Source organism: Clostridium sp., from assembly GCF_050717515.1.
Classification (GTDB): domain Bacteria; phylum Bacillota; class Clostridia; order Clostridiales; family Clostridiaceae; genus Clostridium_AD.
In genome coordinates this window covers 1-57671 of the sequence record NZ_JBOITL010000032.1, presented here as the reverse complement: position 1 = coordinate 57671, position 57671 = coordinate 1, and the positions used below count along the sequence as shown (strand labels likewise).

General features: G+C 30.6%; 56 protein-coding genes and 3 pseudogenes (1 of these 59 running past the window's edge). 11 read left to right on the top strand and 48 right to left on the bottom strand.

The genetic code is table 11. The features are described 5' to 3' along the window. Positions 1-360: the 5' portion of a metal-dependent transcriptional regulator gene (locus ACREV6_RS16330; protein WP_431579103.1), read on the bottom strand. 123 nt of this gene lie to the left of the window's left edge; 360 of the gene's 483 nt are visible here — the first part of the coding sequence; the start codon lies at positions 358-360; its stop codon lies off the left edge, out of view. A gap of 143 nt (positions 361-503) precedes the next feature. Between ACREV6_RS16330 and ACREV6_RS16325 the strand changes: the two genes are divergently transcribed. Beyond that, a complete protein-coding gene (locus tag ACREV6_RS16325; RefSeq protein WP_431579102.1) occupies positions 504-743 on the top strand; it encodes a FeoA family protein in 240 nt (79 codons plus the stop codon). Positions 744-808: 65 nt separating this feature from the next. Next, positions 809-2959 (top strand): ferrous iron transport protein B, encoded by a 2151-nt coding sequence (gene feoB, locus ACREV6_RS16320; RefSeq protein ID WP_431579101.1) that lies wholly within the window; start codon positions 809-811, stop codon positions 2957-2959. 94 nt (positions 2960-3053) lie between these two features. Here feoB and hydF read toward each other — a convergent pair whose 3' ends face one another. From hydF to ACREV6_RS16300, 4 genes are all read right to left on the bottom strand, one after another. Beyond that, positions 3054-4259 (bottom strand): [FeFe] hydrogenase H-cluster maturation GTPase HydF, encoded by a 1206-nt coding sequence (gene hydF, locus ACREV6_RS16315; protein WP_431579100.1) that lies wholly within the window; start codon positions 4257-4259, stop codon positions 3054-3056. Between the two features lie 43 nt (positions 4260-4302). Continuing rightward, a complete protein-coding gene (locus ACREV6_RS16310; protein WP_431579099.1) occupies positions 4303-4440 on the bottom strand; it encodes a hypothetical protein in 138 nt (45 codons plus the stop codon). A gap of 541 nt (positions 4441-4981) precedes the next feature. Next, the gene (gene hydG, locus ACREV6_RS16305; RefSeq protein WP_431579098.1) at positions 4982-6397 is read right to left on the bottom strand and encodes a [FeFe] hydrogenase H-cluster radical SAM maturase HydG; all 1416 of its coding nucleotides are present in this window, start codon (positions 6395-6397) and stop codon (positions 4982-4984) included. Between the two features lie 57 nt (positions 6398-6454). Further along, a complete protein-coding gene (locus tag ACREV6_RS16300; protein ID WP_125000247.1) occupies positions 6455-6700 on the bottom strand; it encodes a TM1266 family iron-only hydrogenase system putative regulator in 246 nt (81 codons plus the stop codon). A gap of 374 nt (positions 6701-7074) precedes the next feature. Here ACREV6_RS16300 and ACREV6_RS16295 point away from each other — a divergent pair, with 374 nt between their 5' ends. After that, positions 7075-7833 carry a polysaccharide deacetylase family protein gene (locus ACREV6_RS16295; protein ID WP_431579097.1) on the top strand — a complete coding sequence of 253 codons (759 nt, stop codon included), beginning with the start codon at positions 7075-7077 and terminating at the stop codon, positions 7831-7833. A 122-nt stretch (positions 7834-7955) separates the two neighbouring features. On the opposite strand, the gene pssA is transcribed toward ACREV6_RS16295, so the two are convergent. From pssA to ACREV6_RS16215, 16 genes are all read right to left on the bottom strand, one after another. Beyond that, positions 7956-8474 (bottom strand): CDP-diacylglycerol--serine O-phosphatidyltransferase, encoded by a 519-nt coding sequence (gene pssA / locus ACREV6_RS16290; protein ID WP_431579096.1) that lies wholly within the window; start codon positions 8472-8474, stop codon positions 7956-7958. Between the two features lie 249 nt (positions 8475-8723). After that, entirely contained in the window at positions 8724-9902 is a 1179-nt protein-coding gene (locus ACREV6_RS16285; RefSeq protein WP_431579095.1) for an acetyl-CoA C-acetyltransferase, read from the bottom strand. Positions 9903-10288: 386 nt separating this feature from the next. After that, positions 10289-11968 carry a sigma-54 interaction domain-containing protein gene (locus ACREV6_RS16280; protein WP_431579424.1) on the bottom strand — a complete coding sequence of 560 codons (1680 nt, stop codon included), beginning with the start codon at positions 11966-11968 and terminating at the stop codon, positions 10289-10291. A gap of 209 nt (positions 11969-12177) precedes the next feature. Next, on the bottom strand, positions 12178-13386 hold the full coding sequence (gltS, locus tag ACREV6_RS16275) for a sodium/glutamate symporter (protein ID WP_431579094.1): 1209 nt from the start codon (positions 13384-13386) through the stop codon (positions 12178-12180). A 154-nt stretch (positions 13387-13540) separates the two neighbouring features. After that, positions 13541-14416, bottom strand: coding sequence for a DNA-binding domain-containing protein (locus ACREV6_RS16270; protein ID WP_431579093.1), 876 nt, complete (start codon positions 14414-14416; stop codon positions 13541-13543). Positions 14417-14418: 2 nt separating this feature from the next. Next, positions 14419-15657, bottom strand: coding sequence for a sensor histidine kinase (locus ACREV6_RS16265; RefSeq protein WP_431579092.1), 1239 nt, complete (start codon positions 15655-15657; stop codon positions 14419-14421). Between the two features lie 158 nt (positions 15658-15815). Continuing rightward, positions 15816-16223 carry a hydrogenase maturation protease gene (locus ACREV6_RS16260; RefSeq protein ID WP_431579091.1) on the bottom strand — a complete coding sequence of 136 codons (408 nt, stop codon included), beginning with the start codon at positions 16221-16223 and terminating at the stop codon, positions 15816-15818. A gap of 56 nt (positions 16224-16279) precedes the next feature. Next, positions 16280-16948 (bottom strand): hydrogenase nickel incorporation protein HypB, encoded by a 669-nt coding sequence (gene hypB, locus ACREV6_RS16255; RefSeq protein WP_431579090.1) that lies wholly within the window; start codon positions 16946-16948, stop codon positions 16280-16282. Between the two features lie 15 nt (positions 16949-16963). Beyond that, positions 16964-18364, bottom strand: coding sequence for a nickel-dependent hydrogenase large subunit (locus tag ACREV6_RS16250; RefSeq protein ID WP_431579089.1), 1401 nt, complete (start codon positions 18362-18364; stop codon positions 16964-16966). A 34-nt stretch (positions 18365-18398) separates the two neighbouring features. Further along, on the bottom strand, positions 18399-19268 hold the full coding sequence (locus tag ACREV6_RS16245) for a hydrogenase small subunit (protein WP_431579088.1): 870 nt from the start codon (positions 19266-19268) through the stop codon (positions 18399-18401). A gap of 198 nt (positions 19269-19466) precedes the next feature. Beyond that, the gene (locus ACREV6_RS16240) at positions 19467-20690 is read right to left on the bottom strand and encodes a Zn-dependent hydrolase (RefSeq protein WP_431579087.1); all 1224 of its coding nucleotides are present in this window, start codon (positions 20688-20690) and stop codon (positions 19467-19469) included. Positions 20691-20794: 104 nt separating this feature from the next. Next, entirely contained in the window at positions 20795-21184 is a 390-nt protein-coding gene (gene dhaM, locus ACREV6_RS16235) for a dihydroxyacetone kinase phosphoryl donor subunit DhaM (protein ID WP_431579086.1), read from the bottom strand. A 3-nt stretch (positions 21185-21187) separates the two neighbouring features. After that, positions 21188-21838 (bottom strand): dihydroxyacetone kinase subunit DhaL, encoded by a 651-nt coding sequence (gene dhaL, locus ACREV6_RS16230; protein WP_431579085.1) that lies wholly within the window; start codon positions 21836-21838, stop codon positions 21188-21190. Positions 21839-21900: 62 nt separating this feature from the next. Further along, entirely contained in the window at positions 21901-22899 is a 999-nt protein-coding gene (dhaK, locus tag ACREV6_RS16225; RefSeq protein WP_431579084.1) for a dihydroxyacetone kinase subunit DhaK, read from the bottom strand. 91 nt (positions 22900-22990) lie between these two features. Then, positions 22991-23962, bottom strand: coding sequence for an aromatic acid exporter family protein (locus ACREV6_RS16220; protein WP_431579083.1), 972 nt, complete (start codon positions 23960-23962; stop codon positions 22991-22993). A 212-nt stretch (positions 23963-24174) separates the two neighbouring features. Then, a complete protein-coding gene (locus tag ACREV6_RS16215) occupies positions 24175-25002 on the bottom strand; it encodes a metallophosphoesterase (RefSeq protein ID WP_431579082.1) in 828 nt (275 codons plus the stop codon). Positions 25003-25607: 605 nt separating this feature from the next. On the opposite strand from ACREV6_RS16215, the gene ACREV6_RS16210 reads away from it, so the two are divergent. From ACREV6_RS16210 to ACREV6_RS16200, 3 genes are read left to right on the top strand one after another with little or no spacing between them, the layout of a single operon-like run. Beyond that, complete coding sequence (locus ACREV6_RS16210; protein ID WP_431579081.1) at positions 25608-26747, top strand: ABC transporter permease; 1140 nt, start codon at positions 25608-25610, stop codon at positions 26745-26747. A 1-nt stretch (position 26748) separates the two neighbouring features. Continuing rightward, a complete protein-coding gene (locus ACREV6_RS16205) occupies positions 26749-27939 on the top strand; it encodes an ABC transporter permease (protein WP_431579080.1) in 1191 nt (396 codons plus the stop codon). Positions 27940-27941: 2 nt separating this feature from the next. Next, complete coding sequence (locus ACREV6_RS16200) at positions 27942-28640, top strand: ABC transporter ATP-binding protein (protein ID WP_431579079.1); 699 nt, start codon at positions 27942-27944, stop codon at positions 28638-28640. Positions 28641-28725: 85 nt separating this feature from the next. Here ACREV6_RS16200 and ACREV6_RS16195 read toward each other — a convergent pair. From ACREV6_RS16195 to ACREV6_RS16175, 5 genes and pseudogenes are all read right to left on the bottom strand, one after another. After that, positions 28726-29259, bottom strand: a pseudogene (locus ACREV6_RS16195) (aromatic acid exporter family protein); the annotation flags it as partial. A gap of 34 nt (positions 29260-29293) precedes the next feature. Beyond that, positions 29294-30121, bottom strand: coding sequence for a metallophosphoesterase (locus ACREV6_RS16190; RefSeq protein ID WP_431579078.1), 828 nt, complete (start codon positions 30119-30121; stop codon positions 29294-29296). 132 nt (positions 30122-30253) lie between these two features. Next, the gene (locus ACREV6_RS16185; protein ID WP_431579077.1) at positions 30254-32575 is read right to left on the bottom strand and encodes a glycoside hydrolase; all 2322 of its coding nucleotides are present in this window, start codon (positions 32573-32575) and stop codon (positions 30254-30256) included. 191 nt (positions 32576-32766) lie between these two features. Next, complete coding sequence (locus ACREV6_RS16180) at positions 32767-34137, bottom strand: ATP-binding protein (RefSeq protein ID WP_431579076.1); 1371 nt, start codon at positions 34135-34137, stop codon at positions 32767-32769. Further along, a complete protein-coding gene (locus ACREV6_RS16175; RefSeq protein WP_431579075.1) occupies positions 34127-34774 on the bottom strand; it encodes a response regulator transcription factor in 648 nt (215 codons plus the stop codon). The genes ACREV6_RS16180 and ACREV6_RS16175 overlap by 11 nt, the downstream gene beginning before the upstream one ends. Positions 34775-35148: 374 nt before the next feature. On the opposite strand from ACREV6_RS16175, the gene ACREV6_RS16170 reads away from it, so the two are divergent. Further along, positions 35149-35775, top strand: a complete 627-nt coding sequence (locus ACREV6_RS16170) for an HD domain-containing protein (protein WP_431579074.1) — start codon at positions 35149-35151, stop codon at positions 35773-35775. A gap of 150 nt (positions 35776-35925) precedes the next feature. Here the strand turns inward: ACREV6_RS16170 and ACREV6_RS16165 are convergent, their stop codons facing one another. The 9 genes from ACREV6_RS16165 to ACREV6_RS16125 form a co-directional block, all read right to left on the bottom strand. Then, on the bottom strand, positions 35926-36288 hold the full coding sequence (locus ACREV6_RS16165; protein WP_431579073.1) for a YccF domain-containing protein: 363 nt from the start codon (positions 36286-36288) through the stop codon (positions 35926-35928). Positions 36289-36340: 52 nt separating this feature from the next. Further along, positions 36341-37756, bottom strand: a complete 1416-nt coding sequence (locus ACREV6_RS16160) for a HAMP domain-containing sensor histidine kinase (RefSeq protein WP_431579072.1) — start codon at positions 37754-37756, stop codon at positions 36341-36343. Positions 37757-37758: 2 nt separating this feature from the next. Further along, positions 37759-38478 carry a response regulator transcription factor gene (locus ACREV6_RS16155; protein WP_431579071.1) on the bottom strand — a complete coding sequence of 240 codons (720 nt, stop codon included), beginning with the start codon at positions 38476-38478 and terminating at the stop codon, positions 37759-37761. A gap of 138 nt (positions 38479-38616) precedes the next feature. After that, complete coding sequence (locus ACREV6_RS16150; protein ID WP_431579070.1) at positions 38617-39381, bottom strand: hypothetical protein; 765 nt, start codon at positions 39379-39381, stop codon at positions 38617-38619. A gap of 3 nt (positions 39382-39384) precedes the next feature. Next, positions 39385-40272 (bottom strand): ABC transporter ATP-binding protein, encoded by an 888-nt coding sequence (locus ACREV6_RS16145; RefSeq protein ID WP_431579069.1) that lies wholly within the window; start codon positions 40270-40272, stop codon positions 39385-39387. A 35-nt stretch (positions 40273-40307) separates the two neighbouring features. Then, a complete protein-coding gene (locus ACREV6_RS16140; protein WP_431579068.1) occupies positions 40308-41327 on the bottom strand; it encodes a hypothetical protein in 1020 nt (339 codons plus the stop codon). 145 nt (positions 41328-41472) lie between these two features. Beyond that, a complete protein-coding gene (locus tag ACREV6_RS16135) occupies positions 41473-42303 on the bottom strand; it encodes a 4Fe-4S binding protein (RefSeq protein WP_431579067.1) in 831 nt (276 codons plus the stop codon). After that, entirely contained in the window at positions 42296-42454 is a 159-nt protein-coding gene (locus tag ACREV6_RS16130) for a CD1871A family CXXC motif-containing protein (protein WP_431579066.1), read from the bottom strand. Before ACREV6_RS16130 ends, ACREV6_RS16135 begins: the two co-directional genes overlap by 8 nt. A gap of 148 nt (positions 42455-42602) precedes the next feature. Beyond that, on the bottom strand, positions 42603-43697 hold the full coding sequence (locus ACREV6_RS16125; protein ID WP_431579065.1) for a TlpA family protein disulfide reductase: 1095 nt from the start codon (positions 43695-43697) through the stop codon (positions 42603-42605). A gap of 230 nt (positions 43698-43927) precedes the next feature. Between ACREV6_RS16125 and ACREV6_RS16120 the strand changes: the two genes are divergently transcribed. Beyond that, positions 43928-44425 (top strand): cupin domain-containing protein, encoded by a 498-nt coding sequence (locus tag ACREV6_RS16120; protein WP_431579064.1) that lies wholly within the window; start codon positions 43928-43930, stop codon positions 44423-44425. A 144-nt stretch (positions 44426-44569) separates the two neighbouring features. Here the strand turns inward: ACREV6_RS16120 and ACREV6_RS16115 are convergent, their stop codons facing one another. The 8 genes from ACREV6_RS16115 to vanH all read right to left on the bottom strand — a co-directional run bounded on the left by ACREV6_RS16115 (position 44570) and on the right by vanH (position 52221). Then, positions 44570-45142, bottom strand: coding sequence for a phosphatase PAP2 family protein (locus tag ACREV6_RS16115; RefSeq protein ID WP_431579063.1), 573 nt, complete (start codon positions 45140-45142; stop codon positions 44570-44572). 44 nt (positions 45143-45186) lie between these two features. Further along, positions 45187-46035 carry an undecaprenyl-diphosphate phosphatase gene (locus ACREV6_RS16110; protein ID WP_431579423.1) on the bottom strand — a complete coding sequence of 283 codons (849 nt, stop codon included), beginning with the start codon at positions 46033-46035 and terminating at the stop codon, positions 45187-45189. 204 nt (positions 46036-46239) lie between these two features. Further along, on the bottom strand, positions 46240-47343 hold the full coding sequence (locus ACREV6_RS16105; protein WP_431579062.1) for a sensor histidine kinase: 1104 nt from the start codon (positions 47341-47343) through the stop codon (positions 46240-46242). Then, on the bottom strand, positions 47321-48031 hold the full coding sequence (locus ACREV6_RS16100) for a response regulator transcription factor (RefSeq protein ID WP_431579061.1): 711 nt from the start codon (positions 48029-48031) through the stop codon (positions 47321-47323). The genes ACREV6_RS16105 and ACREV6_RS16100 overlap by 23 nt, the downstream gene beginning before the upstream one ends. 216 nt (positions 48032-48247) lie before the next feature. Further along, on the bottom strand, positions 48248-48976 hold the full coding sequence (locus ACREV6_RS16095) for a M15 family metallopeptidase (protein ID WP_431579060.1): 729 nt from the start codon (positions 48974-48976) through the stop codon (positions 48248-48250). Between the two features lie 638 nt (positions 48977-49614). Then, on the bottom strand, positions 49615-50223 hold the full coding sequence (vanX, locus tag ACREV6_RS16090) for a D-Ala-D-Ala dipeptidase VanX (protein WP_431579059.1): 609 nt from the start codon (positions 50221-50223) through the stop codon (positions 49615-49617). Continuing rightward, positions 50220-51260 carry a D-alanine--(R)-lactate ligase VanI gene (gene vanI / locus ACREV6_RS16085; protein ID WP_431579058.1) on the bottom strand — a complete coding sequence of 347 codons (1041 nt, stop codon included), beginning with the start codon at positions 51258-51260 and terminating at the stop codon, positions 50220-50222. Before vanI ends, vanX begins: the two co-directional genes overlap by 4 nt. Before the next feature lies 1 nt (position 51261). Then, positions 51262-52221 carry a D-lactate dehydrogenase VanH gene (gene vanH / locus ACREV6_RS16080; RefSeq protein WP_431579057.1) on the bottom strand — a complete coding sequence of 320 codons (960 nt, stop codon included), beginning with the start codon at positions 52219-52221 and terminating at the stop codon, positions 51262-51264. A gap of 355 nt (positions 52222-52576) precedes the next feature. On the opposite strand from vanH, the gene ACREV6_RS16075 reads away from it, so the two are divergent. Together ACREV6_RS16075 and ACREV6_RS16070 are read left to right on the top strand one after the other, a co-directional pair. Beyond that, the gene (locus ACREV6_RS16075; RefSeq protein WP_431579056.1) at positions 52577-53017 is read left to right on the top strand and encodes a hypothetical protein; all 441 of its coding nucleotides are present in this window, start codon (positions 52577-52579) and stop codon (positions 53015-53017) included. A gap of 34 nt (positions 53018-53051) precedes the next feature. Then, positions 53052-53195 carry a hypothetical protein gene (locus ACREV6_RS16070; protein ID WP_431579055.1) on the top strand — a complete coding sequence of 48 codons (144 nt, stop codon included), beginning with the start codon at positions 53052-53054 and terminating at the stop codon, positions 53193-53195. Positions 53196-53403: 208 nt separating this feature from the next. Here ACREV6_RS16070 and ACREV6_RS16065 read toward each other — a convergent pair. The 5 genes and pseudogenes from ACREV6_RS16065 to ACREV6_RS16045 form a co-directional block, all read right to left on the bottom strand. Then, a pseudogene (locus ACREV6_RS16065) lies at positions 53404-53550 on the bottom strand (MBL fold metallo-hydrolase); the annotation flags it as partial. Between the two features lie 20 nt (positions 53551-53570). Further along, the gene (locus tag ACREV6_RS16060) at positions 53571-54620 is read right to left on the bottom strand and encodes a YdcF family protein (RefSeq protein WP_431579054.1); all 1050 of its coding nucleotides are present in this window, start codon (positions 54618-54620) and stop codon (positions 53571-53573) included. 323 nt (positions 54621-54943) lie between these two features. Next, a complete protein-coding gene (locus ACREV6_RS16055; RefSeq protein WP_431579053.1) occupies positions 54944-56047 on the bottom strand; it encodes a sensor histidine kinase in 1104 nt (367 codons plus the stop codon). Continuing rightward, positions 56025-56270, bottom strand: a pseudogene (locus ACREV6_RS16050) (winged helix-turn-helix domain-containing protein); the annotation flags it as partial. The pseudogene ACREV6_RS16050 and the gene ACREV6_RS16055, both read right to left, overlap by 23 nt. Positions 56271-56364: 94 nt before the next feature. After that, on the bottom strand, positions 56365-57069 hold the full coding sequence (locus ACREV6_RS16045) for a M15 family metallopeptidase (RefSeq protein WP_431579052.1): 705 nt from the start codon (positions 57067-57069) through the stop codon (positions 56365-56367). 285 nt (positions 57070-57354) lie between these two features. Between ACREV6_RS16045 and ACREV6_RS16040 the strand changes: the two genes are divergently transcribed. Further along, a complete protein-coding gene (locus ACREV6_RS16040; protein WP_431579422.1) occupies positions 57355-57504 on the top strand; it encodes a GyrI-like domain-containing protein in 150 nt (49 codons plus the stop codon). Positions 57505-57671 lie beyond the last annotated feature (167 nt).

Below are 57671 nucleotides of genomic sequence, written 5' to 3'. Positions count from 1 at the left end.
CTCTATCAATTCTACTTGAATTAATGTCTCCTCCGTACATCCTATAAAAGATAAAAAATTTTCTATTGTATTATGCCTGTTCAATAGGAATTCTCCTAATTTCTTACCTTCATCTGTTAAAGTTACAATTCCATATTTTATATAATTTACGAGTCCCAATTCTCCAAGCTTCTTTATCATTTTTGAAGCTGAAGAATCCTTAACATTTAGAAGCTGTGCAAGCACATTTGTTCGAATATAGGGTTGTTTTAGACTATTCCTATATATCATTTCAAGATAATCCTCTAATGCAGGAGTAATCATATTTTTATTATATCCTTGTAATTCATATCCACGGACAGTATGAAATTTATTATCCATTTAATCACCACCATTATTTTTTTTAAAATAATTCTTCATAATTTATATATATTAGTAGCACTTAAAAAGTATTTATCATATTTTAGTGTAGAGAAAGTTTTTTTCTCTACAGCAAATCGTTTTGTTAGGGGGTTCATTTGTATATGAATAGTTATGACATTCCACTTAGTACATTACCACTAGGTAAAAAATGTAAAGTTAAAAAATTAATTTCCGAAGGTTTAATAAGAAGAAGGATGCTAGACCTAGGGTTAATTGATGGTACTGCGGTAGAATCTTTGCAAAAAAGTCCATCTGGTGACTCTGTTGCTTATCTTATTCGCGGTGCTGTAATTGCTCTTCGAAGTGAATTAGCCTCTATGATTTTAGTAGAAACACTTTAAGTTTCTGTTTATAAATCTACTTATAAAATATATCAATAATCAGCATTTTTAAGGAGGAAAAATTTTTGGGGCTGACTAATAAATCAACTGGAACAGGAGTTTTAGAAAAAGACCTTAGAATTGATAAAACTACGCCAAATGATAAAATAATAGCCTTAGGTGGCAATCCTAATGTTGGGAAAAGCACGGTTTTTAATAATTTAACTGGTTTAAAGCAGCACACAGGTAACTGGCCTGGTAAAACTGTAGCAAATGCCCAGGGGAAATATTCTTATAAAAATAATAACTTTATTCTTGTAGATATTCCGGGCACCTATTCGCTTATGGTAAATTCCGTTGAAGAAGAGATTGCTAGAGATTTTATATGCTTTGGAAATCCAGATGCAACAGTAATTGTAGTAGATGCTACCTGCCTTGAGAGAAATCTAAACCTTGTTATACAAACACTTGAGATTACTTCAAAGGTTGTTGTATGCGTTAATCTGATAGATGAAGCAAAAAGAAAAGGAATAACTATAAATTTAGAGGATCTATCAAGACAGCTTGGGGTTCCTGCAGTAGGAACAAGTGCAATTAAGGCAAAGAGTTTAACTGAATTAATGGACGTAGTCTTTGAGGTTGCGTTTAATAAAATTACTCCAAACACCATAAATATAGCATATGAGGAATTGATAGAAAAAGCCATATCTAAGGTTGAAAATGCCCTTAAATCAAAACTTCAGAATAAACTTAATCCTAGGTGGGTAGCATTAAAGCTTATAGATGGAGATGAAACCCTCTTAGCGTCTATTAACAAGTATCTTGATTTTACCCTAAATGAACAGGCTGAGATTATGAATTGTGTTTATGAAACAAGAGCTTCTTTAAATACACAAGGAATTAATTCTGATACATTTCGTGATAAAATTGTTTCTCAAATAGTAAAGACTGCAGAAAAAATCAGTAGTACTGTAGTTTCTGTTAAGGATAAAAACTATAATGATACTGATAGAAAAATAGATAAATATCTTACATCTAAGAAATTTGGAATTCCCATTATGATTCTTCTTTTGGCTGTAGTTTTCTGGCTTACAATTACTGGAGCTAACATTCCTTCTAAATTAATTGCTGATGGTCTGTTTTGGGTAGAAGCTAGACTTACAATTTTTTTTACTTGGTTAGGTACCCCAGAATGGGTACATGGATTATTGGTTTTGGGTATGTACCGAACTCTTGCATGGGTAGTATCAGTTATGCTTCCTCCAATGGCTATATTTTTCCCTCTCTTCACCTTGCTTGAGGATTTAGGATATCTGCCTAGAGTAGCTTTTAATCTTGATAATTATTTCAAGAAAGCCTGTGCTTGTGGAAAACAGGCATTAACAATGTGCATGGGCTTTGGTTGCAATGCTGCTGGTATAATTGGCTGTAGAATAATTGATTCACCAAGAGAGCGACTAATTGCAATTATTACTAATAACTTTGTGCCTTGCAACGGAAGATTCCCCACTCTTATAGCAATTATCACAATGTTCTTTGGTGGAATTATAGTAGGACCAGTCCAATCTATAATATCTACACTAATTCTCACCTGCGTTATTATACTAGGCGTTGTAATGACATTAATAATATCTAAAATTTTATCAAAGACAATGTTAAAAGGTATTCCCTCCAATTTTACTTTGGAGTTGCCACCCTATAGAAAACCACAGGTAGGTAAAGTTATTGTAAGATCTATATTTGATAGAACTTTATTTGTACTTGGTCGTGCAGTGATAGTAGCAGCACCGGCAGGATTAGTTATATGGACAATGGCTAATATCCATATTGGTGATTTAAGTATTTTAACTCATTGTGCTAATTTTTTTGATCCCTTTGCAAGACTTATTGGGTTAGATGGTTATATTTTAATGGCCTTTATTTTAGGATTTCCTGCAAATGAAATAGTTGTTCCTATAATAATTATGAGCTATATGTCTACAGGAAGTATGATTGAACTTGATAGCCTAGTGCAATTAAAGACTCTTCTTGTATCTAATGGATGGACACCTTTGACTGCGGTATGTGTTATGCTATTTTCCTTAATGCATTGGCCTTGCGCTACCACCTGCTTAACTATAAAAAAAGAAACTCAAAGCATTAAATGGACACTTGTTTCTTTTCTTGTGCCTACTATTACTGGGATAATTATTTGCTTTATAGTTGCAAGTACTGCAGGATTAGTAGGTTTAATATAGTGACTTTATGCAGCTGTAGATGGATTTTACCGCTTATAAATTGAAAAATATCCACATCTAAAACCTTTAATCCGTCTTAGTTGTGGATATTAATTTATTTTATAGAATATTCTTCAAAAGCACTAAGCACTCTATCTAAAATACCATTTATATGAGCTATAGCTATACCAAAATTGGTAATAGGTAATCCCTCTAAATTAGCCTTTTTAATCCTGGACATTAACTGTTGTCTATTAAACATACAAGCTCCACAATGAAGTATTAGCTTATATGCGCTTAAATCTTCTGGGAAAGAACTTCCCGCGCAGACTGTAATATCTAACTTTCCACCTACTTTTTCCGCAAGCCATATAGGAAGTTTTTCTCGTCCTATATCTCCTTCTAGGGGATGGTGAGTGCAGGCTTCCGCTATAAGAACCTTATCTCCTGGTTTTAAAGTATCTATAGCCCTTGCACCTTTAACTAAACTGTTTAAATCTCCTTTATACCTAGCCATAAGTATAGAGAAGGAAGTAAGTGGAACATCCTTTGATATTATAGAATTAACTTTCTTAAATACCTGGGAGTCGGTAATTACTAAATCTGGCTTATCCTTTAGTGAGGCCAAAACATCCTCAAGTTCACTATCCTTTACCACTAATGCCATTGCATCATTATCAAGGAGATCTCTTATTATTTGAACCTGTGGAAGTATTAATCTCCCTTTTGGTGCTTGAATATCTTGTGGAGCTACAACTATTACTCTTGCCTTTGGTTTTACTATGTCACCAACAATTGTGCTTTTCTCAAATTCCTCTGGAGCCATCTTCATAATAGCCTTTTTTAACTCATCAATATTCACTTTATCCTTAGCGCTAACCTTAACAAAATTTATATTTATAACCTTTTGAATCCTATCCAATTCCACATCGCCCTTATCAACCTTATTGATAACTCCAACTACAGGAATTTTTCTTTCCTTTAAATCTTCATACCATTTACTCTCAAAAGTTAAATCTCCCACATTTCCATCTATAACCAAAAGAGCCAAATCCGTTTTATCCATAACTTCTTTAGTCTTCTTTATCCGAAGCTCCCCAATCGCTCCTTTGTCATCAAGTCCTGCAGTATCTATAATCACAACGGGCCCTATTGGAAGTAACTCCATAGCCTTATATACAGGATCCGTAGTAGTCCCTGCCACCTCAGATACTAAAGCAATATCTTGCTCAGTAAGTGCATTGATTAAACTTGACTTACCCACATTTCTTTTTCCAAATATAGCTATATGAAGCCTATTAGCATTCGGTGTTTGTTGCATCCTCTATACCTCCCTTGTTCTATACATATTTTCTAAAAAATAGTCATAAAAGTGAAATTTCAGACCCTTTACTACCCCACGCTTTTAGCCGGCAGGCTTTTATATTCTCCTCAACTGCAAGAAAACAACTGTAATCACATAAAATATTATCCACAGATGATGAAATCATTTTTTTGTACATTTTAAATTCAACCTAAAAAATTATCCACAGACTTTATTTTCAAACTCTATAAGTAACTATAAGACTATATGTTTATATATTTATATGTTTTATGTTTATATCCTTTTTACTTACCTACCATAATTAAATTGTAATAGCTATTATATTGTATGAGGTATGAAGTTTATCCGTAGTGATTTGCAATAAGTAACGCATAGACATTGAAATTTGATTTAAAAATTCGATTAGAATTTCTTAATCAAATTTCACGTTTACAGTTCTTATTGCAAATCAGATTGGATAATTCTGAACTATAATCATGAAGGTGAAAGCATGTAGGAATGTGGCAGATAGTATATAATGAGTTTTACAGACTCTTAGTTTACTACATTACAAAGTTACGTAAGCAGCCCAGGACGGGCTGCTAGCACTTCTGAGACAGGACGTCGAATAAGTGCGTTAGGAACTTTTTCATGGATTAAACTTAGAGTCTGTTGACGAATTCTCTACTATCAGAGCATCCTACATGCCGAACCTTCATGTTTTGATACTTGAATCTTTGCTAGAATCTCAAATCTCTCTCACCTTTTTCTATTCTGTCTAATTTCTCCCTCGTTGCCTCTCTTGATTTTTCATTTGGTATCTCTTCAAGTCCTTTTCTTATAGTTTCTTCTACTATTTTATTAATATTTTCATCACCATAATCCAACATAAATTCCTTTAAGGTTAGAAGAGCATTGGGCTGACATACATTATGTATCTGCCCACTCTTTGCCAGTCTCATAAATCTATCACCAGTTCTTCCTTCTCTATAGCAAGCAGTACAATAACTTGGAATATATCCACTTTCACATAAGCTTTTTATGATTTCTTTAGGTGATCTATGATCTCCTATCTCAAATTGTGGTTTTTCTTCACTTTTATGGCCACTATATTCATCAGCATATCCACCAACTCCAGTACAAGATCCTGCACTAACTTGAGATACGCCTAGGGCTAACACCTCTTCTCTAAATTTTATATCCTCTCTTGTAGATAAAAGCATTCCTGCATAAGGAACGGCAAGTCTTAACACTGCAACTAACTTTTTAAATTGTTCATCTGTTACTAAATATGGATAATCTTTAAGACTTACATTTTCTGCGGGTCTTAATCTTGGTACTGATACAGTGTGAGGTCCAACACCTGTGGACTCTTCTAAGTGTTCTGCATGCATTAGCATTGCTATTGTATCGTATTTATATTCATATAAACCATATAACACTCCAATACCTACGTCGTCTATTCCTGCCTGCTTTGCTCTGTCCATTGCGGTTGTATGATAATTATAATTATGCTTTGGTCCCTTTGGATGAATCCTTTCATAGGTTTCTTTATGATAGGTTTCTTGGAATAATATATAAGTTCCTATCTCTGCATCTTTAAGCATTTTATATTCTTCAACAGTTGTAGCAGCAATATTTACATTTATTCTTCTTATACTTCCATTTTCAAATTTTATTGAGTATATGTTTTTTATGCATTCGAGTACGTATTCAATTGGTGTATTTACTTGATCTTCTCCCACTTCAAGAGCTAATCTTTTATGACCTAAACTTTCTAAAATTTTTACTTCTTCTTTTAACTCCTCCATATTAAGTTTTTTTCTTGAAATACTATCATTTGAATGCTTATACCCACAATACTGACAGTTATTTACGCAGTAGTTGCTTACATATAATGGTGCAAAAATTACTATTCTCTTGCCGTATATTTTTTCTTTGATTTCTTTAGCACTTTTGAACATTTCTTGCAGTAATTCAGGTTCTTCTATATTTAAAAGTACAGAAGCTTCTCTATGAGTAAGTCCAACACAGGTTTTAGCTTTATTTAAAATATCCACTACAAAAGCTTTATCCTCAGCCATTTTCTTTCCGTATTCTACGGATTCCACTATTTCAGAATCGATGATAAAATCCTCAGCTTTATATTCTTTCATTTTAAAATCCCTCCAATATTTTTTTTATTTTTCTTGCTATATTTTTCGTTCTTTTCTCTATTGTTTAGTTATTGCAGCTTTAACATTTACCCCTGGAATCTTTCCAATCTTACCTGTCATTGCACTTATTTCATCCATTGTTCCATCTACAATTATAGAAATCACAAATATTCCTCTATCTTTATAAGGTACTCCAATTCTTCCTACAATTAAATCCCCAAAATCGTGAAGTATGTCGTTAACGAAAGTAGCATTGGTAAATTCTTCTATTATAATTCCTACAACGCCAATTCTTTTTTCCATATTATCCCTCTATTCTTTATACCACATTTTTCTCCAAGTTGTCCGAAATTTTTGCCAAATAATAAAACCCTCTACAAAATGTAAAAGGTCAAAGTACACATATTAGTGTTTAATACTTTTTCCCTCTTTTTGCTTAGAAAAATCTTAACAATTAGGTTCGAATTTATAATAATTAACCATCACTTAGGGTGCTGATTAATTAGTTTTTTTCCATACAGTCAGAAAATTCTAGCTATACCGAACAAGGTAATTATACAAAATTTCAGTATTGATTGTCAATGATTTATCAATGAATTATAAACTAAAATATACGGTTTTAATATAACTTTCTTTGGGTAAACTAATTATGAAAAAAATTAAAGGTAGGTGATAATATGACTCTTAGAAAAAGATATATTCTTATTTTTTTTATTACTCCTATTATTCTAATATTAACTAGAAGTGCTCCTATAAATAAAAATAGCCAAGCAGTTATGTCTTTAAATTTTTGTTTAAAAGACTCTGGTGATATAAAGCCTTCAAAATTCGCTTATTTAACGTTTGATGATGGCCCTACTTATATTATTACAGCTGCACTATTAGATGTTTTAAAAAAACAAAATGTAAAAGCTACTTTTTTTGTGGTAGGTAAAGAGATTGAAGGGAAGGAGTCCATCCTTAAGAGAATATATAATGAAGGTCATGGTATAGGCCTTCACACCTACAGTCATAATTTCAAAAAAATATATAGAAGCACAGAGGATTTTATTGATGAAATGACAAAAACCTCTCATAAAATACAAGAGGTTACAGGTTTATCTCCTAAGATTATTAGGTTTCCTGGTGGTAGTTCTAAACGTTTAACTGCTCTTTCCTTAGATTCTCTTCATAAAAACAATTTTAAAGTGTACGATTGGACTGTTAATATATATGATGGTATAAACCCTAATTTAAGTGCAGACCAGCTTACTCGCAACTCAAAAATTATTAAAGGCAATAAAAATGCAGCCATAATTCTAATGCATTGCAATTTTAATAATAAAAATACTGTAGCCGCTCTACCTGAAATCATAAGATATTATGAAGATTTAGGCTATGAATTTAAAACTATTACTGAAGATACACCTGAATATTACTACAAATTTAAAAATTAAAAAAAGCCTCACCGTGAGGTGAGGTAACTACAATAATTGCGTTTTAAAATATATTTTATTAAAATTTCATTACAATCTTATTTAAATTTAAATTACATTTATATCTTACTATAATTATACTATTACATTTTTTTAAATTTAAATTTACTTACCATCAAATAAGATAATACAATCATTAAAAAAATAGTAGGTCCTAAATTTAAAGGTCGATTAAACGCAAATAGTGCATACAACGCCAAAAATGTGCCTGTAATGGTGATAGGAATCCCTGAAAAAACCCCATCAAAATCTGTAATATTATATTTTGCTAACCTATATGCCCCTGCTACAGGAAAAATTAAAACCATTAAATATCCAATGGAACCTAGCTTAACAAAATTGTAAATATTAAATATCAATATGGAAGGTGCTACACCAAAAGATATTAAATCACATAATGAATCTAGCTCTTTGCCTAAGTCGTTCTCTACTTTTAAAAACCTAGCTATTCTTCCATCATATCTATCAAATATGCCTGCTAAAAGAATAAATAGTGCTGCTAATTTATAATTGCTCTCAAAGCTCATAAGTATAGACATAATTCCACAAGACATATTGCTTAAGGTGAAAATGTTTGGTACAGCATTTTTTATTTTAACCATCTATATCACTCCTATGATTATAATTATACCATAATAGTCCCAGTTATTCTTTATTATTATGCTACATTATTATTAAATTCATCTTAATTTTTTTTTATTCTTAATTTACAATAAAAATTAAATTAATTTTTATTGTAACATGTTAAGATTTAATCTCTTTTTTTATTAATTTTAGGAACATTAACAAATAATTGCATGTTTTTCTTGCAAATAAAAAAGACCAGCATTTTTACTGGTCTTTCATTTAATTTATCTTTGAACAATAATGGCTGTTCCTTGACCTCCACCTATACATAAGGTAGCGAGTCCAGTTTTAGAATCTCTTTTTATCATTTCATGTATTAATGTAACAAGTATTCTTGCTCCTGAACCACCTACTGGGTGACCTAATGCTATTGCTCCACCATTAACATTTACTATATCTGTATTAAAGCCTAAATCTTTAGCTACAGCTAAGGATTGAGCAGCAAATGCTTCATTAGCTTCTATTAAATCTAAATCAGCTACAGTCATTCCTGCTTTTTCTAATGCTTTTCTAGATGCAGGAACTGGTCCATATCCCATTATTTTTGGATCTACTCCGCTTGATGCATAAGCTTTTATTGTAACTAGAGGTTTAACGCCTAGTTCCTCAGCTTTTGCCTTTGACATTACTATAAACATAGCTGCACCATCATTTATTCCTGATGCATTACCAGCTGTTACAGTACCATCTTTTTTAAAGGCAGGTTTTAATTTTCTTAGTTTTTCTATAGTTGAACCAGCTTTTGGGAATTCATCTGTATCAAATATTATTGGGTCACCTTTTCTTTGAGGAATTGAAACTGGAACAATCTCATCTTTAAATTTGCCTGCTTTTATAGCTTTTTCAGCTTTTAATTGACTTTTTAAAGAAAATTGATCTTGATCTTCTCTTGTTATATTCCATTTCTCTGCAATATTTTCTGCAGTAACACCCATATGATAGTTATTAAATGCATCCCAAAGAGAATCTTTAATCATAGTATCAACTATTTTTCCATCTCCCATTTTTGCACCCCACCTATTGTTTGGAAGTGCATATGGAGCATTACTCATGCTTTCAGTTCCACCAGCTAGTACTATATCTGCATCTCCACACATAATAAATTGTGCTGCCATGCTTACAGCTCTTAGTCCTGAACCACATACTTTATTTATTGTAAGTGCTGAAGATTCTTCAGACATACCTGCATATATAGATATTTGTCTTGCGACATTTTGTCCAAGTCCTGCTTGTATTACGTTTCCGATAATAGCTTCTTGTATTAGTTCTGGTTTAACACCTGATCTTTTTATTGCTTCTTTAGCTGCAATTGTTCCTATTTGTACAGCTGACAATTTTGATAATGCTCCACCAAAACTTCCTATTGCTGTTCTTGCTGCTGCTACAATTACTACGTCTCTCATATTCTAACCTCCATATATTTATTCCTTTAATAGATTATTACAATATAATAGGAATTTATCATTCGCTTTATTTTTTTCCTATGCATATATTACTAGCATTTTTCATGCCAAGTTAATAAAATCTTATAAATCACACTATATCAACGTCTTTTCTTATTATAACATAACTTATAAGTTTAAGTGTAAACTTAGTTTACATTAATATTGCCTTAAATTTTCAGGTTTGAAGTTTGTTAATATTATAACTTTATTGTTAAAAAAATCACCAAAAGTGTTTTCAATGCCTTGATATATGTACGCATTTAGTTTTTCAGATAAATCTTGCCTAATATACTATAACTATTATTCATATAAAACAGCACATGTAAATAAAGTTTACATGTGTACTATTGTAGATTAGCTATTTGCATTAAATTGTATCGGTTTAATTTTTTATATAATCCAGCTCTGCTAAGCCCTAATATTTTCGCTGTTTCTCTTTTATTTCCACCTGTTTTTCTTATGCACTCCATAATAAGATCCTTTTCAATAGTTTCAACAACATCTTTCAAATAATTATTTTCTAATGAATATTTTTTTATTTTAGTTTTGATTATCTTTTCCGGTAAATGCTTTGGCATTATATAAAGCTCCGCATCAAGTAAATTTATAGCTCTTTCTATTACATTTTCAAGTTGCCTTATATTTCCCGGCCAACTATAGGATTTTAAATAATCAATGGCTTCGCTAGAAATCCCTTCAGAGTAAACCTGATATTTTTTACTTATTTTTTTTCGAAGTTCATTTGACAATTCTTCGATATCTTCCGTTCTTTCTCTTAAGGATGGTAATTTCAAATGCATAACATCCAATCTATAATACAAATCTTCTCTAAACTTTCCAGCTTTTATTAATCCTTCTAGTGACTTATTAGTAGAGGCAATAACCCGTACATCAATTTTTATAACATCATTTCCGCCAACCCTAACTAACTCTTTTTCTTGAATAACCCTTAGAAGTTTAACTTGCATATTCATAGGCATATCACCGATTTCATCTAATAAAATGGTGCCTCCATCTGCGTGTTCAAACTTACCTTTCTTACCTGATCTTTTAGCACCAGTAAAAGCTCCTTCTTCATACCCAAACATTTCTGACTCAAAAAGTTCTGCTGGGATAGCTCCACAGTTGATTTTAACAAAAGGTTTTAAACACCTTCTGCTAGCATTATGAATAGAATGAGCGAAAAGTTCTTTACCAGTTCCACTTTCACCAGTAATTAAAACGTTTGAATCTATTTTAGCCACTCTTTTAGCCATTTTCATTACCTCGCGGCTCTTGGCACTATGTCCTATAATATTATTAAAAGTATATATTGCTTTTCCATCACCACATAACTCATTTTTATAGTATTCAACTTCTTTTTCCAAATTCCACAGTTTATTACTCAATATTTTGAAATTGCTCAAATCCTTAAACATTACTTTTCCAATAGCCCCTACAACTTTCCCTTGTTCTTTTATAGGAACCCTCATAGAAATCATTTTATGCCCATTAGCCTCTTGAAGTTCCCCAAATTGTTTTTCTCCTGTTTTTGCTACTATATGTAGTTTTGTATTTTCAATAACCTCTGTCACATGCTTTCCCTCTGGATTTTCACAATTAACAAGCTCTTTATATGCATTACTCATCATAGTTATTATTCCATTTTTATCTACTACAACCACACACTCATTTACAGTATTAATAATTGTATTTAGAATGCTTTCGGAATTATAGCCATCATCTTGCAGGTTTACAACTAGACTTTCTTCTTTTTCTTCACTGAATAATTGGAGTGCACCTATGACTTCGCCCTTAACAGTTATTACTTTGCGAGTTACAATAAATTTCCCCTCTTTTATATTTTCTTGCGTTTCTCCATTTCCAATTACTTTTAATAATTTACTATGTGGAAATATATCTAATATATATTTTCCTATGCTATTTTCTGCATTAACCCTTAACATTTTTTCAGCAGCCTTATTAATGATTTTTATCATGCCTTTATTGTCTATAACAATAACCCCTTCATTAATACTGCACATAACTTCATTATAGTAATCATTAATTATATCCATTTGTCACCTTCCTTAAATCTTATGACTTAATTATAAAGTTCATAGTTTTTTTAATCAAGCCATAAGTTCAAACCCTATGCACAGAATTTATTTATGCCTTAAGCAAATAAAAATAGCGAGATATCTTCTCGCTATTTTTGACTTTAGTATTTCATTTACGAATTTCCTAGTGCCTATTATTTCCCCAAAAGCTCAATAAACATTGTAATAACTCCAGTATTACAGAAATCTATAAATAAACTTCCCACCAGTGGTACAATAAAAAACGCCCTTGGAGCATGACCATATTTTGCTGTCATAGCTTCCATGTTGGCCATTGCATTTGGTGTAGCACCCATACCAAATCCACAATTACCAGAAGCCATTACCGCTGCATCATAATCTCTCCCCATAACATTGAAGGTTATGAAATATGCAAAGCATCCCATTAAAATTGTTTGGGCTAATAACATTACTATTAGAGGTAAAGCTAAATCTGCTAATTGCCATAGTTTTAGTCCCATGAGTGCCATAGATAAAAATAAAGATAATGAAACCCCTCCTATGATATCGATTTCATCCTCATAAACCTTATATGAATTTGTGGAATCAGATATATTTCGAAGTATTGCAGCTGCAAACATAGCACCTATGTATGGTGGAAAAGTCCTGTCTGTTTTTTCTAATAAAAAGGATATAATTGTACCTATTCCCATAGCTAAAAAAATCTGAGATGCAGCTCCCATAAAATTTTCAGGAATTAACTGTTTTTTATTGTCTTCTTTTATTAGTGCTGCCTTTTTATAATCATCTGAATTAATCATTTTCATAGGGTATGAAAGATTATTTTTTTCAATTAATCTTTTTCCTAAAGGTCCTCCAATTATACCGCCCATAATTAAACCAAAAGTTGCTGATGCCATTGCTACTGTAGCTGCCCCTACTGCCCCTGCTTTTTCGAATCCTGGACCAAAGGCTCCTGATGTTCCATGTCCACCAACCATAGGAACAGAAGCTGTAGAAAGGCCTATAAGTGGATTTAACCCGAACATCTTAGCAAGTGCGACTCCTGTAAAGTCTTGAAGAACACAAAGTAATATGGATATCCCTAAAAAAATAAAAACTCCTTTTCCACCTTTTTTAAGTAATTTAAGACTTGCAGTATACCCAATAGTTGTAAAGAAGGCGGTCATAAATACCTTTTGAAGAGTTATGTCCATATCAAAAATTAATATGTTACTTAATTTTAGTATTAAAGTAATTATTGCAAAAATCAATCCTCCAATTACAGGTGCTGGTATACAGTATTTATCTAAAACTTCAAATTTATTTTTGATTTTTTGTCCTATAAATAGAACAACAACTGCCACTGCTACCGCTTGAATCATATCTAATTTAAAAGCCATTTGTTATGCCTCCTTATAATTTTCCTACATTATAATATATTGTAAGGGGCTTATACAAATAACAACAAAATACTACAAGATACTACAGGTTAAAATTAAATTTTCAAACCATTCATACCATTTATTGTGAATTTAAGCTATGCTGTTAAAATCATTAAGAGCCTAATTTAGTGATAATACTTTCAATGAATTTTTTTGTGTTTATTTTTCCAGGTTCCTCTAAAACATTGTTTATATGTCTCATTTCCTGCCTTACTTGTTTAAAGTCAAATAATAAAGTGCTATATTCCATAAAAACACTACTACTATAATCATCACAACCTAGCTCAGATATAGTCTCTAAAGCCTTTTGAATAGTTCTTCTAACCCTTTGTTCTAAAGCTTTTTTGTTTGCATTTAGATTTTCCTCTCCCTGTTCTTCATGTATGATTTCATAGTATATTTTTTGTAACTTATAGGTGGAATTTGGATTCCTTTTTTTAAAGTCTATTATTTTATGTATGATTTTTATTAACTCATTACTTCCTACAGCGCCAGCGATACCTATATCAGCGAAAATATTAGTTATTCCATCATCTATAAATAATTCTCTTGTTACATTTTTATCACTATTTAAGTTTAATACTGCACTCTTTATAAGCGCTAGTGAATGTTCTAACTCAATATTATGACATATGCCTTTTATAACATTAATAACCTCTATACTGTTTATAGGTTTGCTTATAAAGAAAATTATTCCATTTTCATATGCTTTTGATACCAGAGATTCATCTTCAACCTGGGATATCATAATAAACTTACCCTTATATCCTTGTTTTTTGCTAGCTTTCATTATTTCAATTCCATCCACTATAGGTAATAAAAGATCAATAAGTACTATATCCGGATTATAGAACATAATCTCTTGCACAGCATCCCTTCCACTATCTATTTCACATATAACTTTTCCAAGATTGTTTTTCTTTATAAGAAGCCCTAGCATTTTTCTAATATTAATATCATCATCAACAATCAAAAAAGTTCCTTCCATAGCTATCCTCCATTCAGTGAGTTTTTAGGTAACTTTAATATAAATGTAGTTCCTACATTTATATCTGATTTTACCTCTATATTACCGCCTAAATTATCAACAATATTCTTTACATGTGAAAGCCCTATGCCCGTAGAGGCTTCTCCTGTTATAGCATCATACTTAGTAGTAAAACCTGGATTGAAAATATAAGGAAGAATATCTTCATCAATCCCTTTTCCTGTATCAGTTACCTCAAAATATATATTATCTTCGTCCTCTTTTTCGGATATTTTAATGGAATCACTATTTTCACAGTCATCTATACTATTTATAATTAAATTATTAAGTATAACAAATAAATTATAATGAACCACAACATTAAAGTCCGTTTGAAAATGAAATGATATTCCTATTTCTTTATTACTTTCTTTTATATATCTACTAGTGTTATCTTTAATAATAGTAAAAATATTTGAAAGAATCATAGCATCTTCATTTTCAAAATTATTTATAAGTGCTTCAAATCCCTTTAAAACTCTATAATAATCTTTTTTTATCTCATGTACCTCTCTAGCAATGTCCAAAGTCTTTTCTCTCAAATATTCATCATTTTTATAGGTCTCATATAAACTATAACTTTTTGACATCACCTTTTCGATATCCTTCATAGATTTCTTTAAATAAAACATTTCTGCCTGTATATTTGAATTTAATAAATTTAAATCAGTGTATCTCTTCTGATGTTCACTATTCAAAATAAATAATTTTTGCTTATTATAAGTGAGATAAGCTAGATAAGTTATAGATCCTCTTATAAATCCCACAAAAAATATCATTCTTACAATATAAATATTAATGCCATTTCTTATAACAGCTTCACCTATATTACACAGCGAATCGGTTAATGCCAATATAAAAATTGCTTTAACTATACTGTTTTTATATTTCCTAACTTTAGTGATTTTAAGAAGAACTCCATAGATTAAATAATATAAAAGTGAGGGGAAATTAAAAATTACTGTATCTATAATATCATGGTGTAAAAGTAATACGCCAAAAATATTTCTTGTCATAAATACCCCAAGGCCACATAAAATCCCCATTGTTACTTCTGACATATCCTCCATCATAAGTACACATAAATTAAAAATAATTACCCCCGCAGAAAATTTCAGTCCGCTTTCAAAGGGATAAAAATATATCTCCCCAAATAGTGATACAATTAATGATATTATAATATATTTGTTTGTTTTTGACATTTAGCCCTCCAAAAAAATAAATATTATTTATTTTTCCTATATCTTTTGTAAAAATCCTCATTTTAATCATAATGCACATTCAAATAAATAACAAGTCGTAAACTAATCTGTTTAGGTAGCATAAAAAAATCCCTCATATTATAAAATTCAATATGTTTCTAGATATATAATCTTTCTCCTTGCAGTATATGACTTAACCCAATATTTATATCTATATTAGCAATTTCTATTCCTATAAAATACCCCTTAATATCCATCTTATACATATTTACCAGTTCTATTAACCCTAAAGAATGAATAGACCTACAGTAACCGCTGGTGTTTTTAATGTCTTTTAATTTTTTAAAAGTTACCGTGCCTGGAACATTGCCATAATATGTTGAATCTATAATATAAAATATGTCTTGCTTATTTAATTTTGAAAAACAAAAGTCCACATCTGTTTCTCCTATAATAGTTTCTATATTTTTATCCTCTAATTCGGTTTTAATTTTTTCTAAAATCATTACTGCTACTGCATCATCCATCATTAATCTATTACCTATAGCAATGACTTTTTTGCCCATATTAACTCAACCCCTTCATATAAAAGAGTCCTGCTATAAACAGGACCTTAAACTTTTTATTGTTGACTAATTATTTTCTTGTTTACTTCTTTCAAAATCCATTCACTTAATTCATCTATTCCATAGTTTTCAGTACAGGAAGTTTGAAATATCTTTGCCTTATTATTTATTAGTTTAATATCACTATAAAACTCACCTTCCATAAAATCCGTGAATTCAATTAAATCAATTTTATTTAAAATTATGGCTACACTTTTTTCAAACATCATTGGATATTTTAAAGGCTTGTCATTGCCCTCTGTGACACTAAGCACGCAAATCTTTATATCCTCACCAAGGTCAAATTCTGCTGGGGACACTAAGCACCCCACATTTTCTATAATTATAAGATCTATCTCCCGTAAATCAAAATTTAGTGCTGCTTCCCTTACCATTGCTCCATCTAAATAGCAAGGCCCCTCAGTATTAATTTGTACCACGGGGACACCCTTAGCTTCAATACGCTGTGCATCTTTAGTGGTGTATAAGTCCCCTTCAATAACCGCCATATTTAAGTTTTGTATTAGCTTAGGGATTAATTTTTCAAGTATAGATGTTTTACCAGACCCTGGAGAACTCATTAAATTTATAACAAATATGCTCTCTCCATCAAAGAGCTTTTTATTTTCCATATGAATCTCTTCATTAGTATTTAACATATTAACATTAATTTTAATTTCGCTCATCTTCCTTGTCTCCTTTTATTGTATACAAATATAATAAGGCTCAGCACATTCTGTAATAACATGGGTAGCACAAGATATACAAGGATCAAAGGAGCGCACTATGCGACCTATCTCTAAAGGATTTTTAAGATTTTCAATTTCAGTACCAATAAGCGCACTCTCAAGAGCTCCATGTTGTCCCAGGTCATCTAAGGGTGATAGATTCCAGGCAGTAGGAGTAACTATATCGCAATTTTTTATGACACCTTTTTCTATAGTAGTCCAATGTCCGAGAGCTCCGCGAACCGCATCACAAAGTCCTATTCCCTGTGCGCTATCTGGGATAATATATTTTTCCTGTACTGCAGGTATTGGTTCTATTGCCTGGAGTAATATAAGCATTTTTTCGCAAAGCTTCTTACCTTCTAATACCCGAGCCATAAGCCTATCCATGGTAGATATACTGTTTTTATAGGAGCCTGATAAAATCATACGCGCAAGCGGTCCAACCTGTACTACCTTACCACTATACCTAGGTGCTTTGATAAAGGTATAAGCCCCAGGCTTTTTAATATCCATTTCAGAGGGGGCATTTGATGGAACTTCACTAGCTTTCGAATCACTGTACCAAGAAAATGCCGAACTCTCTGTTATTGCTTTTGCATCCAAACTAGCTACCTCACCATCAATATAAGTTGAAGGCTGTACATATTGCATCTCTTTTTCAGGCAAATCATGAAATAATCCATAGGTTAATAGATTTTTTGTTCCACTACCAATTTTAAAATACTCCGGATAATAATGGGCTATAATATCTATATCGTAAACCATGTTTTCACCCATAAATGCACTAATAGATTGTAGAATAGATTTCATTCTTATAATTTTAGAAGCATCCATATTCACAGTAGTTCCCCCCACAAATACACCATGACTATGCGGTGCCTTCCCCCCTATAAGCGCTACTATTTCATGGGCAAGGCGACTATATTCCATAGCCTTTATATAGTCACTATTTATTTTCTCTGTGTTTTTGGTGGGTATTCTAAAATCATAGTCTAAATTTCCTGGAACCACTGATATATTTACATAATCCGGGAATGCAAAGATACAAATTTGCCTTATAATATTTTGAAGATACTCCGCCCCATGTGCAAAATTTCTTATTTTTACTCCATTCTCATTAGGCTTTATCTTTAGTGCATTTTCTAGTGCCAAACTTGCTACTAGACCATGGGAAACAGAACATATACCGCATATTCTTTCTGTAAAATAGACTGCATCTAATGGAAACCGTCCTATTAACATCTTTTCAAAGCCTCTAAACTGGATTCCACTGCTTTTAGCATTAACTATTTTATTTTTTTTAATTTCTACTTCTATACTTAAAGGTCCCATAATTCTAGTTATAGGATCTATTGTTATTTTGGTAGTCACCACAATCACCTCTTCCCAGAATAAATATTAATTATCAATTGTTATCTGCCTCTGGTTTCAAATCTCCCTCTAAGTACTTAACAAAAGGTTCCGTGCCATCTGGAAAATACTCACTAGCACAACCTATACAAGGTGTATTCGCATCAACTGGCCAATTAATTCTAGAATTCCACCTTCCAAGTGGGCAGTATGCTTTTGTAATAGGCCCCCTGCATCCAATCTTTAACATGCACTGTTTTTCTCCTAGTTTATCTGCATAGACTTTATTATCGAAATATGAGCGCCTTCCGCAATTAGTGTGGTTAGTTTCTTTAAAAAACATTATCGGGCGCCCTTTCTCATCTATTTCCACTTTTTTATACAAAATAATACTAGCTATAGTTCCCATAACCCAAAGAGGATTAGCTGGGCAGCCTGGAATATTTATTACCTCTCGAGAAAGGAACTCTCCTAAACTTACGCATCCTGTTGGATTGGGTCTAGCCGCTGATATCCCTCCAAATGAAGCACAAGTTCCAATAGCTATTATTGCTTTTGCCTTTTGAGCTGCTAAATTAATAGCTTCTGCTGTAGGTATTCGTCGCCCTTTATATGTTGCAAATATGTTATAGAATCCCTCATCCATATTAGTTAGGGCCCCTTCTACTCCTAATATAAAATCTGTATCTAAAACTTCTAAGAATTTTTCATAAGCAACTTCACCTTGTGCTTGCATAAGACTAGGGCTAAATTTTAAGTTAACCATTTGTTCTAGGAAATAAGGAACATCTGGCTGGTCTGAATTAAGAAATGAAATTATATTTCCTGTGCAGCCGTTAGCCTCCATCCATATGAAATTTATTTTTTTTGCATAACCCCTATGAATATCATCTATAGCCTTGTTTATAACTGCTCTTTCATGCAAAACTTTCCCTCCTATTTATCCCTCATATATATATATACTTAAAAAATCTTTCCATTATGCAGTATTTAGCACTAAATACTGCTTATTAACTAAAATAGGGTCAGAGATATATAATCTCTGACCCTTTTATTATTTCAATCTTAAATTTAAGACTTCTGTCCATATTCACTTAAATTTTTATCTAACTCTTTAAATCCCCTATTTCTTATCAATCTCCAAAACTGTCTGAAGAACTACGTTTATACCTCTAAAACATTCTTCAACAGATGTGAACTCAGGTTCACAATGGCTGTGTCCATCCTTACTTGGAACAAAGATCATAGTAGTAGGAATTATCTCAGCTACAAACTGTGCATCATGTCCTGCTCCACTGTACATTCTTTTACTTGTATATCCATATGCATCCGCACTCTTCTCAGTGAAACCTACTAACTCTTCATTGAATTCAATTGTGCTTCGCGCCCATGCCTTTTGATACTTCACTTCGCATTTATCAAACTCCTTAGGCATGTTCTTGATTATTTCAACAACTTGTTTAATGACTTTTGGGTTCTGATGTCTTGCATCCAATGAGAAATCAACAAGGTCTGGAATAACAGTATGCACACATGGATGACAAAGGATTTCACCTGTTGTGTAAACAAGACTACTATCAAGCTTATCAAGTTCTACATGTAAGTACTTAAGAGCAGAGGCTGCAGCCAAAAGGGCATCTCTTCTATATGGCATTGGCGTAGTTCCTGCGTGATCGGACTGTCCATAAGTCCTTATTCTGTAGTTAACCATCCCCACAACACCCTCTACAACACCAATTTGCTTGTTTTCAGCTTCAAGTACAGGCCCCTGTTCGATATGTAGCTCCAGCATTGCCATGTAATCTTTAGGACTTAGTCTGTTCCCAGCGTCACCTACATATCCACTCTGTTTCAAAGCTTCGCCGAAGGTCTTTCCTTTTGAACTCTTTGAATCCAACATCTCAGCTTTGTCAAACTTACCGCAAACAACACCCGATGACATCATTGCAGGTGGGTAAAGTGACCCTTCTTCATTGGTCCAAATCATAGCTGTAATTGGATGCCTATGAGAAATCTTTTCTGTAGCAATTGTTTCAACTACTTCCATTGCTGTAATAACTCCCAGAATACCATCGTAGTTACCACCATTTCTAACAGAATCACAATGGGATGCCATCACTATTCTAGGAAGATCAGTTTCTGTTCCAGGAAGAGTTGCATACATATTCGCCATATCATCGGTTACAGTTTCAATACCAAGTACCCTCATTCGTTTTACAAATTCTGCTCTTGCCCCAAGTGCTTCTTCCGACAGTGAAAATCTTGTGATACCTCCATGTCCAGCATCACCAAATGTGGCAAATGTTTCAATTTTATTTTGCACTCTATCTTTGTTACAAGTTAACATATTACTCACCTTCATTTTAAGTTTTATAATCCATTATATCTATTTTTAGAAATAATGATTATAGCAGCAAATGCAATTAAATTAATCTATTAATAATATGATTTTTACGGCATTTTATGAAGACATAACCCCTTAACCGCTCCTTGAATCTCTACTAAATTTTTACCAATGCTACTTTCCACTGCCACTACAATTGCTCCTTCAACTAAAGCCGCATCAATAATAACAACATTTTTCTGCATTTCTTCTGAAAGAGTTTCAATAGCCATCTGTGCATTCATATATGCACTACCAAGATCAAATAATATTGCTACACCGTCTTCTGAATATACTTTGTTTATGGCCAAAATAATTTTTTCTATATCCGTTCCTAGCCCATTATCTTTACTCCCGCCAGCTGCTACAATAGGGGCATTATCAGCCATTTGAAGTGCTAACTCTTTTACGCCTTCTGCAACTTTACTACTATGAGAAATTATTACAATTCCTACCATATATTACACCATTCCTTCCTTTATGTCCTTTACTTCTTCATAAATAGTATTTAATATTAAATAGCTTGAAGTTGCTCCTGCATCTTGATGACCAATACTTCTTTCTCCAAGATAACTAGCTCTTCCCTTAGTAGCAATTATAGTTTTTGTATATTCCACTCCCTTTATTGCTGCATCTTTTGAAGCTTTTAAAATATCTATTGGCATTAATCCAGCTTTTAAAGCTTCTTTCATAGCATCAATAGCTGGTGCTATAGCATCTATCATTGTTTTTTCTCCTCTAACCGCTTTTCCTCGCATCAAAACTCCGCCTAAGGCTGCCTCTAATATTTTAATAAAATCTTCAATATCTATATTTTCTTTTCCCTTAACTTCTAAAGCCGCTTTCATAAAGGCTGTTCCATATAGTGGTCCTGATGCACCTCCTACGTTTGAAACTAATGCCATTCCGGTGTTCTTAAGAATTTCTCCAATGTCGGATCCATTATCGTCTCTTAATTTTTCTTTAACAGCATTAAACCCCTTATTCATGTTAATTCCATGATCTCCATCACCTATAGCTGCATCTAGCTCACATAAATAACTCTTATTTTCTTCAATTACATTTGCGATTTTATTTAATATTGAAATTACTTGTAATCCTGAAATGCTCATTTTTATTACCTCCCTTATATACTAAAATGTTTTGATTTTAAATTATCAGAGGCATTATTATGCTATAACACTTTTAACGCTGGTGTATCTGCTGGTGCATCTAATAGAACCTTTAATTCATCATCAAGTTTTAATAATGTAACAGAAAATCCTGCCATTTCAAGAGAGGTCATAAATTCTCCAACAAATGTTTTATAAATCTTTACTCCCTTTTCTTCTAACATCTTATGAACTTTTCTATTAACAATATAAAGCTCCATTAATGGTGTAGATGCAAGTCCATTAATCATAACTGCAACTTGCGCCCCTGGCTCCATTGGCATATCATTTAATATTTTCAAAACCATGTGCTCTACTATTTCATCAACGGGTTTAAGAGTTTCTTTATGCGTACCTGGTTCCCCATGTATACCTATGCCAATTTCAACTTCATCTTGGGCTAAACTAAAATTAGGTTTACCTGCTGCAGGAACTATGCAAGGTGTTATTGCCATTCCCATACTTCCTACATTTGCTATTACCTTTTCAGCTACTGCCTTAACTTCCTCAAGGCTTGCTCCCGTTTCTGCTTTTGCCCCAGCTATTTTATGAACAAATACAGTTCCTGCTATGCCGCGTCTTCCAGCTGTAAAAAGACTATTTTCAACTGCTACATCATCATTAACAACAACGCTTGCAATTTTTATTCCATCCATCTCAGCCATTTCACTGGCCATTTCAAAATTCATTATATCTCCTGTATAATTTTTAACTACTAGAAGAACTCCAAGTCCACCATGGACTGCTTTTACAGCTTCATATATTTGATCTGGAGTTGGAGATGTAAATACTGCACCACACACTGCTGCATCTAACATTCCCATTCCTACATATCCGCCATGTGCTGGTTCATGTCCACTTCCGCCCCCACTAACTAATGCAACTTTTCCTGATATAGGAGAATTTTTTCTAACAAGTACATCTGCATTTTCAAGTTTCCTAACATAATCTGGATGTGCCATTACTATACCTTCCAGCATCTCCTCAACAACAAATTCTGGGTTATTAATTAGTTTTTTCATTTATAATCGCCTCCATTTAATAAATAAAACTTAGTATACCTTCTATGTTCTACATAATAATGATCATTCCTCCAAATGCATTCAATATTTTTTATGTGGATAACCCACCAATAGATTCTTTGAATTCTTTCTTAATAATTAAAAAATCCTCTAAATCATTTAAAAATTGAAATAACAGTGCCCTATTTTCAAATTCGTTCCTATTCTTTGGTAGTTCCATCATTTTATAATCACTCCTAAGTAGCGCTAGTTTACTTATAAGTTCAATACAATCATTATCTTCATGAATATTAATTGCAACATTATCAGTAAACTCTGATAATATTCTAGTTTGTTCATAGGTCATATAGAACCTTGAAAAATGTCTTTTCATTCTTTTTATTGCATCTAATTGTGTCATTCTCATATCTATATAGCTTACATAATAATTATTGCTCTTAAATAAATTATTATTATTTATTATTTGTGTCATAAGTTTAGTATTCATAATTAGTTCTTCTATACTCAAAATCACTTCTTGTTCATAAATTGGTACAGCTTGAGTAACTAAACTCCTTGCCATATCTGATAATATTAATCTATATTGATCTTCTATCTCCTCTTTGTTCTTTTCAAAATTCTCCTCCAGTGGCGCTGTAAATAGATTAAATATCATGGCAACTCCAATACCTATTATAGTTAAGCCTACTTCATTTATAATCCAAGAAATATTAATATTTATACTTATTAAAAGATGCGTTGATAATACTGCTCCAATAACCATGCCCTCATTTATTTTTAAAATATTTGTTATCGGTATAAATATAAACAAAAATAACCCAAACACTATAGGATTATTCCCAAGTAATATATATAGCATAAAAGATAAAGCAATAGCCACCGCAGATGAGATTATTCTCCTACCCCCAACTAATAGTGCTTCTTTCTTTGTATCTTGAATACTTAATATTGCAATTATACCGGAAGTTACACCAAATTCTAATCCCAAATAATTTGATATTATAATTGCTATTGTGGCAGACAAAGTTATTTTAACTGTTTTTGATTGTATATATTTTATCATTTCTCAATTTTTCTCCTACTACCATTAATATGGTATATTTTTTTTGCACTTCAATTATTCATTGGTGCATAACGTCTCTAATCCTACTTTAAGAAAATTATTTATAGATTTTTCATTACTTTGCAACATAGTAATACATACTTAAATTACTGTCAACCTACATGTCTAACTTTCACCGTTTATTGTAAAAATAGTTATGCATATATAAAATATTATATTTTTAAATTAAAAAGCGAAATTTGTGGAATATTAAACAATCTAAATGGTACTTTTGTATTTCCTAGTCCACTATTAACATATATTTTTGTGCCTCTAATGTTATCTAGTTTATAGAAGCCCTTTGTATATTTTTCTGATAGTACATTTTTCTTTAATGGACCGTAAAGTGGAATATATATTTGTCCACCATGGCTATGTCCACTAAGCACTAAATCAACTGGATAATTACTATATCTATCTACTAAATCTGGCTCATGCAACAATAATAAATTTATAGACTTATTGCTAATTCTATTCATTGTCTTATCTACATTCTTCCTTCCCATTAACCCATCATCTGCTCCAAAAATTTTTATGTTTTTATCCTTAAACAAAATGCTTGTCCCCTCATTTTTCAAAACCTTAAATCCACTTTTATTCATTATACCCTCATAGTATCTAACAGCCCCTCCACCATAATCGTGATTGCCGTATATAGCATATTTGCCCACTTTACATTTTATTCCTTTAAGTGTATCTGCTATATTGTAAAGCTCATCATAGGTTGAAGCATTATCAATTAAATCACCTGTAAATACAACTATATCAGCATTTAAGCCATTAATTTTTTGAACCACCTTCTCTAGCTGGTCTAAGTTATAAAATTCTCCAAGATGTATATCTGTAATTTGTACTACCTTTAGCTTTTCCTTTCCCTTTTTATTGATTGTAACATTATGCCTTTTTACAATTAATAGATTTCTTTCTATAAAGGTTGTATATATTCCTAGCAAACTTATAAATAATATTGTCCAAATAATAATTTTTTTTCTCATTCTCATTTTTCATCATATCCTTTAGCTTTAGTTTTAATCTATTCTACCATTACTTTTTAAAAGAAAAAGCTTTAGCTTATATATAATTTATAAACTAAAGCTTATTATTCATCAGCTCCACAACATAAGGCTTTAATTACATCCTAATTTTGTAAGACTCGATACCAAGCGATTTGCTAAATATTACCTTGGTAGGATTACCACCTGCTAGAATATACGCCCTGTCTGGCTAGAACCCATGAACGCAACAAAATCATATAATAAGGTGCCACTTGCCACGTGGGTGGCACTAAGAGGATATATTTTTATAGACAATTTATAGAAAATATTAAAAATTTATTACAAATTGTAAGATTACTTGATATTTAGAAAATTATGTTATAACATTAGCATGCTTATGATTTAATAACAAGTAATTGAACTTGTAAATTTAAAGGGTAGAATTTGCGGCGGCCTTGATTTCAAAACCTAAATTATTTATTTTATATGAACCTACAAATGTTTTTGATCCAACAGGTTATTTTTTGATTGGTGGTGGTTTAGATAATAATGAGACTTATGAGGCCAATACTACATTTCTAATACTATAAATTTAATATTGGAGTGAATAAATGTTTAAATTAATTTCAAGTAGAATAAAATCAAATTTTTTACATTATTTTTTAGTATTTATAGCATATGTTACTGTTTTGCTAGTCATCTCATTTGGAGTTTATTTTGTTAATCTTAGCAAAAATATGACTTTGGATTGGACAAATGGTGAAATCGATCACCAAAAGTTAATTTCTGTAAATATTAACAATTCAAATAGTATAGATTATGATAAATTAGTAAATGTACTAAAAAAGTATTCAAAAACAATTGCTATAAGAATAAATGGATTAACAGAAACAATACCAAGTAATGGTGCTGAATGGCAAGTTCAACTTCAACCGGTATTATTCACACAGAATCCAGAATGGATTCCAAAGATTAATAAAGGAAGATATCTAAAACCAGATGAAAGTTGCTCAAAATCTAAAATTGCGGTTATTGGTGCAGGAGTAGTCGCTAATAAACTAACTAATAAACTAGATAATACTATAGTAATAGGCGGAGAAAAATTTAACGTTATAGGTGTTGTAGGTAAACTAACAGAGAATTATACTAATTATTTAGGAAGTGTATTTATTCCATTAGAATCACTGCCTGACAAAAACAAAAAAGAGATAAAAACAATTGAAATATATTTATTAAAAAATAATGGAAATCCTAAAAATGAAATGAAAGCATTATTAGTTGATTTAAACAAACTATCAAATGTAAGTGTAAGAGAAGTTGATATGAATGGTCAATTATCCGATTTTTATAACAAACTATCTATAACTATATTTGCAGGATGTTTAATTATACTAATATCAGTAGGTAATATAAGTATTCTAATATTTTATTTAATGTTAAAAACTAAAAAATGCATTTTAATAAGTATTGCACTTGGTGCAACAAAAAAAATAATTTGGAAACAGATTTTTATCGAACTTATTTTAATATCAGTATGTTCTATAATTTCCGCATCAATATTGACTAATTTGTTAACTCCATTTATTAAGCAGAACTTTACAATGATCCTGAATATAAAAGAGTTACAGTTTAGTAGTTTTAATATTATAATACCCTCTTTGGCAACTATAGTGATGAGTTTTTTAATATCAATAATGAGTGTAAGAAAATTCTTCAGGTTAAATCTTATAACAGAATTAAAAGGAGAGTAGTATGTGGAGATTACGAATAATACTTAAATCTATATCAAAACAAGGTGTAAAATTTAAATTAGTTTTTTTTCAACTTATCATAATTTTTATATCTTTAAATTTTGCGTTTACCTTAATAAATAAAAATTTAGACTTAAAATACAGTATTGATAAATTAGTTGATAAAAATAAGTCAGTAATGATTGGACTTTCAGTACCTTCAATTGATAAGGATCCTATAAATTCAATTGACCGAATTTATGAAAAAATATCTCAAAATAAAGTGGTTAATAAAATAGGTAGCTTTCATATGAATAAAATTAAAATTAAAAAAGAAGAATTTAATGCGATTTATTTAAATAGAGGTGCCTTTGATCTCTATAATATTAATGTTTGTAAAGGCACTATTGATCTTTTTAATTATAAAAAATCTAAAGATGAAATCCCAATTGTTATTAGCAATGATTTATCAAAAAAATGGAGTTTAGGTAGTATACTTACTATGGAAATGCTTCAAAATAGTAAACTAATAAATTTAAAATTTAAAGTTGTAGGAATAACAAATAGTAGTGCTGTTTTTTGGAATTCTAGAAATGGTGGTCAACCATCCATTAATACTTTAAAAAATTCTCTTATTATACCATTTGATAAGCAGTACTTTTATGATAATGGAATTAATTTTACAATGAAAACTGGGCATACAATTGTATCAGTAAAGAAGAGTCAAGACTTAAAACAATTTACTACTGATTTTTCTAAATTAAATAATAATTCAAACTTTAAATATATTGAAGTTAATGATTTGATAACTCAGATATATGAAGATAGTAAGCCTTGGATTATATTATCGCTAACATTTGCGGTTTTATTATCCGTTTTATCATTGGTAGGATTTGTGGGTATAATGACTAATTATATTACTTTTAGAAAGAGAGAATATGGAATCAGATTTGCTTTAGGATCAACAAGTAAGGAATTATCCAGGTTGGTATGTGGAGAATTTCTAATTGCATTGATTATAACTAATCTAATCTCAATTTTTCCCATAATTATTACAAGCTATATTTTTGGTATGGATTTAACGATATCTTTAATTATTAAATCTATTTTCCCTTCTTTTAGTATTTCGCTTGCTATATTAGCTATGACATTTTTTATATACAAATCTTATATATTGAAGAAAAATATCGTTGATTTGATTAGGGGGAATTAATTTTGAGTTATATAAAATTAACAGAAGTCGTAAAAAAATATGGAAATGGAGTGGAAACTCTTTATGCGTTAAATAAGGTTAATTTAAGTATAGAAAAAGGGGACATGCTAGCCATTTTAGGAACATCAGGCTCTGGAAAATCTACATTATTAAATTTGATTGGATGTCTAGACAACAGTACTAGTGGAAAATTTGAATTTGATGGTAAAGATATTACAAATTATAATGATAAAGAATTAGCTATAATAAGAAACACTAAAATGGGATTTATATTTCAAAATTTTTCTTTGATTACAGAATATAATGTTATTGAAAATGTTGAAGTACTCCTTATATATAGAAATCTACTTTTAGGTAAAAGTAAACAATTAAGCAAAACTGAGATAAAAAAATTGGCAATAGAGTCTTTAAAAAAAGTTGGTATGGATGAGTCTATAAACAAAAAAATTACTCAATTGTCCGGTGGACAACAGCAAAGAGTGGCAATAGCAAGAGCTTTGGTTAATAAACCAGATATAATTTTAGCAGATGAACCAACCGGTGCATTAGATAAAACTAATAGTTTAAACATTATCAACATATTAAAAAGTATTAATGATACAAGTAATACCACAGTAATATTGGTTACTCATAACGAACAACTTGCAAGCTTTTGCAAAAAAACTATTATAATAGAAGATGGTATTATTGTAAAACAGTAATTGTTACTATAAATATAGCCGCAGTAACTTATAAAGTTATTGTGCTATATTTATACGACAATTTCTGGGTTATTAATTAGTTTTTTTATCTGTATAAATTATCAATAGATTCTTTGAATTCTTTTTTAATAATTAAAAAATCCTCTAAATCATTTAAAAATTGAAATAGCAACGCCCTATTTTCAAATTCATTCCTATTTTTCGGTAGTTCCATCATTTTATAATTACTCCTAAGTAAGTCGAGTTTACTCATAAGTTCGATACAATCATTATCTTCATGAATATTAATTGCAACATTTTCAGTAAACTCTGATAATATTCTAGTTTGTTCATAGGTCATATAGAACCTTGAAAAATGTCTTTTCATTCTTTTTTTATTGCATCTAATTGTGTCATTCTCATATCTATATAGCTCTTCTTTCTTCTCTTTATTTTTTTTAAAACTATCCTCCAGTGGTGCTGTAAATAAATTAAATACCATTGCAACTCCAATGCCTATTATAGTTAACCCTACTTCATTTATAATCCAAGAAACATTAATATTTGTACTTATTAAAAGATGTGTTGATAATACTGCTCCAATAACCATTCCCTCATTTATTTTTAAGATATTTGTTACTAGAAATAGTTATGCATTTACACACAATTAAATATTATATTTTTAAATTAAAAAGCGAAATTTGTGGAATATTAAACAATCTAAATGGTACTTTTGTATTTCCGAGTCCACTATTAACATATATTTTTGTACCTCTAGGGTTATCTAGTTTATAAAATCCCTTTGTATATTTTTCTGATAGTACATTTTTCTTTAATGGACCGTAAAGTGGAATGTATATTTGTCCACCATGACTATGTCCACTAAGCACTAAATCAACTGGATAATTACTATATCCCTCTATTAAATCTGGCTCATGTAGCAATAATAAATTTATAGACTTATTGTTAATTCCATTCATTGTTTTATCTACATTATGATTTCCCATTAACCCATCATCTGCTCCAAAAATTCTTACATGCTTATCCTTAAACAAAATGCTTGTCCCCTCATTTTTCAAAACCTTAAATCCACCTTTATTCATTATATCATCATAGTATCTAACAGCACCTCCACCATAGTCATGATTGCCGTATATAGCATATTTACCTATCCTACATTTTATTTTTTTAAGTGTGCCTGCTACATTGTAAATTTCGTCATAGGTTGAAGCATTATCAATTAAATCACCTGTAAATACCACTATATCAGCATTTAAACCATTAATTTTTTGGACCACCTTCTCTAGCTGATCTAAATTGTAAAATTGTCCAAGATGTATATCTGTAATTTGCACTACCTTTAATTCTTCCTTTCCATTTTTATTGATTGTCACATTATGCCTTTTTACGATTAATAAATTTCTTTCTATAAATGTTGTATATATCCCTAGTAAACTTATACATAATATTGTCCAAATAATAATTTTTTTTCTCATTCTCATTTTTTATCATATCCTTTAACTTTAGTTTTAAATTATTCTAATATCCAAATAAATGTCCCATGTTACATGCCTTTACCTTTTAAATGAAAAAGCTCTAGCTTATATATAATTTATAAGCTAGACCTTAGTCCTTTATGGGGTATATTTAATTTTACTTTTTCCATCAATTATAATAAGAGATTTTGCAGCAATTTTTTCTCCATAAGCATTAACTTCTTTATTAGAAAAATTAGCTATTACCTTTAAATCTTTTCCGTATTTAGTCATTTGAACGGATCTATCCTTTGATAGAATTTCAAAATCTGTCATTTCCATAGTAATTGCCTTTTTACTAAAATCAGACCAAGTCTTCGTATGTTTTACAATAACCTCTTTATTCTTATTCCACTCATTTTTATCAATATGATAAAGTGGTGGCACATTATATAAAATCTCATATAACATTCTATTTTTCACTTCATCTTTTATTTTTAATGTACCAAAACCCCACCAATGAGAAGTTATGACTGAATCATTATAAACTAATTTGTATAATGGAATTGTATAAGCAGTATCTATAAATAGCTTCTTATATTTATCCTTTATGGGTACCTGCTTTGAAAATAACTCTGCTACTCCTCCATTACTTGAATAATATCTTCCTACATAATATTCACTATCCTTATTTTTACTCATATCCTTATCCATCCAAGAAAAGGCTGGAGTTTCTATGCCATGAGCAAAGGCTATGGATTTACTTGCAAAATCATTTCCGCCTTCACTTCCAACCACCATATTAAACTGTTTTTGAAGGTATTCCATTCTTTCTATTCTTGCCTTTATATCTTCTACCTCTGTTGTAGGATGCGCTTTAGAATAATCATCCACCACTTCTCCTGTTGCATCTGTATCTAAAAACCATGAATTATACTTTAAACCAGTCTTTAAAATAGATGACACCCTATCTTTTACACTTTGCATAGCAAGAGTTGGGTTTAATTTCCTTCCCGTTCCATTAAATCCTTCTATCTTCTTACCCTCTTTATTGGTTACAGTAGCATTTTCATAAAGAGATGTATCAGAAAATTTTGCTGTGGACCACTTTTCTTCTCCTGGCTTATGAATTGAATGATAAGAATCATAAGTACCTATTAAATATCCCAGTTTATTTGCCTCACTAACTAATTTTGGATTTAAAAAGCCTTCCTGCCAGTCATCTAATCCTAGCCACATTTTATCAATACCTGACTTTTTCATATCGTAAAGTACATTAACAGAATTAGCCTCTGCCCATTTTTCAATAGGATCTGCTACATCCCCTAAAGATAATTTTAATAAACTTTTATTTAAATCTATTAATTCTAATGGATTTAACTTATTTATGTCCTTTCCTATCAATGCTTTACTCTTTTTATCTAAATTCACAAATAGCTTAGGATTGTAAAACTCCTTTAATTGTACTAGTGAATTAAAACTTTTTATAATTCTATCTTTTGTATATTTATCAATATACTCTAAAGAATCTATATCATTAAAAGCAGTAGCTAGCTCTCCACCATCTTCAACCTTTGTTTTTAGTAACTTCTGCATCCAAAGTTTTAAATCTTGTGGGATTTTTCCTTTTAGCTTATTCCATTTAATATTTTCCTGGGATATTGCTGACCTATCCCAAAAATAAACATGTGGTGCTCCATAAAGCTTTTCAATATTTTTATTATCCTTAGCCTTATCCTCTAAAGACTTAAAGTTCCCCTGTGGAGCAATAACGTTTTTATAAGTTTTAGCTATATCTACCGGATTATTCTTAGTTAGATAAATTCTAAACCCGTAATCCCTATTTTTATTTATTAAAGGATATTCATGATTAAAAGTAAATTTAATATTTTCTTTAGTATCAAATTTAACTTCATTATTATAAGGATTGTTAATTATATATAATAGCGAATAATTCTTTTTGCTTGCTGCAAAAAACTGCATAGAAAAAGACTCAAAAGTTTTCATTTCATTATCATTTAAATATTCTTTCCAAACTTTATCATCCTTTGGAATATACTTGCCCTCATTTAATGGAAGCATATATGCTTCTCCCGTTACTTTGGGCCATAAAAATTTATTTTCCACATCTTTAATACTGGATTTTATGGATACGTCTAAATACTTATCTTTCTTTTGAATTTGCACATCAATATTTTTCTTTTTATAACTCCAAGATATTTGATCTCCATTGTTCTTTAAATTTGATACTTCCATTTTTTCTAAGGGTTCTGATACTGTTTCTGTGGTTCCATTAGATTCTACTGTTACCTTAAATGTTTCAGGTTGGACTTTAAATTTAAAATCTAAATTTTCAACCATAGTATTACTTTTACTACTACTTAAAACTACTTTGTTATTACTTAAAACAGCTTTATTACAACCTGAAAATAATGTTGTTACTGTTATCGCTACTAAAAATAATGATATTCTTTTTTTCAACTAAATCACCTCATAAAGAAAATACTATAGAAATGTTACACCAATGTTACAAAACCTATATTTAAATCACCATCTGCGATGCTGCAATATTAACGACTTCAGAAGGAGATTTAGACTCACACTGAAATTTCATTTTGCTATGGTAGATATTCTCTACTTGTAGATGTGGGGTCTTCCCTTCTGAAATGTCGTTAAAATATTATATAAAATTCAATCTTATCTTCTTTTACATTAAACCCAAAGTTGATATTATTCTTTTCTAATATTTTCTTTACTATAGATAGACCTAGTCCTGTACCAGAAAGTTCCTTGCTCCTTGATTTTTCAAGCACATAAAAAGGATCCCATATATTTTCTAAATTTTCTCCACTACTTTCCTCTAATCCATTCACTATAGAAAATATTATATTATTGTTTTCTTTAAATATTTCTATTTCTACCTCGTTATTATTAGTATACTTTATTGCATTTGTAATTAAATTATTTAATACAGTATCAAGCCCTTCCTCATCTCCATAAACAATACATTCATCATCTTTATCTATATTTAATATGAATTCTATGTTAGCTTCATCTATAAGTAGTTTGTATTTTTTTAAAACATCTTTAACCTTCTGTTTTAAACTAAAACTAGATTTTTTTAATTCTTTTTTTTCAATTTTCGATAAAAATAAAATATTTTCTACTAAACTATCCATATTGCCTATTTGCTCTTGAATTATCTCCATATATGTTCCGTCATCTAACCCATCCTCAATACCATGTCCATATACTTTTATTAAAGCTAAGGGGGTTTTAATTTCATGAGCCATATCTGAAATCAAAGTCTTTAGCCTTTCATTTTGAAGATTAATTTCCTTATGTGCCTGCTCTAAGCTTTCACTCATACTATTTATACTTATAGCAAGTTCTTCTATTTCATCATTTGTTTTAATTTCTTCTTTTCTAAAATTTAAACTAGCGATATCCTTTGATAAATTTTTTATAAGTTCTAATGGTTTTATTATTTTACTCGAAAAAATATTAACTAAAATTAATATTAAAATTATAGAAAATATATTTAAATATATATTAAACTTATTTACAATATCTATAGTTTCCCCCATATAAGGTAGTGGCATTGCTATAGCAACTATATACTTATCAACCTTTATAAACTTTGTTAATACCTTATATTTTGTTACTCCTTGATCATATATCTTATTTACACTTGTACTAGATATCTTGCTCAAGGTATCTTCTGTAACCCAAAATTTATTTAATTTAATTTTTTTTAAATCAAATTTAGTTATTAACTCCTTATTAATATTATCAATGTCACTACTTAGCTCTGAATAAACTATAGTGACACTATTTTTCTTTTCTATTTGTCCTATATTTTTTAAAGTATAATCTATTTTTTCTCTGCTTATCCCCTCAGAAATCTTATTTAATGCCTTTGTTTTTTTAAATATATAATATCTATCAATAAAGAATATATTTATTACCATAGAAATTATAGTTACAAAAATTATAACTGAGGCTATAGACAATCTCAATTTTTTACTTATTTTAATTTTCATCAGCCTCCATACTGTAACCAAGTCTTCTATAAGTTTTTATACTATCCTCACCTATTTTTGATCGGAGCCTTCTTATATGGGTATCTACCGTTCTATAATCTCCCTCATAATCCATCCCCCAAACTAAATCTATTAGCTTATCTCTGGATAAAATAATTCCCTTGTTTCTAACAAAGGAAATCAAAAGATCATATTCTATTTTTGTTAATTTTAAGACTTCTCCATTTTTATATACCCTTTGCTCATCTGTATTTATTTTTATATTATTAATATTTATCACATCATTAATATTTATAAGTTTTTTTGCCCTTATTAAAAGTATTCTAGGATCAAAAGGCTTTTTTATGTATTCATCAGCTCCACAATTTAATGCTTCAATCTCATCTTCATTTTGCGTTTTCGCCGTTAAAATTAGTACCTTTGCATTACTATTTTCTTTAATATACTTGCAAACCTCAACACCACTAACTTTAGGCATCATCCAATCTAAAATTGCTAAATCAATTTTATGCAAATGAAATAAATCTAATGCTTGCTCGCCATCCACTGCTGTAATTGTATTAAACCCTTCCTTTTGAAAATAAGTTGAAAGAATTTTCACCATTTGTTTCTCATCATCAGCAATTAGTATATTCAATTAAATCGCTCCTTTTAACAAAAAAATATTATAGCTTTATTTAGATTATACCCAAATATAAGTATTTTTTCTATAACATTTATGCCTTTAACCTTATTACACATATAATTTAGCGTTAATAATACTCTCATATTGCTCTATAGAGTAGTTATCTTATGAATTTATCGCTTGCGCGTTTTTACATTAATGGTATAATCAAGTAAATTAAATAAGATGTTTTGACGTGTTATCTATAGTGGTAATACACGAGACCACCGTCGGTAATCCGTCTATATTTCATATATAGCCAGACATTGGTGTTGGGAATGACTATAGTTAGATACCATTCCTAAGCCAGTTACTTAGAATACGTTAATAAAAGGGGATGCACAAGTATGAAAAATTATTTGGAACAAGGTGTGCCAACTATAGAGGAGGCAAAATTGTTATTACTAGAAGGACAAAAATTAAATCCTGGTCCTTGGATTGAACATTCAATTAATGCAGGAAGAGCAGCAGAATTGATAGCAAAGAATTGTAAAGGGTTAAATCCAGATGTTGCATTAGTATTAGGAATGCTACATGATATCGGTGTAAGATTTGGGGTTTCCTATATGAAGCATATTTTACATGGTTATAATTTCGCTATGGAAAAGGGGTATTATAAGCTAGCAAAGGTTTGCTTAACTCATTCATTTGAGTGCCAAGATATAAGAACTTGTTTTGGAAAATGGGATTATTGTAGTAATGAAGAATATAACTTTATTAAAAATTACATTGAGTCAGCAGAATATGATGATTATGATAGGTTAATACAATTATGTGATGCACTAGCATTACCAAATGGATTTTGCTTAATAGAAAAGAGAATGGTTGATGTAGCACTAAGGCATGGGATACATGAGCATATTATTAATAAATGGAAAATAACTTTTGAAAATAAACAATATTTTGAAGAGAAGTTGGGAAGGTCAATATATAGTGTATTACCAGGTGTTATAGAGAATACTTTTGAACTATAAAGGTACTGAGTGGCTTATTAAGAAATTCTCAATCTAACATATCTTACAAATACTGAGGGCTTTCAGGCTAGATATCAACTTTTATATAGAAAGCCCCCACTAATTAATAAGTCTTAAATTTTCTATTAATAATAGAGCGTTGATTTATATCTATTGTATTTTTGCTCCAAATGGTATGATCCCAAGTTTAGCAAATTTAAAATGCTGAAGTCCAAATGGTATGCCTATAATTGTTATGCAAAAAATTGCACCTGTAATAAGGTGCCCTATGGCAAGCTCCCAGCCTAAAAAAATTATCCAAATGACATTGAAAACCAATCCTCCAACCCCAAAATTACCAAGCTCTATTTCTTTTCCAAAAGGCCATAATACAAATGCTGAAATCTTAAAACATTGAATACCAAAGGGTATTCCAATAATTGTGACACACAAAATTAACCCTGCTAAAGACCATGCAATAGCTGAAAAAATCCCGCCAAATAATAACCAAATAATATTACCTATAAAATTCATCGTAAACCCCCATTTTTATTATGCTTTAAAAAACTTTAAATAAAATACTTGTTTATAAATAGATTTCTATTTCAGTACCGCGTCCAAGCTCACTTAGTATCTTAATTTCGCCATCATGTGCTTTTACTATATCATTTGCAATAGCCATTCCAAGCCCTGAACCTTCATGTCCCTTCCCGGTATTTGTACCCCTATAATATCTTTCGAATATATGGTTTAGCTCTTCCGGTCTTATTCCTTTTCCGTTATCACTTATAACAATTTTCAAGTTATCCTTCTTTTCAACGGATACTTTTATATTTACCCCCTCTTCATTATGAACTATTGCATTATATATTAAATTTTTCATAGTCCTCATTATAAGACTAGCATCCACAAAAGCTTCTATATCTTCACTTTCACAAATGAAATCAATATCTACCTCAGCGTTACTCGGGTCGTTTAGTATGTCAATTACAGCATTTCGTACCAAGCTAACCATATTTACTTTTTTCTTGTTTAACTTCAATACTTTATTTTTTAATCTTGTTGTTAAATTCAAATCATCTACAAGCTCTTTTATATAGTTGGCCTTACTGTCTATTATTTTTGAATACTGTTTTACCTCTTCTTTTGATAAATCATAGTCATCGCTGCTTAAGAGTTCCGCATATCCTTTTATAGATACCAGAGGTGTCTTAATATCATGTGACATATTTGAAATCCATTCTTCCCTCATCTTATCAAGTTTTTTTCTTTCTATTTCATTGCTCTTAAGAGTTGATGAAAGGTTGTTTAGGTTTCGATAGACCACAGTGTATATACCCTTTTCGGATAATTCTAAATTATAATTTCCATCAGATAATACTAGAACCCCATTTATTATATTACTTAAAGGTCTAGTAAGCCTTCTTGAGAAAAAGTATGCAAAAAACAATGCAATAAGCGCATCTAATATTAAGATGCTATAAATAAATTTACCAATAATCCCTATAAAATTATCGTAGTTAATAGTAATTACTTCCCTCTGCACCTTGGCAAGTGGTAGTCCTATTATATAGCTGTATTTGCGTCCTTTTATCTGTTTTTCACCTATAAAAGTAGTAGCTCCTGTTTTTACATCCACATATTTATATTGATTAATCAATTCAAAAGGAGTATAGCTCTCTTTTGCGCCCTTTGGTTTTCTATAACTATATACTTCTTTACTTTGCTCATCTAATATTTGTATCCAAATATTGTTATTGTCCAAACTTGATTTACCATCCTTGTCTATATCCACAGCTTCTTTACTAATCATAATATATTTACTAAAATCTCTAGTATAATTTTCTATCCCTACATCTTCTAATTTTTTCTCTATTAAGGCGCTTTTTGTCGTATTATTATAAATAATAAAAGAAAACACTGCAATAATATTTATAATCATTACAATTATAACTACAGAAACCACAGTCCACATGAATCTAGCTATTAATTTCCATTTCATCTCTATTCATCCTTTACAACAAATTTGTATCCTAGACCTTTAATATTAACTATATATTTGGGCAATGAAGGATTATCCTCTATTTTCTCTCGGAGTCTTCTTATGTGAACCATAATTGTATTGTCAAAGCCTATATAATCTTCTCCCCAAACTCCACTGCAGATTTTTTCCTTGCTGAGGATTTGGTTTGGGTTTTTCAACATATAAGCTAACATCTTAAATTCTTTTGCTTTTAACTGTATTGGCTCACCATTCTTTTTAAACTCTATCTTTTCCTCATTTAATTCAAAAGGTCCAAAAACTATGATTTTGTCTTTTTCGGTTTTATCTTCATCAATATAATTATTTCTTCTTAAATGAGCCTTTACTCTATAGGCAACCTCTTTTGGACTGAAAGGCTTTGTAATATAATCATCAGCCCCTAAAGCAAAACCCAAAATCCTATCTAGCTCTTCCGTCTTAGCCGACATAAATAAAATTGGGGTTCTAGAAGTCTTTCTTATCTCTTTGCATACTTCATACCCATCTCTACCTGGCATCATTATATCCAAGAGAATAATATCTGGGTCTAACCGCGATACTAAATCTATTGCTTCTTTTGCCGCTATTGCAGTATATATATTTTCAAAACCCTCTTTTTTAAGTACAGTAGATAAAAGTTTTAATATGTCCTCTTCATCATCAACTATTAGTATTTTGCTTTTATTAATTGAATTCTCCATAATTATCACCCCTTAAAATTAAATCATCACATAAAGATCTTGTCTTAAATACTTCAAAAGACTAGACAATTATTAATTGTTTAGTCTTTTGAAATGTCTTTAAGTTTCTAACTATATAATACCATAAAAACTAACTGATTATCTTTTTCCTTCTTTTATAAATGCTTTGTGGGTAACCTTTGGTAAAAATACAAAGCCAGCAATAACTATTACTATTTGAACTATAATTAATGCCATTGGAACCTTGTATCTTATTAATTCTGATGACATCATTCCCCAAAGTGGAGTTACCCCAAAATATTTTGAAGGTACAAAACCGCCTAGCATATATGGCACTCCCATAAGTAGACCCCCAAAAATAAAAGGTATAGAAGCTGATTTACTTATCGATGATAGATATAGTCCGAGTTCTGAGAAAAAGAATGAACCTATTATAACAGTTATTATAAGTATAATCATCATTTGCAATACAGTTATGTTTGAACCACTATTTCCAAAATACCAAAGATCTTTTAATGGTAAGTCTAACCCTTTAAAATTAGATTTTATTAATCCATCTATATATATTATAAGTACTATTGATACATTAACTATTGACGTTGATATGCCTGCACCAATCCATTTCGCCATTACAACTTTTTTCTTTCCATTTTGGGTCGTATTGATAAGTTCATTCATATTAGAGCTATATTCAAGTGTATATGTAGCTGAAATTATCATAAAGGTTATTAATCCTATAAGTGGTACGATTCCATAAGTTTTACTAAATACATCTGCCCAAACCTCTGCACCTGTACCTGGCCTAATTAAAATTTTACAAAATAAAAGTAAAACAATCCAAGTTATTATTATGCTAGGTTTTAATAACATTTTTCTTATTTCTGATTTTATAAGAATTCCCATAAGTTACACCTCCTTAGTATTTTCTAAATCAAAGTAAAACATATATACATCTTCGAATCTTGGTTCTATGCTCTGCGCTGATGCATATAGAGGCATTTTATCACTTACTACTCTAAGCTCTGTAATATCCGCACCCCTTTGAAGGTTAACTACCTTATAATCTCTTTGTATATCCATAACTTCATTTTCTTTATTTGTTGTAATCTTATATACTTTTCCCTTCATGCCATTTAATATATCTTTATGATTTCCTTTTATTATAACGCTGCCATTTTTAATCATTATAGTTTCTCTTGCTACTGCTTCTATATCTGAAATAATATGAGTTGAAAGTATTATTATTTTATCCTTTGATATTTCAGCGATAAGATTTCTAAACCTTGCTCTTTCTTGGGGATCTAAGCCCGCTGTTGGTTCATCTAGTACAACTATTTTAGGATCATTTAATAATACTTGTGCAATTCCAACTCTTCTTTTCATACCACCGGAGAATTTACCAACTGCCTTATTTTTAACCTCATATAATCCAACAAGGTTTAGTAATTCATCAATTTTTTGGGAAGCACTTTTTTTGTCTATTCCTTTTAATGCAGCCACATATTGCAAAAATTGTTTTGCTGTAAAATTCTTATATGCACCAAATTCTTGTGGTAAATATCCAATAATATTTCTATACTCATCTTCTTTTTCATAAATACTTTTTCCATTATAAATAATTTTTCCACTAGTAGGCTTTGTTAAAGTTACTATTTGTTTCATTAATGTAGTTTTACCCGCTCCGTTTGGTCCTAGTAGTCCGTATACACCATTTTCTAAAGTAAGTGTTATATTATTGTTTGCATTCTTTTTTCCATAGCTTTTTGTTAAATTTTTTATCTCAAGCTTATTCATAATTATATTCCTCCTCTAATTTTAAAATCTATTAATTATCTTACTAATACTTTTTTAAATGATACTATGCTCATTGTAATTCCTGCCACTAAAGTCATTCCCAATATTCCAAGGCAAAGATTAATTAAGTCAAAGTTCATCCCAAAGAATTTTACATTCCCATAATATACGCCTGCAAACTGTTTAAAATAGAATAGTAAATTTACAAAATTAATACTATTTAATAGCATTTGAACATTACCTGGAATTACTTTTACCATTGTTAACAATTTTGGAATAATAATAAACATCAAGAATCCACTTGTAGCTGCAATTGAGCTTGTTGTTAAAAATGAAGATAAACATGCAATTACACCTAGTGTAGCTAATATCAATATCATTATGCCTATCTTTAATATTATAAATTGAGTTATAGTATATGCATCTCTTACTAAAATAGGGTTGTCTATTATTCTTATGGCTTGTAACCCTCCATTTATTGGCAGGCCATATTGGACTGCTGTTATTATAAATTGGATTACTAGATAAAACCCATATAAAACTGTTGGTATTAATATTCCAAGTCCTAATTTTGAATATAAAGCTCTATTTTTATTTTTTGATGTAAGAATCAAATTTTCTACTGTAGACACAATTTCATCCGTGTATATATTGCAACAAACTATGATTAGAATTACCACCATAAAGAATGCCATAAGTGTATTGGTTGCTCTATAATCGAATACCTTCCAGAAGCTAACATCACTATACTTAGTGTCTTCCATAGCTTTCAGTTTTTTAGTTGATATTTCTTTTATACCTTTACTAAAATCATCTTTGTCCTTACTATTTGACATTTCCTTTATTGTTCCTATTTTTGCATCTAATTTTTCTTGTGCAATTACCGTGGCTGGTCTTGTATCATTAATTAACTGATATTGCTCATTTCTATGTGACTTTTGTGTTTCCATCTCTGGTTTTATAAAAGCCATTGATACACAAAGTAAAATAAATATTATTGCTACAATTATTCCAGTTTTTGATTTGAATATTTTTTTAAGTTCCCAATATATCATTTTGTTCCTCCTTGTATTCTTCTTCGGTATATCTTGCTATAAATACATTATATAAGGTTAACCTTACCTCTTGATAACATTAACCTTAAACAAACCTTAAAAGTGCCACCCACGTGGCAAGTGGCAAGTTTAAGAAAAAGTGCTGTTAACGCCTAAATCCTTTTTTTATAGCCTTTGTAGGGCAAGCTGTTACACACTCACCACACCTAATACACTCAGCACTGTTAGGATTTTTATATATTTCTATATTCATCTTACATTTTCTAACACAAGCACTACAGTTTGTACACTTGTTTTTATCTACTTCATATTTGTAAAAACTCACTTTATTAAATAAGGAGTAAAATGCTCCTAAGGGACATATATACCTACAAAATGGTCTATATATAAATATTGAAGCAATAATAATGCTAATTAGTACAAACATCTTCCATACAAATAAGTATCCTAGAGCTCTCCTTAGTGATACATTCATTAAAACTAATGGTATGCCACCTTCTAGTGTGCCCGCCGGACATATGTATTCACAAAAATATGGAGGACTTATTCCAAATTCATTTACTAAAAACATGGGTAATATTATAACAAATAATGCCAATATAATATATTTTAAATACTTAAGTATATTATTGACTTTTATATTTACTTTTATCTTTTTAGAAGGTATTTTATATAATAAATCTTGAATAAGACCAAAAGGACATAACCATCCACATACAAATCTACCAAATATAACACCAAATAAAGACATGATTCCAAGTATATATAATGAAACATTATATTTTACAGTTCCTATAACCGCCTGCAGTGAACCTATAGGGCAGGAACCTACTGCTCCAGGACAAGAGTAACAGTTTAAGCCTGGAACACACACTTTCTTTGTGGCGCCTTTATATATATTACCTTTTAAAAACCCATTTACATTTGCATTTGTGGTTATAGCTGCAACAATTTGCGTTATTCTTCTTTTATCCAATGCCTATACACTCCAAACATATATTTATTGCTTTTCTGAATACAATTCTTACTTCATTTCTGTATATTCCAGTAGAAATAAATAAAATACTCATTGTTAGAATCCCATATTTCATTAATCCTTGGCTTTTAGTAAGCCTATTTGTATTCATAAAATTCACATCCCATCTTTTTTTCATTTCCTATAATTAGCTTATAATAAAATTTTTACTCTTAAAATTAATAACCCCAATTATGATATATACCCCACCTAATATAAGGTGAGGTAGTTTACTTCTGAACTATAATTCATTTACACTTCTATTTTATACTTTTAAGCCTAGCTTCTATTTCTTTCTTATAGTCTTCTTTACTATGTGAACCAACTATAAAGTCTCCAACAATATTACCTTTACTGTCAACAAATAATGTAGTAGGAACCCCTGAAACATCTTTCAATATATTATTTTTAATGCTTTCATCTGGAATAATATTAGTAAACTTGGCACCTTTTTTTTGTAAAATTTGTTTAGCTAATTCTTCATTATCCGCGTCAGGTGTGTCTGAAACAAGACCAATCACATTAATCTTCTCCCCCTTAACTTCTTCGTAAAGCTTTTGAAGATCTGGCATTTCTTCTATACATGGTCCACAATATGTAGCCCATATATTTATCATAGTAAGCTTACTATCTTTAAAAATACTACTATCTATTTCTTTTCCATCTAAAGTTTTAGTTTTAAACTCAAACTTCTTATATTTGTTTAATTTTTCTTTTTCTGATACTGGTTTAGATGTTTTAATCAAACTTTTAAAATTTTTAATTTCTCCATATACTTCTTTAAAATCTTTTTTAGATTTATCCGATAATCCACTTTCCTCAGGTACATCATTATGTAATAAGTAAATTTCAAAGTTACCTTCTTTACCTAATAAATCCTTATTTTTAAACTTGGCGAACAATTCTTTTTGCGCTTTGCCTGCGGTTTTACTTTTATCTATAGTTACAATAGTACATAATTCTTTACTCTCTTTTAATAAATTCATAAATTCTGTTTGAAATTTCTCCATTTTTACTTTGTCTGTTTCTGGGATTTTTTTTGAATCCTCATTTGATTTCTCAATCTTGTTCATAGTTTCAGTAGATGTAAAGCTAAACATAAGCTGTCCTATTATATTTTCTCCTCCATCAATTCCAAGTAAATCTATATTTTTCTCTTTTGCTTTCCACTTATCTGGTAATTTATATTCAATACCTAAATTTTCAAATTTCTTTCCTGCATCTTCTTTTTTAGTTTCTGTTTGTTCCGTTTTATTTTGAGCTTGTTTTGATTTTTCCTCCGTAGACTTATTACAAGCCACCATGGATATACAAATCACTCCTACTATTAAAATTGTTAGAAATTTTCTTTTCATAATCAATTCTCCTTTATTTGCAAGTTCTATTTTTATTCTTATACAATAAATACATTATATAAGGTTAACCTTACCTCTTGATAACATTAACCTTAAATAAACCTTACAAATATTTCTTTTCATAACTTGCCACTTGCCACGTGGGTGGCACCTTAAATAACCTTGTAACTTTTGACTTATTTGATTATAATTAAATACAATCAAATTTTTTTTAACAAAGGAGATAAATTATGTACTCATCCCAATACTTTATTGACACATTAAATATGGAAGCTCATCCTGAAGGTGGTTTTTACAAAAGTAGCTTCTGCTCTTGTGAAAATATTAGCTCCAATAACCTTAAAACTAAGTTTGAAGGTGAAAGAACACTTTGGACTAGTATTTATTTTTTATTAAGAGATGGCGAAATCTCAAGTTTTCATAGATTAAAATCAGATGAAATGTGGTACTACCATGCAGGCTCCCCTCTTACAATATATATGATAAGTCCAAATGGAGAACTTACGACTAAGCAACTAGGTCTTAATATAGAAAATGGAGAAACTCCACAGTTTTTGGTACCTAAAAATTACATTTTTGGTTCTGCTATGAATATTCCAGGGTACTCGCTTGTTGGATGTATGGTATCCCCTGGCTTTGACTTTAAAGATTTTGAGATATTTGAAAGAGATACTCTCTTAAATAAATATTCTCAACATAAGGATATAATAATTAAGCTTACAAAATAAATTTTATACCAATTAATAAAATACCCTTTGAACAAATATGTTTATTTATAAACCTAAGTATTTGCATTTTACCACATGAAAAAGCCCACGAATAATTCGTGGGCTAAAGTGATTCAAATGGTTTTAATTAAAACTAAATAGATTTTATTTACTTCTGAAAATATTGAATTTAATGGTAAAATGTTTATCTAAATATTTATCTAGGCCTTTCTTCATACAAAACTTATAAACTATAATAGTAATATAAGACCATATTCCAGCTATAAACCATCCCCCAAAAACATCTCCCGGATAGTGCACTCCAACATAAACCCTACTAATTCCTACAAGAATTAAATATGCAAATATAAACCCACTCATTAAATAAGCGATTTTTTTATTCTTTATTTGTTTAAATATAATATAAATAAGTACAATTCCTATAGCCGTAGAAATAGAAGAATGACCGCTAGGAAAACTATAGCCATCAGCCTTCATTAACCATATTCCCATGGGTCTATCTCTTTTTACTGTGTTTTTAAGTATCAAGTTGATAAAACCAGTAAATCCGATATTAAATACACAGCAAATAGCTTCTACTTTTTTATTGAAATAATATAGTATAATAAAAACTAATGCGGTTAATAAAAGCTGAGGAATTTTGCCTGAAGATTTTGAAAGGGCAATAAAAAATTGATCCCATCCTAAATTTATAGAATTTGCTAAATAATAAACCATTTTAATTTAACCATCCTCTCTATAATTTTCTCTCAAATCAACAACTATGTTAAAATAATAATCTTAGTTAATACTAATATCCCAAGTAGACTTCCTATTACTATTCTATATACTGCAAAAACTTTCATCGGCTTCTTTTTCAAGTAATCAACAAATTTTTTCATAACTATTATAGATACTATGAAGGCTACAATAAATCCAACTATTAATGCAATCCATAATGTTTTCGTCATTACAGAATAATCAAATTCAAATAAATCCTTACCTGTTGCCCCTATCATAGCGGGAATGGCTATGAAAAATGAAAACTCTGCTGCTATTGGTGTTGTTAATCCAGCAATCCACCCACCCATGATTGTAGACGCACTTCTTGACATTCCTGGCCATACAGAAAGAAGTTGTAATAACCCAATTTTAAATGCTTGTACAGGTGTTATGTTATCTATACTTTCTACTTTATGATCCCTACCCCCAAATCTCTTTTCAATTATTAATAACAATAATCCACCAACTATAAATCCTACTATGACAGCTTCTGGTACAAATTTTGATTTGATTTTATCGTATAATAATACTCCTACAATTCCCATGGGAATAGATGCTATAATAACATTTACCCCAAATTTAAATCCTTTCTTTCCCTCTTTTCCTTTAGTAAATATAAACTTAAAAAATTCTATTAAACTTTCTTTAATCTTCTTCCAATATAAAACAACCACTGCCATTATTGCTCCAAGTTGAATTACAACTTCAAACATCTCTGCAAATTTCCCTTGAAACCCAATTGCCCATCCAACTAATATCATGTGTCCTGTAGAAGATACTGGGATAAACTCCGTTAGCCCTTCTACTATTGCTATTATAATTGCTTTTACTAAAAATATTATATCGATTATTTACCACTCCTTCGAAACTAATTATAAACATACATATAGTCTATAATGATAATGTATAACTTACTATCTGTAAAGCTTACAGGAATATGACAAGTATGTAAGGTTCATAATTTCAAATAAAAATAGCAAATAAATATTTACACTATCCATTTGCTACTTTTACATCAAAATCATATTTCATAAGTAATTTCTAAAATCTTATTAACTACCCAAGGGCAATTTAATTATAAAAACAGTTCTCTCATAATTGCTTTCAACAAAAATTTCACCCTCATGAAGCTCGATTATACTTTTAGTTATAGCAAGACCGAGTCCTGATCCTCCAGCAAATTCCGAACGTGACTTTTCAACTCTATAGAACCTTTCAAAAATAAAAGGTACATCTATACTTGGTATTGGCTCACCATAATTAATTACCTCTATAACCGCACTATTATTTTCTTTCCTAGTACATATGTCAATATACTCAGTCCCACTTCCATAGTTCATACCGTTAGAAATTAGATTTTCAAATGCTCTAGCTAATTTAGCTGCATCAGCCATTATTAAGAGTTTATCCTCCGAAAAATATGTCCTACATTCTATATTTTTTTTTCTAAACTGTGGATTAAATTCCAATACCACTTGATTTAAAAGTTCAATTACGTTTATTGATTCTTTTTTTAATTTTAAAGTACTATTTCTCATTATAGTATATTGAAATAAGTCATCAATTAAAGTATTCAATCGCTTTGATTTTTCATAGGCAATACTTACATAGTATCTAAGCCTAACTTCATCTTCATATCTATCCTTATCTATTAGTTCAAGATACCCTAATATTGAGGTTAATGGAGTGCGTAAATCATGAGATACATTTGTTATTAATTCATATTTTGTTTGTTCTGCTCTCCGCTCTTCTTCTATTGATTTATTTAATTTTTCTATTATTTCATTCATATTTTTAGCCATTTTCCCAAGCTCTGCTTTCGATTGTTCTGGTATTTTTTTATCTATCCTACCCGCGGCTATAGCTTTCATATGTTCATCAACTTCTACAAAGTACTTAATTTTCTTGTAAAGCAATAAATGGGAATAACTTATAAAAATTATTATCCATAGTGCACTTGTTATATTTATAAAATCGACATATTGCCTTAGCCTATAAATTATATCTAAAAATCGTTGTGAATAGATTGTACATATTACCAAAAAAAACTTCCACATAATATAAAATACTGCCATTGTTAATGCTGATAATAGAAAAACAAGAAATATATTAAAAACTACTTTTAACTCTAATTTATATATAAGTTTTCTTTTCAATTTTATACCCTACTCCCCATATAGTATGAATAAGTTTCTCACCATCTAAAACTTCATCAAGCTTATCTCTTAATTTACTCATGTGAGTCATAACTGTATTATTAGATTGATAATATTTTTCCTTCCAAACTCTTTGAAATATTTCTTCTGCACTAAAAACTCTCCCTGGATTATTAGCTAGGACGTGTAATATTTCAAATTCTGTAGAAGTTAAAGCAATAATCTTATTATATACTTCTACCTGATGAGTGGATTTTTTAATTTTAAGTGGTCCTATAACTATAGTATCTCTATCTTTTAATTCATCACTATTTTTATCGAATTCGTAAATCCTTCTAAATATAGACTTAACTCTAACCATAAGTTCTAAAGGATTAAAGGGTTTTACCATATAATCATCAGCTCCTGACAATAACCCTTTTATTTTATCTGAATCTTGATTTTTAGCACTTAACATAATTATAGGTATATTAAGTTTCTCGCGAACTTTGTTACACACTTCTATACCATCAATTTTAGGCATCATTATATCTAGTATTATAAGATTTATATTATAATTATCTATAACCTGCAAAGCTTGTTCACCATCATATGCTTTGTAAATATTATGTCCTTCATTAGTTAAATATATTTCAATTAAATTAACTATTTCTTTATCATCATCTACAACTAATATATTTTTACCCATATAATCACTCCATTTATTTGTTCAGATAGCATTTTGTGCAATATATAACTTTTAAGTGTACTAAATGTTGAAACTTATACATTTTTAATAAGTATATCGCTTAAAAATATATTTGTCGACCATAAATATAGAAACACAAAATATGGAGGACTTATTCCAAGTTCATTTACTAAAAACACAGATAATATATAACAAACAGGTTTTATTTTACATTCTTTAATTATATACTTTGATTGTTACAGATTTTAAAAACTCCTCCAAAGTAATATCCTTTGAGTAAATTTTCTCTGAATTCTCAGCACCTACATACCTTGCATGCCAAGGTTCATAATTATAACCTGTAATATCTTCTTTTCCTTTTCCATATCTTATTATAAATCCAAATTTATAAGCATTCTTTTGAAGCCATTTACCTTCTTTAGTGTTTTCAAAACCTGTACTCTTTTTAGCATTAGTTATATCCATTGCAAGTCCTGATTGATGTTCACTTTTACCTGCTATTGCCACGTACTTATATGTATACCCTTTTCCATTTGTTTTAATACTATTTTCATATAAGTCCTTTTGAGTTGCATAAGATCTATAGCCAGATAATGCATAAAGTATAATTCCTTCCTCCTTACCTTGATCAAATAGTTTTTTAAGTGCATCCGCTGCATTTCCTTCCATTTGCATTTCTTCATCTGAAACGGTAGGATAAATATTAACCTTTGCAACTTTTAAATTATGTGGAACATAATCCTTATCCAAAGTAGTTTTTCTATTCACTAATATTAACTCTCCATCATCTACATTGCTATTCTCATTAGACATATCTTTAATAGATTCAATATAAGTTTTCCTTTCAATTACATCCCCTATAACTTTTATACTACCATATTTGCTGTTTATGTACATTAAGCATACAATTCCTAAAATCAAAATCACTCCAGTTTTCTTTTTCACCTTAAACTCCTCCTTATTTACCTTTAATAGCTTAAATTCAAGTGATAACACATTTTTTTTGAAAATTCTTCAACAAAGTAAAATGCATATTCCTTACTTTCTTATAATACAAAAATGAGTTTAAGAAAATTGTAATTAAACCTTAAGATTTCTTAAGATTACAATTTAAATTTTATCCATTTTTCAAAATGGTTTAGCTGATGTTTCTATTAGAAACTGTTTTGCCTGTTGACCTTTGCTTGCTTTCAAGCATATATATTCATTCCATAAAAAAAGAAGGTTACACCCCTCTTTTATAATTCATATTTTTTTAAAGTCTTCTGTAAAATCCTGTTAGGTCTACCCAACTTAATACCTTTAGCCTTAGCATTCTTTAATCCCTCAGGGGTTGCTTTATCTATTATATCCGAGAATTCAGTTAGGCTATGTTTAAATTTTTTATGAACTTACCTCTTTTCTAAAATAAAATATAACAGCTCCTTGCAAACCATCGTTTACATGAAACTGTTAATATTAAATATTTATGTATCTAAAATTTAGTTATTGAAATAATACAGTACCTTTATAGATTATGTTGCCTAAATATTAGCTGCTATAAGTACTTTCAATGCTTTTGGCAATTTTTTTGACCGCCTCAACTATGTGATGGGAAAATCAAAATAAGTGTTTGGATAAGGTTCGTGTTTCAGTGTGTAGTGCCACCACTCGCAATCATATGAAACAAAACCGCAGGCCTCCATGATAGAACAAAGGTATTGACGGTTTCTCGCTTCGACTTGCGTGATTCTTTTTGCTCCATGATGTGAGACTGAATCCATCAAATCAAAGTCGCCGCCCATTGGAACAAGTGTACCGGTAGCTAAATGATAGAGGGTTAAGTCAATTGCGCTGCCGCGACTGTGCCCCGACTTAGCGGCCACATATCCTTTTTCAACTATCTCGGTTTTGTCAATATTCGGATAGTGTTTTAGTTTCGTCTGGCCATTTTCCGGCTGTTTTGACCAGCGCAGAAAACAATCTACGGCGCATTGAGGGCGATAACCATCCCAAAGAAGCAAGCCAAAGCCAAAGGAAGCGGCGTTTTCTCGTGCTTTTTCCAGGGCTGCGCACAAAGCTCTCGTACCGACAATTCGATTTGCTACATATCCGTCCACCAGTTTGCCGGTAAAATTATCCCATGTGGCGTATTTAGCATCCCAACGTATTCCGTGTACAAATTCGTCTACAAAGACAAAATCATTTTTCATCGCCTTTCTCCTTTCACTGTCAACGATATAATCCGGTCGATCACTTCGGCAAACGGCAAACCTGCGGCCACCATCATTCTCGGATAACGGCTGTATGAGGTCATACCAGGCAAAGTATTAACCTCGTTAAGTATTACTTTTCCATCTTCCGTAAGGAACATATCTACCCGCGAAAGTCCCCTGCATCCCAAAGCGCGATATACGGTTTTTGCTGTCTCCTGAACAAGCAAGCGCGCCTCTGACGAAATGTCAGCAGGAACTATTACTGTTGAGTTTTCAGAACCGTTTTCAGGCTTATTCTCCTGATGGATTTTGAAAAAACCATGAGATAGACAAATTTGATCTACCTCGCCTACAATCAAATCCATATCGTTCCCTAATATCGCACATCCTACCTCGCTGCCGACGATAGCCTCTTCAATCAACACCTTCGAGTCATACTGTCTTGCGGTTTCCATCGCACTCAGCAATTCTTCTTTTCGACATACCTTAGTGATGCCGAAAGATGAACCTGAACGGGCCGGCTTTACAAAAACGGGATAAGTAAGCTGGTCGGCATCAATATTCTCGTTGGCCATGACAGTCCAGAAATTTGGCGTAGCAACTTCCGCGTTTCTAGCGACAATAAAAGCAAGGGATTTGTCCATACACAGAGCAGAACTTTGGACATCGCAGCCTACATAGGGGATGCCGGAAAGCTCCAACAAACCTTGCATCGCACCATCCTCGCCAAGTTTGCCATGCAGGACGGGAAACACCATATCCAAACGAATTGTTTTGTATTGTCCCTGCTCCAGAACAAGCAATCCGTGTACGCTTCTGTCCGGTGACAGTATAGCCGGACAGCAACTTCCATTTTCCCAATTTGCGTCAGGGCAGTGACAAAGCTTCCAAACGCCATTTTTCGTAATCCCGATATAGAACGGTTCATACTTTTCCATATCAAGGTTTTTTGCGACCTCTTGTGCTGATTTAACGGAGATAGGATGTTCCTCGGAACAACCCCCAAATATAATTGCGATTTTTAACCTATCCATGCTACTCTCTCCTTTCAAATTTCAAGCAATTGATAATAGTATTTTCAACGGTATCTTTCAAGGCGTGTTCTGTGTAATAGGCGGTGTGCGGAGTAATAATCACATTCGTTAGTTTATGTAACCGCAACAGCAGTTTGTTTTCAATGGTTTTTTTTCTGTAGTCAAAGTAGAATATTCCTTCCTCTCCTTCGAGTACATCCAATGCCGCACCGCCTAGTTTACCACTTTCCAACGCTGAAATAAGAGCCTCGGTATCGATAAGTGAACCGCGTCCAGTATTGATAATAAACGCGCCGTGCTTCATCTGCTCGATACGTTGACGATTAATAAGATGGTTTGTATCCTCTTTAAGTGGTGTATGGAGCGTTATAATATCGCTCTGCTGTAACAATTCATTAAGAGGAACGTAATCATCAGAGGATATGGACCGATGGTCATAGGCTAATATATTGCAGCCAAAGCCCCTCAGCCTTTCAATAACCGCAGCGCCAATGCGTCCTGTTCCAATTACGCCAATGGTCATATCACGTAATTCTTTCCCGCGTACATCATTCAATCTGAAATCATAAATATCTGCACGGCTAATAATGGATTTTGTATTTCGTACCGCCATCAGCATGAGCATTAATGTGTAATCAGCCACGCTATCAGGCGAATAAGTGACATTTTCAATGGAAATGCCAACGCTCTTTGCGTATTTTACATTAATATGGTTATATCCAATACTTCTTGTAGAGATATATCTTACACCAGCTTGGCTGAGCGCAAGAAGAATGGAATTTGTGATTTGAGTTTTATGACCAACGCTGATGCATCGATTTCCAAATGCCAGTTTAATATTAGCTTCAGATACCACTGCATCTGTGATAGTTGGCATAATTCCAAAGCGAGGCGCTATTTCTCGGAACAAAACGGCCTCGTCCTGTGTGCATCCATAAATTGTAATTTTTATTTTTGCCATGATTTAGATTTCTCCTTTCATATTACATTTTTCTTTGCTTTTATCGCATACTATTTCAAATTAACGTAGAAGTAAAATATTTTCTTAAATCTAAGTAAATAACACATTTTTTTTATTTGAAAATTTTTCAATAAAGTAAAATGCATATTCCTTACTCTCTTATATTACAAAAATAAGTTTAAGAAAATTGTAATTAAACCTTAAGATTTCTTAAGATTACAATTTAAAATTTATCAATTTTTCAAAATGGTTTAGCTGATATTTCTATTAAAAACCGTTTACCTGTTGACCTTTGCTCGGCGTACTAACGTTGTAAATTTACACTTTGCGGTAAAGGTCTGATTATACTACTCAAATGTTTAATGGTTTACTAATAAACATACAGGAAAATAATGCCAGAGAAAAACTTGTAAATATATTAGACTTTATTTTATCAGATAATAATATACAGTCTATGAATAATGTCCTAACTTCACAAGTTAAAAACCCACAGTTTGTAGTAACAGGCATTAAGGATTGTATTATTAAGGATGCTCCTAAAATTGCTAAGATCATTTTGCAAGGGAAAGCAGATGGATCTATTACAACAGACTATCCTAGTGAATGTGCAGAAGTTTTTATGATTCTTTTAAATGTATGGATTAATCCTATTCTTTTTGAGCGTAATCTTTCGGAAACAGTTAATAGGTTGAAATTTTTACAGCAAATGATGAAACAACTAGGTGTTGATATAGTGAGTGATCTATTGATACAAAAAACAGTGGACCTTTATTCAGATATGGAAGGATGTAAATAAGAGGGATTTAGAATAAAAGGAGAGAGATAGATTAATGGAAGTAGGGTTTATTGAAGGAAGTATATTGGCACTTGTAATATTATGTGTAGGTATCATTGGACTGCTTGTAAGTAAGCATAAACGTGAAAAAAACAAATGGGCATGGCAGCAATTATATTTAGTGCCTGTGCACTTGTAAGTGCAGTAATTAACACAATGATACTATTTTGAACCAATTATTAAATGTGATTCTATAAGGAGACTATAAAATATAACTACAACTAAATAGGGGTTACGGCAACTATGCCGTAGCATATTATTCATAGCAGTCAAAAGCGTGTCAACATAATTATATCCAGATAGCAAAATCTTTGTAGTCAAAAGTGCCACTGCCGTGCTGCAATTTAGTATCCCGGTGAATGACCAGGCGTATGCAGCACTTGAATAGAACGTCCTCCTATATCAATGATGTCATTATCTTTTAGAACCATTGTTGGCGTGTCCTGAAAGAATTTGTAATTGTCCACATTATAACCTTCTGGGAAATCGCAACGAAATGTTATTTTATATGTATTTAACCTACTATAGCAAAATGTTCAACAAAGGCTAGTACAATACCTATTGCTAAAAGAATACTTACTACAATTATATGTCTTTTTTTATACATAACTGCTATTGCGATATATTCCCTAATTAATGCATTTGGAATGAAGAACATTGCTGTCTTGGAACCTATTCCTTGAGATTTCAATTTTGCCTTTTTAGCATAAATTCCTGCTCTAAATAGATGAAAATTATTAGTAATAAATATACTATTATATTCACTACTGCCTTTTATTTTTTCCATAATCTTATTGGAAAATCTCATGTTTTGCAATGTATTTACTGATTTATCCTCCATAATACAATCTTCCTCTGGAACTCCATTAGAAATTGCATATCTACACATAGCTAGTGCTTCTGATATTTCCTCATCATTACCCTTACCTCCTGAAAAAATTATTTTTGGAGGTGTAGTTACTTGTGCTTGATTTTTGTAAAATTCAATTCCTTTGTTTATACGACTAGCAAGTAGAGGTGTAACTTTATCTTTATTTAATCCACATCCCAATACAATAACAAACTCTTGATTTAACTTAGGTTTATTAAATTGATAAATTAAAGATGCTACCAAAAAATTAAATACATCAATGCAATAGTAGACCCCTATTAAGTAAATACAACTTAATATCGCATTTGCCTCATCTGGCAAAAATCTTTCTGGCTTAATAGCTGACCATATTAATATACCTATCAAGCCTATTGCTAAAAATAATGTTAGCAAATTAGAAATACTTCGTCCTTCTTTCTTTATAACAATTTTTGAATTAATTAGTAATGCAATTATCAGTGCATAAACGGCAAAGAATAGTACTATTGCTAATATGATAAATATAATAAGTACAAAACCAATCAAAATACGATTTTGTGTTTTGAATGCACAATATGTTGTAGCCATAAATAGTGACATTAAAAATATATTAAATAAAAAACCATTTATAAGTCTTCTTTTATCTATTAAAAATGATGCTAAAAATACAATTAATGTAACTATTGTAGTCATTATAATAATTATTGCTTCCATATTACAAGGCCTCCTTTCTTCAATCTTAGTTTATATATTTATTAATATCTTCTACAAGAATATCATAAACTAACCTTTTAAAATATACTCTTTTGTTTAATTATTTAAAGCTTGACCCACCAATGTGACCCACCAATGTAACTGTGACTTGGTAAAACCAGTAAATAGTTTTAGCCTAATGGACATAAAAAAATAGCTAGTAAATACAATAAGTTTTACTAGCTACTCATTTAATATATTATTTATCCAACTTGGCATATTTTTATCTATCCAAATTATATTACCATATTAACATACATCTAGATCTATATTTTCAAACTGTATTAAATACCCAAGGGCAATTTAATTATAAAAGCAGTTCTCTCATAATTGCTTTCAACAAAAATTTCACCTTCATGAAGCTCTATTATACTTTTGGTTATAGCAAGACCTAATCCTGAACCTCCAGTAAATCCTGAACGTGATTTTTCAACTCTATAGAACCTTTCAAAAATAAAAGGTATATCTATACTTGGTATTGGCTCACCATAATTAATTATCTCTATAATCGCACTATTATTTTCTTTCCTAGTACATATGTCAATATACTCAGTCCCACTACCATAGTTCATACCATTAGAAATTAGATTTTCAAATGCCCTAGCCATTTTAACTGCATCAGCCATTATTAAGAGTTTATCCTCCGAAAAATATGTCCTACACTCTATATCTACTTTTCTAAACTGTGGCCTAAATTCCAATACCAGTTGATTTAAAAGTTCAATTACATTTATTAATTCTTTATTTAATCTTAAAGTACTATTTCTCATTATAGTATACTGAAATAAATCATTGATTAAATTATTCAATCGTTTTGATTTTTCATAGGCAATATTTACATAATATCTAAGTTCAACTTCATCTTTATATTTATCATTATCTATGAGTTCAAGATACCCTAATATTGAGGTTAATGGAGTGCGTAAATCATGAGATACATTTGTTATTAATTCATATTTTGTTTGTTCTGCTCTCCGCTCTTCTTCTATTGATTTATTTAATTTATTTATTATTTCATTCATATTTTTAGCTATTTTCCGAAGCTCTGCTTTCGATTGTTCTGGTATTTTTTTATCTATCCTACCCGCGGCTATAGCTTTCATATGTTCATCAACTTCTACAAAGTACTTTAGCTTCTTGTAAATGAATAAATGAGAATAACTTATAAAAATAATTATCCATAGTGCAATTATTATCTTTGTAAAATCCACATATTGCCTTGCCATATAAATTTTATCTAAAAATTGTTGTAAATAGCTTGCACCTATTGCCAAAAAAAACTTCCACATAATATAAATTACTGCCATTGTTAATGTTGATAATATGAAAGTAATCAATATATTAAAAACTATTTTTAACTCTAATTTATATATAAGTTTTCTTTTCAATTTTATACCCTACTCCCCATATAGTATGAATAAGTTTCTCACCCTCTAAAACCGCATCAAGCTTTTCCCTTAGTTTACTCATGTGAGTCATAACTGTATTGTTTGATTGATAATATTTTTCTTTCCAAACTCTTTGAAATATTTCTTCTGCACTAAAAACTCTTCCTGTATTATTAGCTAATACGTGTAACATTTCAAATTCTGTAGAGGTTAAAGTAATAATCTTATTATATACTACAGTTAAGACCCTAGATTTTAAATCCTTTTTTTATAGCCTTTGTAGGACAGATTTTTACACATTCCCCATATCTAATAGATTATTTTAAAAATTCCTCTAAAGTAATATCCTTCAAGTAAATTTTTTTTGAATTCTCAGTCCCCACATACCTTACATGCCAAGGTTCATAATTATAACCTGTAACCTCTTCTTTACCTTTTCCATATCTTATTATAAATCCAAATTTATAAGCATTATCTTTAAGCCATATACCTTCTTTTGTATATTCAAAGCCTGTACTTTTTTTAGAATTAGTTATATCCATTGCAAGTCCTGATTGATGTTCACTTTTACCTGCCATTGCCACATAATTATCTGTATATCCTTTTCCGTTTGTTTTAATACTATTTTCATATAAGTCCTTTTGAGTTGCATAAGATCTATAACCAGATAGTCCATAAAGTATAATACCCTCCTGTTCACTTTTTTCAAATAATTTTTTAAGCGCATCGCCTGCAACCTCTTCCATCTGCATTTCTTCATTTGACACGGTAGAATAAAATCTGATATTTGGAACTTTTAAATGCTTGGGAACATAATCTTTATCTAGTTCATTTCTCCTATTCACTAATATTAAGTTACCATCATCTACATTGCTATTTTCATTAGACATATCTTTAACAGTTTCAACATAAGTGCTCCTTTCAATTACACCCCCTATTACTTTTAGCCCGCCATATCTACTATTTATATACATTAGCCCTATAATACCTAAAATCAAAATTATTGTAATTTTCTTTTTCACCTTAAATTCCTCCTTATTTATTTTTAGTAAGCTCAGATACCCTCGGCCCCACTGTATCTCAATCGTGGAGGAGCAATTTTTATTCTCACCCCTCAGAATTTCATACAAAATCTTTTAAAACTTCTTATATAGTGCTCGTAGTAAACTGCATATTCCTTACTCTCTTATATTACAAAAATAAACTTAAGAAAATTGTAATTAAACCTTAAGATTTCTTAAGATTTAATTTTACTAAGCAATATTATTCCAACGTATACACACTGATTTGCATATTATAAATGAGATATAAAAGATTTAGGTGAGTTTTTTAATGATATATTTGAAAAGTTCGTTCCAGCCTCAGGTTACGAAATAGATTGTAGACCTCAACTAGAATTATATGATGAGAAATTTATGAGCAATGGAGATTTTGACATATTTATACCTATTAAATAATACTTTTTTGCTCTATAAAAAGCCATAAGAAAATTAATTTTATAATGGACCCTATAAGGTAGACAGTTTAAAAAAAGAGCCATACTTGACTCAAAACTAACTGACTCTACTTTGTAGGGTTTTTTTGTTATACTTAATACATCAAGTTAGGAGAGTGATGGTATGGG

What these genes read in the sequence shown, in the direction of transcription:
- ACREV6_RS16325 (WP_431579102.1), top strand. Translation starts at nt 504, where the DNA reads ATGAATAGTTATGACATTCCACTTAGTACATTACCACTAGGTAAAAAA.
- hydF (WP_431579100.1), bottom strand. Translation starts at nt 4,259, where the DNA reads ATGCAACAAACACCGAATGCTAATAGGCTTCATATAGCTATATTTGGA.
- ACREV6_RS16310 (WP_431579099.1), bottom strand. Translation starts at nt 4,440, where the DNA reads ATGTACAAAAAAATGATTTCATCATCTGTGGATAATATTTTATGTGAT.
- hydG (WP_431579098.1), bottom strand. Translation starts at nt 6,397, where the DNA reads ATGAAAGAATATAAAGCTGAGGATTTTATCATCGATTCTGAAATAGTG.
- ACREV6_RS16300 (WP_125000247.1), bottom strand. Translation starts at nt 6,700, where the DNA reads ATGGAAAAAAGAATTGGCGTTGTAGGAATTATAATAGAAGAATTTACC.
- ACREV6_RS16295 (WP_431579097.1), top strand. Translation starts at nt 7,075, where the DNA reads ATGACTCTTAGAAAAAGATATATTCTTATTTTTTTTATTACTCCTATT.
- pssA (WP_431579096.1), bottom strand. Translation starts at nt 8,474, where the DNA reads ATGGTTAAAATAAAAAATGCTGTACCAAACATTTTCACCTTAAGCAAT.
- ACREV6_RS16285 (WP_431579095.1), bottom strand. Translation starts at nt 9,902, where the DNA reads ATGAGAGACGTAGTAATTGTAGCAGCAGCAAGAACAGCAATAGGAAGT.
- ACREV6_RS16280 (WP_431579424.1), bottom strand. Translation starts at nt 11,968, where the DNA reads ATGTGCAGTATTAATGAAGGGGTTATTGTTATAGACAATAAAGGCATG.
- gltS (WP_431579094.1), bottom strand. Translation starts at nt 13,386, where the DNA reads ATGGCTTTTAAATTAGATATGATTCAAGCGGTAGCAGTGGCAGTTGTT.
- ACREV6_RS16270 (WP_431579093.1), bottom strand. Translation starts at nt 14,416, where the DNA reads ATGGAAGGAACTTTTTTGATTGTTGATGATGATATTAATATTAGAAAA.
- ACREV6_RS16265 (WP_431579092.1), bottom strand. Translation starts at nt 15,657, where the DNA reads ATGTCAAAAACAAACAAATATATTATAATATCATTAATTGTATCACTA.
- ACREV6_RS16260 (WP_431579091.1), bottom strand. Translation starts at nt 16,223, where the DNA reads ATGGGCAAAAAAGTCATTGCTATAGGTAATAGATTAATGATGGATGAT.
- hypB (WP_431579090.1), bottom strand. Translation starts at nt 16,948, where the DNA reads ATGAGCGAAATTAAAATTAATGTTAATATGTTAAATACTAATGAAGAG.
- ACREV6_RS16240 (WP_431579087.1), bottom strand. Translation starts at nt 20,690, where the DNA reads ATGTTAACTTGTAACAAAGATAGAGTGCAAAATAAAATTGAAACATTT.
- dhaM (WP_431579086.1), bottom strand. Translation starts at nt 21,184, where the DNA reads ATGGTAGGAATTGTAATAATTTCTCATAGTAGTAAAGTTGCAGAAGGC.
- dhaL (WP_431579085.1), bottom strand. Translation starts at nt 21,838, where the DNA reads ATGAGCATTTCAGGATTACAAGTAATTTCAATATTAAATAAAATCGCA.
- dhaK (WP_431579084.1), bottom strand. Translation starts at nt 22,899, where the DNA reads ATGAAAAAACTAATTAATAACCCAGAATTTGTTGTTGAGGAGATGCTG.
- ACREV6_RS16220 (WP_431579083.1), bottom strand. Translation starts at nt 23,962, where the DNA reads ATGATAAAATATATACAATCAAAAACAGTTAAAATAACTTTGTCTGCC.
- ACREV6_RS16215 (WP_431579082.1), bottom strand. Translation starts at nt 25,002, where the DNA reads ATGAGAATGAGAAAAAAAATTATTATTTGGACAATATTATTTATAAGT.
- ACREV6_RS16210 (WP_431579081.1), top strand. Translation starts at nt 25,608, where the DNA reads ATGTTTAAATTAATTTCAAGTAGAATAAAATCAAATTTTTTACATTAT.
- ACREV6_RS16205 (WP_431579080.1), top strand. Translation starts at nt 26,749, where the DNA reads ATGTGGAGATTACGAATAATACTTAAATCTATATCAAAACAAGGTGTA.
- ACREV6_RS16190 (WP_431579078.1), bottom strand. Translation starts at nt 30,121, where the DNA reads ATGAGAATGAGAAAAAAAATTATTATTTGGACAATATTATGTATAAGT.
- ACREV6_RS16180 (WP_431579076.1), bottom strand. Translation starts at nt 34,137, where the DNA reads ATGAAAATTAAAATAAGTAAAAAATTGAGATTGTCTATAGCCTCAGTT.
- ACREV6_RS16170 (WP_431579074.1), top strand. Translation starts at nt 35,149, where the DNA reads ATGAAAAATTATTTGGAACAAGGTGTGCCAACTATAGAGGAGGCAAAA.
- ACREV6_RS16165 (WP_431579073.1), bottom strand. Translation starts at nt 36,288, where the DNA reads ATGAATTTTATAGGTAATATTATTTGGTTATTATTTGGCGGGATTTTT.
- ACREV6_RS16160 (WP_431579072.1), bottom strand. Translation starts at nt 37,756, where the DNA reads ATGAAATGGAAATTAATAGCTAGATTCATGTGGACTGTGGTTTCTGTA.
- ACREV6_RS16155 (WP_431579071.1), bottom strand. Translation starts at nt 38,478, where the DNA reads ATGGAGAATTCAATTAATAAAAGCAAAATACTAATAGTTGATGATGAA.
- ACREV6_RS16150 (WP_431579070.1), bottom strand. Translation starts at nt 39,381, where the DNA reads ATGGGAATTCTTATAAAATCAGAAATAAGAAAAATGTTATTAAAACCT.
- ACREV6_RS16145 (WP_431579069.1), bottom strand. Translation starts at nt 40,272, where the DNA reads ATGAATAAGCTTGAGATAAAAAATTTAACAAAAAGCTATGGAAAAAAG.
- ACREV6_RS16140 (WP_431579068.1), bottom strand. Translation starts at nt 41,327, where the DNA reads ATGATATATTGGGAACTTAAAAAAATATTCAAATCAAAAACTGGAATA.
- ACREV6_RS16130 (WP_431579066.1), bottom strand. Translation starts at nt 42,454, where the DNA reads ATGAATACAAATAGGCTTACTAAAAGCCAAGGATTAATGAAATATGGG.
- ACREV6_RS16125 (WP_431579065.1), bottom strand. Translation starts at nt 43,697, where the DNA reads ATGAAAAGAAAATTTCTAACAATTTTAATAGTAGGAGTGATTTGTATA.
- ACREV6_RS16120 (WP_431579064.1), top strand. Translation starts at nt 43,928, where the DNA reads ATGTACTCATCCCAATACTTTATTGACACATTAAATATGGAAGCTCAT.
- ACREV6_RS16115 (WP_431579063.1), bottom strand. Translation starts at nt 45,142, where the DNA reads ATGGTTTATTATTTAGCAAATTCTATAAATTTAGGATGGGATCAATTT.
- ACREV6_RS16100 (WP_431579061.1), bottom strand. Translation starts at nt 48,031, where the DNA reads ATGGGTAAAAATATATTAGTTGTAGATGATGATAAAGAAATAGTTAAT.
- vanX (WP_431579059.1), bottom strand. Translation starts at nt 50,223, where the DNA reads ATGAAAAATGATTTTGTCTTTGTAGACGAATTTGTACACGGAATACGT.
- vanI (WP_431579058.1), bottom strand. Translation starts at nt 51,260, where the DNA reads ATGGATAGGTTAAAAATCGCAATTATATTTGGGGGTTGTTCCGAGGAA.
- vanH (WP_431579057.1), bottom strand. Translation starts at nt 52,221, where the DNA reads ATGGCAAAAATAAAAATTACAATTTATGGATGCACACAGGACGAGGCC.
- ACREV6_RS16075 (WP_431579056.1), top strand. Translation starts at nt 52,577, where the DNA reads ATGTTTAATGGTTTACTAATAAACATACAGGAAAATAATGCCAGAGAA.
- ACREV6_RS16070 (WP_431579055.1), top strand. Translation starts at nt 53,052, where the DNA reads ATGGAAGTAGGGTTTATTGAAGGAAGTATATTGGCACTTGTAATATTA.
- ACREV6_RS16060 (WP_431579054.1), bottom strand. Translation starts at nt 54,620, where the DNA reads ATGGAAGCAATAATTATTATAATGACTACAATAGTTACATTAATTGTA.